The 55751-nt window shown below is 67.2% G+C and carries 53 protein-coding genes and 1 tRNA gene (1 of these 54 only partly in view); 37 read left to right on the forward strand and 17 right to left on the reverse strand.

Annotated features, from left to right (window positions below):
• Window positions 1–37 precede the first annotated feature (37 nt).
• Complete coding sequence (locus tag ACUVWL_RS01185) at window positions 38–1066, forward strand: hypothetical protein (RefSeq protein WP_445978761.1); 1029 nt, start codon at window positions 38–40, stop codon at window positions 1064–1066.
• 95 nt (window positions 1067–1161) lie between these two features.
• On the opposite strand, the gene ACUVWL_RS01190 is transcribed toward ACUVWL_RS01185, so the two are convergent.
• Window positions 1162–3549: a TonB-dependent receptor plug domain-containing protein gene (locus ACUVWL_RS01190; RefSeq protein WP_014648176.1), complete on the reverse strand. Its 2388-nt coding sequence runs from the start codon at window positions 3547–3549 to the stop codon at window positions 1162–1164.
• A gap of 334 nt (window positions 3550–3883) precedes the next feature.
• On the opposite strand from ACUVWL_RS01190, the gene ACUVWL_RS01195 reads away from it, so the two are divergent.
• A complete protein-coding gene (locus ACUVWL_RS01195; protein ID WP_164167716.1) occupies window positions 3884–5749 on the forward strand; it encodes an ATP-binding cassette domain-containing protein in 1866 nt (621 codons plus the stop codon).
• Between the two features lie 79 nt (window positions 5750–5828).
• Here the strand turns inward: ACUVWL_RS01195 and ampR are convergent, their stop codons facing one another.
• Window positions 5829–6695 (reverse strand): LysR family transcriptional regulator AmpR, encoded by an 867-nt coding sequence (gene ampR / locus ACUVWL_RS01200; RefSeq protein WP_049440344.1) that lies wholly within the window; start codon window positions 6693–6695, stop codon window positions 5829–5831.
• Window positions 6696–6870: 175 nt separating this feature from the next.
• Here ampR and blaL2 point away from each other — a divergent pair, with 175 nt between their 5' ends.
• The 3 genes from blaL2 (at window position 6871) to ACUVWL_RS01215 (ending at window position 9780) form a co-directional block, all read left to right on the forward strand.
• Window positions 6871–7785: a L2 family extended-spectrum class A beta-lactamase gene (gene blaL2, locus ACUVWL_RS01205; protein ID WP_049440342.1), complete on the forward strand. Its 915-nt coding sequence runs from the start codon at window positions 6871–6873 to the stop codon at window positions 7783–7785.
• Window positions 7786–7870: 85 nt separating this feature from the next.
• Window positions 7871–9085: a cation:proton antiporter gene (locus ACUVWL_RS01210; RefSeq protein WP_032958940.1), complete on the forward strand. Its 1215-nt coding sequence runs from the start codon at window positions 7871–7873 to the stop codon at window positions 9083–9085.
• Between the two features lie 53 nt (window positions 9086–9138).
• On the forward strand, window positions 9139–9780 hold the full coding sequence (locus tag ACUVWL_RS01215; protein WP_445978762.1) for a hypothetical protein: 642 nt from the start codon (window positions 9139–9141) through the stop codon (window positions 9778–9780).
• Between the two features lie 99 nt (window positions 9781–9879).
• On the opposite strand, the gene ACUVWL_RS01220 is transcribed toward ACUVWL_RS01215, so the two are convergent.
• Entirely contained in the window at window positions 9880–10614 is a 735-nt protein-coding gene (locus tag ACUVWL_RS01220) for a DUF3011 domain-containing protein (protein WP_032958942.1), read from the reverse strand.
• 158 nt (window positions 10615–10772) lie between these two features.
• Here ACUVWL_RS01220 and aspS point away from each other — a divergent pair, with 158 nt between their 5' ends.
• The 18 genes from aspS (at window position 10773) to queC (ending at window position 26784) form a co-directional block, all read left to right on the forward strand.
• The gene (gene aspS, locus ACUVWL_RS01225) at window positions 10773–12524 is read left to right on the forward strand and encodes an aspartate--tRNA ligase (protein WP_111206115.1); all 1752 of its coding nucleotides are present in this window, start codon (window positions 10773–10775) and stop codon (window positions 12522–12524) included.
• Between the two features lie 16 nt (window positions 12525–12540).
• Window positions 12541–12864 (forward strand): hypothetical protein, encoded by a 324-nt coding sequence (locus tag ACUVWL_RS01230; RefSeq protein ID WP_014648168.1) that lies wholly within the window; start codon window positions 12541–12543, stop codon window positions 12862–12864.
• Between the two features lie 31 nt (window positions 12865–12895).
• Window positions 12896–13417, forward strand: a complete 522-nt coding sequence (locus tag ACUVWL_RS01235) for a GNAT family N-acetyltransferase (protein WP_014648167.1) — start codon at window positions 12896–12898, stop codon at window positions 13415–13417.
• A gap of 75 nt (window positions 13418–13492) precedes the next feature.
• Complete coding sequence (locus ACUVWL_RS01240) at window positions 13493–14125, forward strand: esterase/lipase family protein (RefSeq protein WP_032958946.1); 633 nt, start codon at window positions 13493–13495, stop codon at window positions 14123–14125.
• Between the two features lie 176 nt (window positions 14126–14301).
• Window positions 14302–15033: a YebC/PmpR family DNA-binding transcriptional regulator gene (locus ACUVWL_RS01245; RefSeq protein ID WP_014648165.1), complete on the forward strand. Its 732-nt coding sequence runs from the start codon at window positions 14302–14304 to the stop codon at window positions 15031–15033.
• Window positions 15034–15138: 105 nt separating this feature from the next.
• On the forward strand, window positions 15139–15660 hold the full coding sequence (gene ruvC / locus ACUVWL_RS01250) for a crossover junction endodeoxyribonuclease RuvC (RefSeq protein ID WP_014648164.1): 522 nt from the start codon (window positions 15139–15141) through the stop codon (window positions 15658–15660).
• 13 nt (window positions 15661–15673) lie between these two features.
• Window positions 15674–16267: a Holliday junction branch migration protein RuvA gene (gene ruvA / locus ACUVWL_RS01255; RefSeq protein ID WP_014648163.1), complete on the forward strand. Its 594-nt coding sequence runs from the start codon at window positions 15674–15676 to the stop codon at window positions 16265–16267.
• Window positions 16268–16316: 49 nt separating this feature from the next.
• Window positions 16317–18236, forward strand: coding sequence for a potassium transporter Kup (locus ACUVWL_RS01260; protein ID WP_075075726.1), 1920 nt, complete (start codon window positions 16317–16319; stop codon window positions 18234–18236).
• Between the two features lie 136 nt (window positions 18237–18372).
• The gene (ruvB, locus tag ACUVWL_RS01265) at window positions 18373–19413 is read left to right on the forward strand and encodes a Holliday junction branch migration DNA helicase RuvB (protein ID WP_014648161.1); all 1041 of its coding nucleotides are present in this window, start codon (window positions 18373–18375) and stop codon (window positions 19411–19413) included.
• The gene (gene ybgC, locus ACUVWL_RS01270; RefSeq protein ID WP_014648160.1) at window positions 19403–19834 is read left to right on the forward strand and encodes a tol-pal system-associated acyl-CoA thioesterase; all 432 of its coding nucleotides are present in this window, start codon (window positions 19403–19405) and stop codon (window positions 19832–19834) included. The genes ruvB and ybgC overlap by 11 nt, the downstream gene beginning before the upstream one ends.
• 10 nt (window positions 19835–19844) lie before the next feature.
• Window positions 19845–20624 carry a protein TolQ gene (tolQ, locus tag ACUVWL_RS01275; RefSeq protein ID WP_005410752.1) on the forward strand — a complete coding sequence of 260 codons (780 nt, stop codon included), beginning with the start codon at window positions 19845–19847 and terminating at the stop codon, window positions 20622–20624.
• Window positions 20625–20648: 24 nt separating this feature from the next.
• Window positions 20649–21077, forward strand: a complete 429-nt coding sequence (gene tolR, locus ACUVWL_RS01280; protein WP_006438804.1) for a protein TolR — start codon at window positions 20649–20651, stop codon at window positions 21075–21077.
• Window positions 21067–22122, forward strand: a complete 1056-nt coding sequence (tolA, locus tag ACUVWL_RS01285) for a cell envelope integrity protein TolA (protein ID WP_014648159.1) — start codon at window positions 21067–21069, stop codon at window positions 22120–22122. Before tolR ends, tolA begins: the two co-directional genes overlap by 11 nt.
• A 285-nt stretch (window positions 22123–22407) precedes the next feature.
• The gene (gene tolB / locus ACUVWL_RS01290) at window positions 22408–23727 is read left to right on the forward strand and encodes a Tol-Pal system beta propeller repeat protein TolB (protein ID WP_014038220.1); all 1320 of its coding nucleotides are present in this window, start codon (window positions 22408–22410) and stop codon (window positions 23725–23727) included.
• Between the two features lie 64 nt (window positions 23728–23791).
• A complete protein-coding gene (gene pal / locus ACUVWL_RS01295; protein WP_014648158.1) occupies window positions 23792–24310 on the forward strand; it encodes a peptidoglycan-associated lipoprotein Pal in 519 nt (172 codons plus the stop codon).
• A gap of 3 nt (window positions 24311–24313) precedes the next feature.
• Entirely contained in the window at window positions 24314–25132 is an 819-nt protein-coding gene (gene ybgF, locus ACUVWL_RS01300; protein ID WP_049406165.1) for a tol-pal system protein YbgF, read from the forward strand.
• A gap of 206 nt (window positions 25133–25338) precedes the next feature.
• Window positions 25339–26040 carry a 7-carboxy-7-deazaguanine synthase QueE gene (gene queE / locus ACUVWL_RS01305; protein WP_046432157.1) on the forward strand — a complete coding sequence of 234 codons (702 nt, stop codon included), beginning with the start codon at window positions 25339–25341 and terminating at the stop codon, window positions 26038–26040.
• 78 nt (window positions 26041–26118) lie between these two features.
• Window positions 26119–26784: a 7-cyano-7-deazaguanine synthase QueC gene (queC, locus tag ACUVWL_RS01310; protein WP_032958954.1), complete on the forward strand. Its 666-nt coding sequence runs from the start codon at window positions 26119–26121 to the stop codon at window positions 26782–26784.
• A 142-nt stretch (window positions 26785–26926) separates the two neighbouring features.
• On the opposite strand, the gene ACUVWL_RS01315 is transcribed toward queC, so the two are convergent.
• A complete protein-coding gene (locus ACUVWL_RS01315) occupies window positions 26927–27883 on the reverse strand; it encodes a DUF2268 domain-containing putative Zn-dependent protease (RefSeq protein ID WP_445978763.1) in 957 nt (318 codons plus the stop codon).
• 177 nt (window positions 27884–28060) lie between these two features.
• Here ACUVWL_RS01315 and ACUVWL_RS01320 point away from each other — a divergent pair.
• Window positions 28061–28136, forward strand: a tRNA-Lys gene (locus ACUVWL_RS01320).
• 296 nt (window positions 28137–28432) lie between these two features.
• Here the strand turns inward: ACUVWL_RS01320 and ACUVWL_RS01325 are convergent.
• The gene (locus ACUVWL_RS01325; RefSeq protein WP_233614865.1) at window positions 28433–28789 is read right to left on the reverse strand and encodes a winged helix-turn-helix transcriptional regulator; all 357 of its coding nucleotides are present in this window, start codon (window positions 28787–28789) and stop codon (window positions 28433–28435) included.
• Between the two features lie 142 nt (window positions 28790–28931).
• Here ACUVWL_RS01325 and ACUVWL_RS01330 point away from each other — a divergent pair, with 142 nt between their 5' ends.
• Window positions 28932–29876, forward strand: coding sequence for an aromatic alcohol reductase (locus ACUVWL_RS01330; protein ID WP_142235263.1), 945 nt, complete (start codon window positions 28932–28934; stop codon window positions 29874–29876).
• A 606-nt stretch (window positions 29877–30482) separates the two neighbouring features.
• Here the strand turns inward: ACUVWL_RS01330 and ACUVWL_RS01335 are convergent.
• Together ACUVWL_RS01335 and ACUVWL_RS01340 are read right to left on the reverse strand one after the other, a co-directional pair.
• Window positions 30483–30716 (reverse strand): hypothetical protein, encoded by a 234-nt coding sequence (locus tag ACUVWL_RS01335; protein WP_032958956.1) that lies wholly within the window; start codon window positions 30714–30716, stop codon window positions 30483–30485.
• An 88-nt stretch (window positions 30717–30804) separates the two neighbouring features.
• Window positions 30805–31311, reverse strand: a complete 507-nt coding sequence (locus tag ACUVWL_RS01340; RefSeq protein WP_041863715.1) for a hypothetical protein — start codon at window positions 31309–31311, stop codon at window positions 30805–30807.
• Between the two features lie 85 nt (window positions 31312–31396).
• Between ACUVWL_RS01340 and ACUVWL_RS01345 the strand changes: the two genes are divergently transcribed.
• The 7 genes from ACUVWL_RS01345 to ACUVWL_RS01375 all read left to right on the forward strand — a co-directional run bounded on the left by ACUVWL_RS01345 (window position 31397) and on the right by ACUVWL_RS01375 (window position 35335).
• Window positions 31397–31657, forward strand: coding sequence for a YdaS family helix-turn-helix protein (locus ACUVWL_RS01345; protein WP_046432091.1), 261 nt, complete (start codon window positions 31397–31399; stop codon window positions 31655–31657).
• Entirely contained in the window at window positions 31647–32075 is a 429-nt protein-coding gene (locus tag ACUVWL_RS01350) for a hypothetical protein (protein WP_014038211.1), read from the forward strand. Before ACUVWL_RS01345 ends, ACUVWL_RS01350 begins: the two co-directional genes overlap by 11 nt.
• A 125-nt stretch (window positions 32076–32200) precedes the next feature.
• On the forward strand, window positions 32201–32398 hold the full coding sequence (locus tag ACUVWL_RS01355) for a hypothetical protein (RefSeq protein ID WP_014038210.1): 198 nt from the start codon (window positions 32201–32203) through the stop codon (window positions 32396–32398).
• The gene (locus tag ACUVWL_RS01360; RefSeq protein ID WP_014648117.1) at window positions 32395–32931 is read left to right on the forward strand and encodes a glycoside hydrolase family protein; all 537 of its coding nucleotides are present in this window, start codon (window positions 32395–32397) and stop codon (window positions 32929–32931) included. Before ACUVWL_RS01355 ends, ACUVWL_RS01360 begins: the two co-directional genes overlap by 4 nt.
• A 3-nt stretch (window positions 32932–32934) precedes the next feature.
• Entirely contained in the window at window positions 32935–33399 is a 465-nt protein-coding gene (locus ACUVWL_RS01365; protein ID WP_134809199.1) for a lysozyme, read from the forward strand.
• A 49-nt stretch (window positions 33400–33448) separates the two neighbouring features.
• Window positions 33449–34312 (forward strand): alpha/beta hydrolase, encoded by an 864-nt coding sequence (locus ACUVWL_RS01370; protein WP_445391854.1) that lies wholly within the window; start codon window positions 33449–33451, stop codon window positions 34310–34312.
• 84 nt (window positions 34313–34396) lie between these two features.
• Window positions 34397–35335: an alpha/beta hydrolase gene (locus ACUVWL_RS01375; protein WP_049440328.1), complete on the forward strand. Its 939-nt coding sequence runs from the start codon at window positions 34397–34399 to the stop codon at window positions 35333–35335.
• 8 nt (window positions 35336–35343) lie between these two features.
• Here the strand turns inward: ACUVWL_RS01375 and ACUVWL_RS01380 are convergent, their stop codons facing one another.
• Both ACUVWL_RS01380 and ACUVWL_RS01385 read right to left on the reverse strand, forming a co-directional pair.
• A complete protein-coding gene (locus ACUVWL_RS01380) occupies window positions 35344–35766 on the reverse strand; it encodes a response regulator (RefSeq protein WP_014648113.1) in 423 nt (140 codons plus the stop codon).
• A 92-nt stretch (window positions 35767–35858) separates the two neighbouring features.
• A complete protein-coding gene (locus tag ACUVWL_RS01385) occupies window positions 35859–36626 on the reverse strand; it encodes a CPBP family glutamic-type intramembrane protease (protein ID WP_111206109.1) in 768 nt (255 codons plus the stop codon).
• Between the two features lie 149 nt (window positions 36627–36775).
• Between ACUVWL_RS01385 and ACUVWL_RS01390 the strand changes: the two genes are divergently transcribed.
• Window positions 36776–37081, forward strand: a complete 306-nt coding sequence (locus ACUVWL_RS01390; protein ID WP_046432080.1) for a TFIIB-type zinc ribbon-containing protein — start codon at window positions 36776–36778, stop codon at window positions 37079–37081.
• A 78-nt stretch (window positions 37082–37159) separates the two neighbouring features.
• Here ACUVWL_RS01390 and ACUVWL_RS01395 read toward each other — a convergent pair whose 3' ends face one another.
• From ACUVWL_RS01395 to ACUVWL_RS01420, 6 genes are all read right to left on the reverse strand, one after another.
• Window positions 37160–37672, reverse strand: a complete 513-nt coding sequence (locus ACUVWL_RS01395; RefSeq protein WP_445978764.1) for an N-acetyltransferase family protein — start codon at window positions 37670–37672, stop codon at window positions 37160–37162.
• 81 nt (window positions 37673–37753) lie between these two features.
• Entirely contained in the window at window positions 37754–38764 is a 1011-nt protein-coding gene (locus tag ACUVWL_RS01400) for a copper resistance protein B (RefSeq protein ID WP_445978765.1), read from the reverse strand.
• Window positions 38761–40572, reverse strand: a complete 1812-nt coding sequence (locus ACUVWL_RS01405; RefSeq protein WP_046432074.1) for a copper resistance system multicopper oxidase — start codon at window positions 40570–40572, stop codon at window positions 38761–38763. Before ACUVWL_RS01405 ends, ACUVWL_RS01400 begins: the two co-directional genes overlap by 4 nt.
• A 75-nt stretch (window positions 40573–40647) precedes the next feature.
• Window positions 40648–41028, reverse strand: a complete 381-nt coding sequence (locus tag ACUVWL_RS01410; protein ID WP_014648107.1) for a CopL family metal-binding regulatory protein — start codon at window positions 41026–41028, stop codon at window positions 40648–40650.
• A 204-nt stretch (window positions 41029–41232) separates the two neighbouring features.
• Window positions 41233–43038 (reverse strand): DNA helicase RecQ, encoded by a 1806-nt coding sequence (recQ, locus tag ACUVWL_RS01415; RefSeq protein WP_032958973.1) that lies wholly within the window; start codon window positions 43036–43038, stop codon window positions 41233–41235.
• Window positions 43039–43610: 572 nt separating this feature from the next.
• A complete protein-coding gene (locus ACUVWL_RS01420; protein ID WP_049440318.1) occupies window positions 43611–44159 on the reverse strand; it encodes a Dps family protein in 549 nt (182 codons plus the stop codon).
• 86 nt (window positions 44160–44245) lie between these two features.
• Here ACUVWL_RS01420 and hrpA point away from each other — a divergent pair, with 86 nt between their 5' ends.
• Complete coding sequence (hrpA, locus tag ACUVWL_RS01425) at window positions 44246–48328, forward strand: ATP-dependent RNA helicase HrpA (RefSeq protein ID WP_445978766.1); 4083 nt, start codon at window positions 44246–44248, stop codon at window positions 48326–48328.
• A gap of 75 nt (window positions 48329–48403) precedes the next feature.
• Here the strand turns inward: hrpA and ACUVWL_RS01430 are convergent, their stop codons facing one another.
• Window positions 48404–48928, reverse strand: a complete 525-nt coding sequence (locus ACUVWL_RS01430; RefSeq protein ID WP_014648104.1) for a hypothetical protein — start codon at window positions 48926–48928, stop codon at window positions 48404–48406.
• Between the two features lie 130 nt (window positions 48929–49058).
• Between ACUVWL_RS01430 and ACUVWL_RS01435 the strand changes: the two genes are divergently transcribed.
• Together ACUVWL_RS01435 and ACUVWL_RS01440 are read left to right on the forward strand one after the other, a co-directional pair.
• A complete protein-coding gene (locus tag ACUVWL_RS01435) occupies window positions 49059–51215 on the forward strand; it encodes a RelA/SpoT family protein (RefSeq protein ID WP_032958977.1) in 2157 nt (718 codons plus the stop codon).
• A gap of 30 nt (window positions 51216–51245) precedes the next feature.
• Window positions 51246–52811 carry a hypothetical protein gene (locus ACUVWL_RS01440; RefSeq protein ID WP_049440314.1) on the forward strand — a complete coding sequence of 522 codons (1566 nt, stop codon included), beginning with the start codon at window positions 51246–51248 and terminating at the stop codon, window positions 52809–52811.
• Here ACUVWL_RS01440 and ACUVWL_RS01445 read toward each other — a convergent pair.
• On the reverse strand, window positions 52808–54907 hold the full coding sequence (locus tag ACUVWL_RS01445; protein WP_142235270.1) for a glycosyltransferase: 2100 nt from the start codon (window positions 54905–54907) through the stop codon (window positions 52808–52810). The two genes, ACUVWL_RS01440 and ACUVWL_RS01445, sit on opposite strands and share 4 nt — an antisense overlap.
• Window positions 54908–55003: 96 nt before the next feature.
• Here ACUVWL_RS01445 and mrcB point away from each other — a divergent pair, with 96 nt between their 5' ends.
• Window positions 55004–55751 carry the beginning of a penicillin-binding protein 1B gene (mrcB, locus tag ACUVWL_RS01450; RefSeq protein WP_032958979.1) on the forward strand. 1691 nt of this gene lie beyond the right edge of the window, so 748 of the gene's 2439 nt are visible here — the first part of the coding sequence; it begins with the start codon at window positions 55004–55006; its stop codon lies off the right edge, out of view.

The raw sequence follows: 55751 nt of genomic DNA on the forward strand, positions 1-55751 counted from the left end.
GTATGCGCATCCCGCTCGAACGGACAGTGGGCCTTCCATGATTCTTCCAACAAATATGGTGCACATCCAGGCAGTAACAGCGCTGTTTGGCAGAAGCGCCACTGACCCAGCCGTCACAGCGGTGCTGCAATCGCTTGGCGTCAGGCGAAGGCCAGAGCTGGCCCGTCCTGCAAAAAGCCCTTACGAGGCGATTCTGCGTGTGAGCGGGCAGGGCATGCTGTTCTCCTTCAGCGAGCGCAACTACTGGAACGGGCGATCCGTTGCTTCGCACGGCAAGAGCGGTGAGCTGATCTTCACCAACGTTGCGGTGACAGCAGGCATTCCGGATGTCATGCGCAGGTACGAAGGTGGTCTGCCGTTTGGCCTGCAATGGGAGGACGACAGGACGACGGCTCGCGAAAGACTCGCCACAGCGGGCTTTGCGGATAGGTTGCACGCCGGCAGGCGTGACGCGTGGTGGTTGCCTGACCACCGCATTCGTCTGACCTATCAGGCTGAATGCATCAAGCAGGCAGGAGCGTGTGGGATCTTTGATATCAGCTTGGGAATTCCCATGCGTCCATTGTCTCGCGCATCGGCAACGCACGACTACCCGTCAGCAGAGCAGGTGCTTGCTGTCCTTGGCAAATCGACCGACGGCACTGATTTTCAGGCTGTGTTCCGGGACCTTGGTCTTGCGAGCCTGATGGCAGAGGCGAGTAGCGAGGTTGTTGATAGAGCCGACGAGCATGGCTTCATCCTTTACTTTGGCAGTGGGCGGGGCCTGCCCGGTAGCCATCCGGTATGCGCCGGTATCAGTTTCGTCCGCGATCGACTGGAAAACTCAAGAGCTTGGGCTGGGCCGCTGCCATTCGGTCTTCAATTCGATGATCCGCCGTCCATTCTCGAAGAGCGCATGGGTCAACGAGCCAGTCGTTGGCGTGATGAAGGAACATTTGGCAGCGCGAGCTGGTCGCTGCCTGGTCTTCAAGTGAGCGTGAATTTTGACAGTCTGGACAACTGTCTCGAGTCTGTCCGTGTGATCGCAGAAGGTCATCGCACGCCCAATTGCCAGCCGCGCGGCTGATCTTGCTCGCAGCACAAAACAAACACCCGCCGGATCATTCCGGCGGGTGTGAGAGATGTGGCGAGGGTATGCCGGCCAGCGGCCGGCAGTACCCCTTACCAGGTGTACTTGATCCGCCCGTACACATACGCGCCGTTGAAGCCGAACGGCGAGTAGTTGCTGTACGGCAGCATGCCGAAGGTGGAGTTCTGCAGGTCTTCGGTGCGGTCCGGGTACTTGTCCAGCAGGTTGTCGGCACCCACGGTCAGGGTCCAGTTGCTGCTGGGCTTGTAGCTGGCCGAGGCATCCACCACCCAGGCGTCGCCGTAGGTCTGGTCACGCAGCGCGGTGGCCGAGTTGCGCACGGTGAATTTGCCGTAGCGGGTGGCGGCCAGGCCCAGCTCCCAGTGGTCCGAACGCCAGGTGCCGCTCAGGATCGCCTTGTCGCGCGGGTAGCTGTCCTCGATGCGACCGATCTCATCACGGCCGATCAGCGACTGGGTCAGGCCCAGCGTGCCGAACACCGGCGGGGTGCCGCCAACGCGGCGCACTTCGGTGTCGTTGTAGCTGTATGCCGCGGTCAGCTCCAGGCTGCTGGCGCTGAACGGTACCGTGTAGCTGGAGACGAAGTCGACACCGCGGGTGCGCGTATCCAGGCCGTTGGTGAAGTAGGAGAACGCGGTCACCTGCGGCAGGCCCAGGGTGCCCAGCAGCGCGCTGGTCGCGGCATTGGTGGTGATGCTCGACGACAGCGCGATGCGGTCATCGATGTCGATCTGGTAGGCATCGACGGTGATGTACAGGCGGTCGACCGGCTGCAGCACCAGGCCCAGGCTGTAGGAGGTGGAGGTCTCGGCCTTCAGCGGCGAGGCGCCCAGCGCCTGCGCGGCCTGGCTGGTGGTCGGGAAGGTGCCGCGCTCGACGAATACGCCATTGAGGAACTGGCTGGTCACCGCCTGGTAGCCCTGCTGCGCCAGCGAGGGCGCGCGGAAACCACTGGAGGCGGTGGCCCGCAGCGCCACCTTGTCGGTGAACGCGTAGCGCGCCGACAGCTTGCCCGAGAAGCGGTCGCCGAAGTCCGAGTAGTCCTCGTAGCGGCCGGTGATGCCGGCCGAGAACTTGTCGGTCAGGTCCGCTTCCAGGCCGGCGTAGACCGCGTAGTTGTGGCGGTCGGCATGCACTTCATTGGTCGGGGTGAAGCCCGCGAAGCCCTGCGCGCCGCTGCCGGTGTACGAGTTCAGTTCGCCCGGGTTCTGGTCCCACTTCTCCTTGCGGTACTCACCGCCGAAGGACAGCGTGACCGGGTAGGCCAGGCCCCAGTCCAGCGACTTGGTCAGATCGGCATTGAAGATGTCCTGCTGGTACTTCAGCGTGCCGTCGTAGAACGAGCGCGGGCTGGTCGCACCCAGGCTGTAGTTGATGCTGTTGCGGGTGTGGAAGTCCAGGGTGTTCTCGCCGTGGTTCAGGCTCAGGTCCCAGGTCCAGCCGTTGTCGGTGTTGCCCTTGACCCCGGCCACCAGCGAGCGGTCCTTGGAATACTGGTTGATCTCCGGCACGTAGCCGTCCGGGTAGGTCTGCGCCAGCAGCGCGCTCTGCCCGCTGTGGTTGCGCGAACGGTAGAACGCGAACGAGGTGATGTCGCGGTTGCTGAGCAGCGCGCTGGCGTAGCCGGTCACGTGGTCGCTGAAGTCGAAGCTGGCGTTGGCCGAGGCCGCGGTGGCATCCACGCGCGGGTCGCCGACGATGAAGGTCTTCTGGCCGATGCTGGGGAAGTTGCCGGTGTTCGGCGTGGTGCCGCGGTACGGGCCGGCGCGGTTGCTCTCGTCCTGCTGGCTGATCTGGCCGGCCACGTGCACGCGGCCGCGGCCGTTGCCGAACTCGACGCCGGTGTCGCCGGACAGCTGGTACTTGTTGCCGTCGCCGGCCGAGTACTGGCCGTAGTCCACTGCCAGGCTGCCGCCACTGCCGCTGCCCTTGAGCACGATGTTGATGACGCCGGCGATGGCGTCCGAGCCGTACTGCGCCGAGGCACCGTCGCGCAGCACTTCCACGCGCTCGATCGCGGCGATCGGGATCGCGTTGATGTCCACCGCCGACGAGCCACGGCCGATGCTGCCGTTGACGTTGATCAGCGCCGAGGTGTGGCGGCGCTTGCCGTTGACCAGCACCAGCACCTGGTCCGGCGACAGGCCGCGCAGCTGCGCCGGGCGCACGCCGCTGGTGCCGTCGGTCAGCGCCGGGCGCGGGAAGTTCAGCGAGGGCAGGGCGCGCGACAGTGCAGTGGCCAGTTCACTGGTACCGGTGGACTGCAGCACTTCGGGGGTGATGATGTCGATCGGCGACTGCGATTCGGCGACCGTGCGGTCGGCCACGCGGGTGCCGGTGACGATCACCGTGTCCAGGGTGTTGGCGGCGGTGCCGGCCTGCTGTGCAGCGGCGACGAACGGAGAGCCACCGAGTGCGACAGCGACGGCGGCGGCGATCAGGCGGGTCTTGCGGGTCATCGGGATGGGCTCCGGTTGGCGGGGGCGGCACCGGAATCGACATCACGAGCGTGAGGCGGACGGCGGTTGTTGCGGTGCGCAATACAGCAATTAACGGGATATTCAGTGCCTGTCAAATGCCAGGCGTCAGAAAAAACGTTGCAGCAGCAACCATTTAGCCCGGATCAGCGCTGGCAGGAAGGGACCCCGGGACGCGCGCGGCGGGGACGTGGGAGAGAGGAACGTCGGCCACTGCGCATCCCGGGACGCGTCAAGTATTCGTTAACGCTAGAATTGCGTCGCAGGAACAGTGCTCACCAGCACATTCCATCCGGTTATATGGACCCCTCCCCCGATGATCTCCCTTCGTAATTTCGCCTTGCGCCGCGGCGAGCGGCTGCTGTTGTCCAATGTCGACCTGACCCTGCACGCCGGTTACCGGGTAGGTGTGGTCGGCCGCAACGGTGCTGGCAAGTCCAGCCTGTTCGCGGCGGTGAAGGGCGAGCTGGAGGCCGACAAGGGTGACGTCGACCTGCCCGGCAAGGTGCGCATCGCCAGCGTGGCCCAGGAAACCCCGTCGCTGCCCGACCCGGCGCTGAGCTTCGTGCTCGGCGGCGACCTCGAGGTGGCCGCGGTGCTGGCCGCCGAGGCCGACGCGACCGCCCGCGAAGACTGGGAAGCGGTGGCCGAGGCGCACACGAAGATGGCCGAGCTCAACGCCTACGACGCCGAGGCGCGCGCCGGCAAGCTGCTGCACGGCCTCGGTTTCCCCGCAGAGACCCACCACCGCGCGGTGTCTTCGTTCTCCGGTGGTTGGCGCGTGCGCCTGAACCTGGCGCGCGCGCTGATGATGCCCAGCGACCTGCTGCTGCTGGACGAGCCGACCAACCACCTGGATCTGGACGCGGTGTACTGGCTGGAACAGTGGCTGCTGAAGTACCCGGGCACCCTGCTGCTGATCTCGCATGACCGCGAGTTCCTCGACAACGTGGCCACCCACACCCTGCACCTGCATGGCGGCGGCGCCAAGCTCTACCCGGGCGGCTACACCGATTTCGAGCGCCAGCGGGCCGAACAGCTGCGCCAGCAGCAGATCGCGCATGAAAAGGAACAGGCCGAGCGCGCCCACCTGCAGAGCTTCATCGACCGCTTCAAGGCGCAGGCCAGCAAGGCCGCGCAGGCGCAGAGCCGCATGAAGCGCCTGGCCAAGCTGGCCGGCACCGAAGCGGTGCGCGCCGAGCGTGAGTTCCGCATCGAGTTCGCGCCGCCGGCCAAGCTGCCGTTCTCGCTGATCCGCCTGAACCACGTCGAGGCCGGTTACGGCAAGGACGCGGTGATCCTGCACAACGTCGGCTTCGGCCTGGAAGCGGGACAGCGCATCGGCCTGCTCGGCCCGAACGGTGCGGGCAAGACCACCCTGGTGAAGACCCTGGTGGGCGAACTTGCACCGATCGTCGGCGAGCGCATGGCGCACCCGGACCTGAAGATCGGCTACTTCGCCCAGCACACCGTGGAATCGCTGCACGAAGGCCAATCGCCGATGGAGCACTTCCGCGAGATCGCCCCGGACGCACCGAACCAGTCCTTCCGCGATTTTCTCGGCAAGTGGAACTTCCCGGGCGATCGTGCATTCGAGCCGGTTGATGGCTTCTCCGGTGGCGAGCGCGCGCGCCTGGCGCTGGCGCTGATCGCCTGGCAGCAGCCGAACGTGCTGCTGCTGGACGAACCGACCAACCACCTTGACCTGGAAATGCGCGAAGCACTGGCCGAAGCGCTGGCCACCTTCGAAGGCGCGATCGTGATGGTCTCGCATGACCGCCACCTCATCGGCCTGGTCTGCGATACCTATTGGCGCGTGGCCGATGGTGTGGTCGAACCGTTCGATGGCGACCTGGACGCGTACGCCGCGTGGCTGCGCACCCGCCCGCAGGCGCAGGGCACCAAGGCGCGCATGGAGCAGGTGGAAGAGCCGGTGGTGGTCAAGACCGCACCGGTGGCGCAGGTGGTGCAGAAGAAGCCGGTGAACCCACACAAGCTGGCGGCTGCCGAGGCCAAGGTGGCCGAACTGGAGGGCGCGCTGGCCGAGCTCGACCGCCAGCTGGCCGACCCGGCCAACTATGCCGATGCCACCCGCATGGCGGTGATCGGACGTGACCGCGAAACCACCGCCGCGCAGCTGGAGAAAGCCGAAGCGGCGTGGATGGAGCTGCTGGAGTCCTGATCACGCAAAAAAAAAGGGGACGGAGGGGATTAAGTCGTTTGTGCCACAAACGACTTAATCCCCTCCGTCCCCTTTTTTGTTACGTGCCCTGCGCCTGCAGCCATTCGCGGAAGCGCTTGGCTGGTTCGCGCTCGGCGCGCGAGCGCAGCCGCGTCAGCCAGTAGCGGCCCAGCTCCAAGGTGGTGCCGAAGGGCTGCAGCAGGCGGCCTTCGGCCAGTTCCTGCTCGAACATGCACAAGGGCAGCAAGGCCACGCCGGCGCCCCCGGCGGCGGCCATCGCCACCGTCAGTGAGGAATCGAACACCGGCCCGCGGGCTTCCACGCCGCTCACCCCGGCCGCCTGCAACCAGCGCGGCCATTCGTCGCTGCGGTAGGAACGCAACAACGGCAGTGTGGCGAGGTCGCGCGGTTGCTTCAGCCGCCGCGCCAATGCGGGGGCGCACAGCGGTGCGAAGGGCGCATCGAGGATTGCCGTGCAGGCCTGGCCCTGCCAGTCGCCATCGCCGAAGCGGATCGCCAGGTCCAGCCCTTCGCCGGCCAGGTCGATACGGTTGTTGTGGGTCTGCAGGCGCAGCTCGATGTCCGGGTGCGCGGCTTCGAACGCCGCCAGCCGTGGCAGCAGCCAGCCGGTGGCGAAGGTACCGACCACGCCCAGCGTCAGCACCTCGCGTGCCGGGCCACCGGTATAGCGCGCGATGCTGGCGGAAATGCGCTCGAACGCTTCGTTGAGCACCGGGTACAGCGCTGCCCCTTCATCGGTGAGCGCCACGCCGCGTGGCAGGCGATGGAACAGGCGGATGCCAAGCCGGTCCTCCAGCCCACGGATCTGATGGCTCAGCGCGGCCTGGCTGACACACAGCTCGAGCGCGGCACGGGTGAAGTTCTGGTGGCGGGCGGCGGCTTCAAAAGCGCGCAGCGCGTTCAGCGGCAGGGTAGGGTGCAACATCGAAAAGCCGTGAGCCAGGATGATGGCTGATCGTACTCGTTCAATGAGGAATTTCGTAAATCTCAATGAGTTGATCGCGACAGGCATGAATTCCACTTATGGCTTGCCTTGATTTTTCGCGCTGGTCGGCTGCAGGGGAGGCGCCAATAATCGAGCGGTCACCAGGAGAACCCCTATGCTCGCCCGTCGCCGATTCCTGCAGTTCAGTGGTGCTGCCGTTGCGTCCTCGCTGCTTGCCCCGGCGCTGGCGCAACCGGTTTCCGCCTCGTCTGGCATACCCGCCGCGAACGCCGCCATTGCCGGCGCCGCCGATTTCGCCGCGCTGGAGAAAGCCAGCGGTGGCCGCCTGGGTGTCACCGTGCTGAACACCGGCAACGGCCGTCGCATCGGCGGGCATCGGCAGGATGAGCGCTTCCCGATGTGCAGCACGTTCAAGTCGATGCTGGTCGCCCATGTGCTGAGCCTTGCCGATGCAGGCCGCGTTTCGCTCGACACCCGTGTGCCCATCGCCGGGAAGGATCTGCTGTCCTACGCTCCGGTGGTGCGCCGCCACGTGGGCAAGGATCTGACCGTGCGCGACCTGTGCCGGGGCACGCTGACCACCAGCGACAACACGGCGGCCAACCTGCTGCTGGAGGTGGTGGGCGGGCCGTCGGCGCTGACGGCATTCCTGCGCGGGCAGGGCGACAGCATTACCCGCAATGACCGCAACGAGCCGGACGTGAATCTGTTCGCGAAGGGAGACCCGCGCGATACCACCAGCCCGGCCGCGATGGCCACCAGCCTGGCCCGCTTCGCGGTGGGCAATGGCCTGCAGCCTGCATCGCGCCGGCAGTTCGCCGATTGGCTCATCGACAACCAGACCGGCGATGCCTGCCTGCGCGCCGGGCTGGGCAAGCGCTGGCGGGTGGGGGACAAGACCGGCAGCAACGGTGATGACACGCGCAACGACATCGCCGTGCTGTGGCCGCATGCGGGCGGCACCGCGTGGGTGGTCACCGCCTATCTGCAGGGCGCATCGGTCGATGACGACCAGCGCGCAGCAGTGCTTGCACGGGTGGGGGCGCTGGCCGATGCGATGATCGGATGAGGTAACCGGGGTCATTGGGAAATGGCTTGCCGGATCGGTCGGGCACGCGCATCCTGCGCGCGTTCGAACCCCACGGAAGACCCCGATGAGCCATGAGTTGATCTACCTGCTGCTGATCTTCGCGCTGCTGGTGATCCCGCGCGCACTGCAGCGCTTCAGCCTGCCGGCGCCGTTGACCTGCCTGCTGTTCGGCATCATCGGCATGCTCTGGCTGGGCGACCAGGCACACGACGCGGTGATCGGCCTGCTGGCCACGCTGGGCATTTCCTCGCTGTTCCTGTTCGCGGGCCTGGAAGTGGATCTGCAGGCGCTGCGGCGTGGCATGTGGCCGCTGCTGGCGCACCTGGTGATCCGTACCGGCACGCTGTTCGGCGTGGGCTGGCTGGCCTGGCGCTATGCGGGGCTGCCATGGCAGGCCGCTGGGCTGCTGGCGCTGGCGCTGCTGACGCCCTCCACCGGCTTCATCATGGATTCGCTGTCGCGGCTGGGCCTGAGCGAGGACGAGCGGTTCTGGGTCACCAGCAAGGCCATCGCCGGCGAACTGCTGGCGCTGGCGGCGTTGTTCATCGTGCTGCAGGCCGGCGACCCGGGCCACATGGCGCTGTCCAGCCTGGCCCTGCTGGCGATGATGATCGGCCTGCCGCTGCTGTTCATCGCGCTGGGCCGCTGGGTGGCGCCGCACGCGCCGGGCTCGGAGTTCTCGCTGCTGGTGATGGTCGGCATGGTGGCGGCGTACATCACCTATCTGCTGGGCGTGTATTACCTTGTGGGCGCGTTCATCGCCGGCCTGGTCGCGCGCCTGCTGCACCAGCGCATGCCGCTGCTGGCCTCGCACGAGAACCTGCACGCGCTGCGCCTGTTCGCCTCGTTCTTCGTGCCATTCTATTTCTTCAATGCCGGCACCAAGGTGCCCAGCGAAGCCCTCAGTTTCGAGGCGCTGGGGCTGGGCATCGTGATCACCCTGGTGGTGCTGCCGCTGCGCATCGGCGTGGTCTGGCTGCAGCGCCGGGTGATGTTCGGCGAGAGCTTCCGCAGCAGCCTGCGCGTCTCGCTGGCGCTGGCCCCGACCCTGATCTTCACCCTGGTGCTGGCGGCGATCATGCGCGAGCGTTTCCAGATTCCGGCGGTGCTGTTCGGCGCGCTGCTGCTGTACGCCGCACTGACCACACTGTTGCCGTCGCTGGTGTTCCGCACACCCTTCGACGTCGATCCGGTGGAGCAGGAGCCGGCGGGCGAGGGCGAGTCCGCGCCGGTAGCGGCCACCGAGACGCGGCCGGAACCTCACATCGCCGAACGCTGACCGGTTGCCGCGCGCGGTTTGCGCCCGTCGGCCATGGCCGTTAGGGTTGGGGCATGAAACTGCCTGCCGTTGTCACCGCTTCCGCCCTCCTGCTCAGCCTCGCTGCCTGCTCGCAGCGTTCCGATACGGTCGCGCATGATCTGGCGACCGCACCGGCCGATGCCTTCATGGCTGCCATCGCCGCGCATTGCGGCCAGGCCTATGAGGGCCGGGTGGTGGAGGACACGCCGGCACCGACCGGCAAGGACCCGTTCGCCGACCAGCGCCTGGTCATGCATGTGCGCGGCTGTGCCGACCCCGCCCATGAACTTCGGATTCCCTTCCATGTGGGGGATGACCATTCGCGCACCTGGGTGCTGACCCGCACCGAAAACGGCCTGCGCCTGAAACACGATCATCGCCACGAAGACGGTAGCCCCGACGCGATCACCCTCTATGGCGGCGACAGCACGCCACCGGGCACCGCCGAGCGCCAGCGGTTCCCAGCCGACTCCGATTCGGTGGCGATGTTCCGTCGTGCCGACATGCTGGCCTCCACGCACAACACCTGGGCGATGGAGATCGACCCCGACCAGACGTTCGTCTACGAACTGACGCGCCCGGAAGGCCGCCGTTTCCGCGTGAAGTTCGACCTGAGCAAGCCGGTCGAGCTACCGCCCGCACCGTGGGGCGACGAGAAGGCGCCAGCACCCTGATCTTCGGGTCGGATCCCTCCTGCGGAGGGTCCGACCCGGTCACTGCATGAACCCACGGGTCAGAGCCCTGGCCGTCGGCCAGGGATCCGACCCCGGGGCTCAGCGCGCGCTGAAGCGTGCGCGGCAGCCGTTGCTCACCCACACCTGGCCGCGTGCATAGCCCCAGCTGCGGCCTTCCTGGCAGGCACTGCCGGACAGCTGCTGCTGCAGCACCGGCCGGCCCTGGCGCTCATCCCAGTCGCAGTTCTGCGTGCGGTTGTTGTTGCTGCTGCAGGTGATCGAATAATTGCTGTTGCCGCCGCCCCAGCCACCGCCGCCGCCCCAGCCGCGGGCCTCGGCGAACTCGGCGCGGCAGCCGTTGCTGACCCAGACCGCGCCGTTGCGCACGCCCCAGGTGCGGCCTTCATCGCAGGGGCTGCCGGACAGCTGGCGGACCAGGCGGGCGTTGCGCCAGCCGACCGGGCAGCTGCGCTCACGGTTGCTCTGGCTCTCGCAGCGGATGGTTTCGCCGGGACGGCCGTTGTTGCCGCCCCAGCCACCGCCATTGCCACCGCCCCAGCCGCCGCGGGCTTCAACAAACTCGGCGCGGCAGCCATTGCTGACCCAGATGCTGCCATTGCGGCTGCCCCAGGTGCGGCCCTCGTCGCAGGCGCTGCCGGACAGCTGGCGGACCAGCTGCGCATTGCGCCAGCCGGTGCTGCAGACACGTTCACGGTTGTTCTGGCTTTCGCAGCGGATCACCCCGTCCTGCGCAGCGGCCGGAGCAGAGGGCAGGGCGAGCACGGCCAGAGTGCTCAGGGTCACGGCCAGGCTGGCCAGGGACAACGATTTCATGGCGGCATCCCATACGGTGGCAGGTGCCCGACTATAGGGACCGGGGCGATCAAGCCGGCGTGACTGCCCGGATTTGCCCCGGCCGGGGCCTCGGCCGCAGAATACGAGGCTTTCCGGCCCCCATCCGGTGCCGGCGTTCTCCAGCGGAGCTTCCCCCCATGCGTACCCACTTCTGCGGCCTGGTCGACGAGACCCTGATTGGCCAGACTGTCACCCTCGCCGGCTGGACCGACGTGGCCCGTAACCAGGGCGGCGTCTGCTTCATCGATCTCCGCGATCATGAAGGCATCGTGCAGGTGACCGTGGAGGTCGACAACGCCGACGTGTTCGCCGTGGCCGCGTCGCTGGGCTATGAGGACGTGCTGCAGGTGGAGGGCGTCGTGCGCGCCCGCCACGCGGTGAACGACAAGATGCGCACCGGCAAGGTGGAAGTGATCGCCACCGCCATCACCGTGCTGAACAAGGCCGCCCCGCTGCCGTTCCACGCCCACGAGAACCCGGGCGAGGAAACCCGCCTGAAGTACCGCTACCTGGACCTGCGCCGCCCCGAAATGCAGCGCATGCAGCGCACCCGCATCAAGCTGGTGCAGGCGCTGCGCCGCCACCTGGACGAAAAGGGCTTCCAGGACATCGAGACCCCGATCCTGACCAAGGCCACTCCGGAAGGCGCGCGCGACTTCCTGGTGCCGGCGCGCATGCATCCGGGCGAGTTCTACGCCCTGCCGCAGAGCCCGCAGCTGTTCAAGCAGATCCTGATGGTGGCCGGGTTCGACCGCTACTACCAGATCGCGCGCTGCTTCCGCGACGAGGCCCTGCGTGCCGACCGCCAGCTGGAATTCACACAGCTGGACATGGAGTTCGCCTTCGTCCGCGAACGCGATGTGCAGGACTTCGTCGAGGACATGATCCGCGCCATCTTCAAGGAAGTGGTCGATGTCGAGCTGGATGCCAGCTTCCCGCGCATGACCTGGGCCGAGGCGATGCGTCGCTATGGTTCGGACAAGCCGGATCTGCGCATCGCGCTGGAACTGGTCGACGTGGCTGAACTGGTCAAGGACAGCGAGTTCCCCGTGTTCACCGGCCCGGCCAACGATGCCGAAGGCCGCGTCGCCGCGCTGCGCATCCCGGGCGGCGCGGCGCTGAGCCGCAAGCAGATCGACGAGTACGCCGCGCATGCCGCCAAGTACGGCGCCAAGGGCCTGGCCTACATCAAGATCGCCGACAACGGCGAAGTCAGCTCGCCGATCCAGAAGTTCTTCAGCGAAGAGCGCTTCGCGGCGCTGGTGGCCCATGTCGGTGCCGGCAACGGCGATATCGTGTTCTTCGGTGCCGGTGGCTACAACAAGGTGTCCGACTTCATGGGCGCGCTGCGCCTGAAGGCCGGCAAGGACTTTGGCCTGGTCGCCGACGGCTGGGCACCGCTGTGGGTCACCGACTTCCCGATGTTCGAGTGGGACGAGGAAGAACAGCGCTACGTCGCCCTGCATCACCCCTTCACCGCACCGGCCGTGGACGACATCGCCGACCTGCGCGCCAATGCCCGTACCGCCGTCTCGCGCGGTTACGACATGGTGCTCAACGGCAATGAAATTGGCGGCGGTTCGATCCGTATCCACCGTCCGGACATGCAGAGCGCGGTGTTCGAGCTGCTGGGCATCGGCGCCGAAGAGGCCCGCGCCAAGTTCGGCTTCCTGCTCGACGCGCTGAACTACGGCGCGCCGCCGCACGGTGGCATCGCCTTCGGCATCGACCGCATCGCCGCGCTGATGGCCGGAACCGAGTCGATCCGCGACGTCATCCCGTTCCCGAAGACCACCGGTGCACAGGATCTGATGACCGACGCGCCGTCGCCGATCGTCGACGCGCAGCTGGCCGAAGTGCACATCCAGGTTCGCCCCAAGACCAACTGATCAGGAGATCCAGGCAATGACCGAGTTTGCGTTTTCGCTGGAGTGGGAAAAGCTGGGCAATGAAGGCTCCGAGGCCACCCTGGTCACCGAGCGTGCACGCGTGTTCGGGGGGTGGCTGGTCCGCGTCGGCACCAATCCGGCCGCAATGGCCCTGACCTTCGTCGCCGACGGCGAAGGCCGTTGGGACGGTGAAGACTTCGGCGTCGAGGACTACGAGGACGACGAAGAGGAAGAAGAGTACGACGAGGACGAGGAAGGCGAGGAAGAAGAGGACGAGGACGAAGAGGAATACGAGGAAGAGGACGAGGAAGAAGAAGCGGAATCGCCTGGAAAGGCTTGACCCGCGCTTCGCCCTGACGTCAACTTCCTGCATGTATTCGATCCGCCGCGCCACTGTGGACGACGCGCCGACCCTGTCGGCGCTGGCCGCACGCACGTTCACTGAAACCTTCGGCCATCTGTACCCGCCGCAGGACCTGCAGGCCTTCCTCGAGGAGGCCTACACGGTCGAGCGCCAGCGCGTGATCCTGTCCCACCCCGATTACGCGGTGTGGCTGCTGGAACTGGATGGGGAGGCGGTCGGCCATGCCGCCGCCGGCCCCTGTGGCCTGCCGCATCCGGATGTGAAACCCGGTGACGGCGAACTCAAGCGCCTGTACCTGGTCAAGACGCAGCAGAGCTGCGGCTGGGGCAGCCGCCTGCTGGAAACCGCGCTGGCCTGGCTGGAACACGAAGGCCCGCGCACGTTGTGGCTGGGCGTGTGGTCGGAGAACTTCGGCGCGCAGCGCTTCTACGCCCGCTACGGCTTCGAGAAGGCCGGCGAGTACCTGTTCCCTGTCGGCGACACCCAGGACCTCGAATTCATCCTGCGCCGCGCGCCGCGCGCGGCCTGACGTTCACCGCCGCTTGCCGCGCGCGCGTGTTCAATCACCTCACGTTCCTGCCCCGCTGACCGCCAGGCTGTTTGCATGACTCCCCCCGTATTGCTGCTGCATGGCATCTGGAATGCCCGTGCCTGGGTCGGGCCACTGGCCTGGCGCCTGCGCGCGCGTGGTTTCCAGGTACACGCGTTCGGCTATCCCTCGGTGTTCGGTGGCCCCGATGTGGCAGTGCCGCAGTTGCTGGAACGTCTGGCCGACGCCGGGCCGTTGTCGCTGGTCGGTCACAGCCTGGGCGGACTGCTGGCACTGGAGGCGCTGCGCCGCGATCCGCAGCTGCCAGTGCAGCGCGTGGTCTGCCTGGGCTCGCCGCTGCGCGGCAGTGGTACCGCGCGCTCGTTGTCCGATCATGGCTGGGGCCTGGCGCTGGGGCGCAGCAGCGAGCTGCTGCTGGACGGCCTGCCGGACTGGCAGGGCAAGGCCGAGGTTGGCCTGATCGCCGGTTCGGTGCCGCACGGGCTGGGCAGCCTGCTGGGCGCGATCGACGATGCGTCCGACGGCACCGTGGCCCTGGCCGAGACCCGCCTGCCGGGCCTGGCCGACCATTGCGTGGTGCGTACCAGCCACAGCGGCCTGGTGGTGTCGCCCGACGCCGCGCGGCAGACCGCACATTTCCTGCGCCACGGCCACTTCGACCACAGCCGCGACGCGGCGGCGGCATAGGGGCAGGGCAGGCGGGGCCGCCTTGTAGCGCCGAGCCCATGCTCGGCTGCATTCCGTCGGGCCCATTGAGCCGAGCATTGGCCCGGCGCTACAACAATACGGGCCTAGACACGGTTGCAGCGCCCGATCAGGTAGAATCCGCGCCTTGATCCTGAAGCAGCCAGACGGTAGCACCCATGGGTAGAGGCCCCTCCATCGAAGCCCGCAAGAACGCGTCCGACGCGAAGCGCGGCAAGATTTTCACCAAGATCATCCGCGAGATCGGCGTTGCCGCGCGCGGCGGTGGAGGCGACCCCAACAACAACCCGCGCCTGCGCGTGGCGGTGGACAAGGGCCTGGCCGTGAACATGTCCAAGGACGTGATCGAGCGCGCCATCAAGAAGGCCACCGGTGAACTGGAAGGCGTCGATTACGAGGAAATCCGCTACGAGGGCTATGCCCCGGGTGGCGTGGCCGTGATCGTCGACTGCCTGACCGACAACCGCGTGCGCACCGTGGCCGACGTCCGCCATGCGTTCAGCAAGTGCGGCGGCAACATGGGCACCGAAGGCTCGGTGGCCTTCATGTTCAAGCGCCTGGGCGTGCTCAGCTTCGCCCCGGGTGCCGACGAGGAAGCCATCACCGAAGCAGCCATCGAGGCCGGCGCCGACGACATCGTGGTCTACCCCGATGACGGCTCGATCGACGTGGTCACCAGCCCTGACGCGTTCAACGCAGTCAAGGACGCAATGGTCGCCGCCGGGCATGTCGCCGACCACGCCGAGATCACCTTCCGCGCCGACAACGACATCAAGGTCGAAGGCGAGGTCGCCCTGCAGGTCAAGAAGCTGCTGGACATGCTCGAAGACCTGGACGACGTGCAGGACGTGTATTCCAACGCCGAACTCGGCGCCGACGCCTACGCCTGAGCCGTCCTCGACGGCCTGGGCGCGGGCCGTTGAACGGTCACCGCGGACAGTCATGAGCCCATACGCCTGCCAGCGCCCCCCGTTCCGCCCCGCCAGGAGCGCGGCATGACCCGCATCCTCGGCATCGACCCCGGTTCGCAGCGGACCGGGGTCGGCATCATCGATGTCGACGCCGCCGGCCGCGTCAGTTACGTGCACCACCAGCCGCTGGTGCTGCTGGGCGCCGACGACTTCCCGCAGCGCATGAAACTGCTGGTGCTGGGCCTGGCCGATCTGTGCCGCGAGTACCAGCCCAATGAAGTGGCCATCGAAAAGGTGTTCATGGCGCGCAATCCCGATTCGGCGCTGAAGCTGGGCCAGGCCCGCGGCGCGGCGATCTCGGCCGTGGTGCTGCGCGACCTGCCGGTGCACGAATACGCCGCCAGCGAGATCAAGCTCGCGGTGGTCGGGCGCGGTGGCGCCGAAAAGCAACAGGTTCAACACATGGTCGGGCTCATGCTCAACCTGAAAACCAAGCTGCAGGCCGACGCGGCCGACGCGTTGGCGGTGGCGATCACCCATGCCCACGTAAGGGCGACGGCCAACCGCCTGGGGCTCAGTGCCCGCCAGGCGTGGGGCCGCAAATGAGGAGCTGCACGCAATGATCGGTCGACTGCGCGGCATCGTCGCCTACAAGGCGCCGCCGTGGCTGGTGGTGGACGTGAACGGAGTGGGCTACGAACTGGAGGCGCCGATGAGCACCTTCTACGACCTGCCCGAGCTCGGCCGCGAGGTCACCCTGTACACCCATTACTCGCAGAAGGAAGACAGCGTCTCGCTGTACGGCTTCCTGCGCGAGGGCGAGCGGCGCCTGTTCCGCGACGTGCAGAAGGTCAGCGGCATCGGCGCGAAGATCGCGCTGGCCGTGCTGTCCGGTGTCAGCGTCGAAGAATTCGCGCGCATGGTCCAGGCCGGCGACATCACCGCGCTGACCCGCATCCCGGGTATCGGCAAGAAGACCGCCGAACGCATGGTGCTGGAACTGCGTGACCGCGCGGCCCAGTTCGGTGCCGGCGGCGCGCTGCCCACCGGCAGTGGTCCGGCCCCGGCCGATCCGCTGTCCGATGCCACCGTGGCCCTGCAGCAGCTGGGCTACAAGCCGGCCGAAGCGGCCCGCATGGCCCGCGATGCCTTCAATGAAGGCGACGAAGTGGCCACCGTGATCCGCAAGGCGCTGCAGTCCGCGCTGCGCTGAACCGCGTCCCTTTCCCCCAACCTACCGCCTGAGCTTCGCCAGGAGTCCCATGTCCAGCAGTCAAACCCCGCACGCAGCCGCCCCCGGCGGCCATGGCCACGCCCCCTCCACTGGAGGACTGGCGCTGGTCATCGGTGCGATCGGCGTGGTGTTCGGCGATATCGGTACCAGCCCGCTGTACACCCTGAAGGAGGCGTTCTCGCCACACTACGGGCTCAACAGCGACCACGACACCGTGCTGGGCGTGCTGTCGCTGGCGTTCTGGGCGCTGAACCTGGTGGTGACCCTGAAGTACGTCACCATCATCATGCGCGCCGACAACGATGGCGAAGGCGGCATCATGGCGCTGATGGCGCTGACCCAACGCACGCTGCGCAACGGCTCGCGCTCGGCTTATGTGGTGGGCATCCTCGGCATCTTCGGCGCCTCGCTGTTCTTCGGCGACGGCGTGATCACCCCGGCCATGTCCGTGCTCAGTGCGGTCGAAGGCCTGGAGGTGGCCGCGCCCGGACTTCATGTCTTCATCGTGCCGGTCACCCTGGTGGTGCTGCTGGCGGTGTTCGCCGCGCAACGCTTCGGTACCGAGAAGATCGGCAAGGCGTTCGGCCCGATCATGGCAATCTGGTTCGTGTCGCTGGCGGCAATCGGCATCTACAACATCGTCGATGCGCCCGAGGTGCTGAAGGCCTTCAACCCCTGGTGGGGCATCCGCTTCTTCATGGAGCACGGCTGGCACGGCATCTTCATTCTCGGTGCAGTGGTGCTGGCGGTGACCGGCGGCGAAGCGCTGTATGCGGACATGGGCCACTTCGGGCTGCGCCCGATCCGCCACGCCTGGTACTTCTTCGTGCTGCCGTGCCTGGTGCTGAACTACCTGGGGCAGGGCGCACTGGTGCTCAACCACCCCGAGGCCCTGAAGAATCCGTTCTTCGAGGCAGTGCCGTCGTGGGCGCTGTACCCGATGATCATCCTGGCCACCATGGCGGCGGTGATCGCCTCGCAGTCGGTCATCACCGGCGCGTTCTCGGTCTCGCGCCAGGCCATGCAGCTGGGCTACATCCCGCGCATGCGCATCAAGCACACCTCGCACGACACCATCGGCCAGATCTACATCCCGGGCATCAACTGGGGCATTGCGGTGATGGTGTTCGGGCTGGTGCTGGCGTTCCGCAGTTCGTCCAACCTGGCCGTGGCGTACGGCATTTCGGTGTCGGCCACGATGCTGATCGACACCCTGCTGCTGGCCGTGGTGGCGCGGACGTTGTGGCCGAAGTCGCGTGGCTGGCTGCTGCCGCTGTGCGTGGTGTTCTTCATCATCGACCTCGGCTTCGTCATCGCCAACGGCGCCAAGCTGCTGCAGGGCGCCTGGTTCCCGGTGGTGCTGGGCATCTTCCTGTTCACCATGATGCGCACCTGGCGCCGTGGCCGCGAGCTGCTGCGCGACGAGATCCGCAAGGACGGCATCCGCCTGGATACCTTCCTGCCGGGCCTGATGCTGGCCCCGCCGGTGCGCGTGCCGGGCACCGCGGTGTTCCTCACCGCCGACCCGACCGTGGCGCCGCATGCGCTGATGCACAACCTCAAGCACAACAAGGTGCTGCACGAGCGCAACGTGTTCCTGCACGTGGAAACCCTGCCGATCCCGTATGCGATGGAAGGGCAGCGGCTGAAGATCGAATCGGTGGGTGACGAGTTCTACCGCGTCTACGTGCGCTTCGGCTTCATGGAGACCCCGGACGTGCCGCTGGCGCTGATGCGCTCGTGCGACCACGGTGGCATCTATTTTGATCCGATGGACACTACCTTCTTCGCCAGCCGCGAGACCATCGTCGCCACCGCCAACCGCGGCATGCCGATCTGGCGTGACAAGCTGTTCGCGCTGATGCATCGCAACGCCGCCCCGGCCACCGGCTTCTTCCGGATTCCGGGCAACCGCCTGGTCGAACTCGGGGCCCAGGTCGAGATCTGACGCGCGCGGGGTCGGATCCCTTTTCCGCAGGAAAAGGGCTCTGACCCCATGTTCCCGGTGTTCCGGTTCGGGGTCAGAGCCGTTTTCCTCTGGAAAACGGATCCGACCCCATACGCTTTTGCCGCATAATCAGCACATGACCGACGACCGCATCATCGGCGCCGGCGCCACCCGCGAGGATGACGCCGCCGACGCCAGCATCCGCCCCAGGCGCTTGGCCGACTACCTCGGCCAGGCCCCGGTGCGCGAGCAGCTGGAGATCTACATCGAAGCGGCCAAGGCGCGTGGCGATGCGCTGGACCACGTGCTGATCTTCGGCCCGCCCGGCCTGGGCAAGACCACCCTCAGCCACGTCATCGCCAACGAACTGGGCGTGGCCCTGCGCGTGACCTCCGGCCCGGTGATCGAGAAGGCCGGCGACCTCGCTGCGCTGCTGACCAACCTGCAGCCGCATGACGTGCTGTTCGTGGATGAGATCCACCGCCTGTCGCCGGTGGTCGAGGAAGTGCTGTACCCGGCGATGGAAGACTTCCAGATCGACATCATGATCGGCGAGGGCCCGGCGGCCCGCTCGATCAAGATCGACCTGCCGCCGTTCACCCTGATCGGCGCCACCACCCGCGCCGGCCTGCTGACCGCGCCGCTGCGCGACCGCTTCGGCATCGTCCAGCGCCTGGAGTTCTACAGCGTCGAGGAGCTGACCCGGATCGTGCGCCGCTCGGCCACCATCCTCGGCATCGACTGCACCGCCGACGGCGCCGGCGAGATCGCGCGGCGCGCGCGTGGCACCCCGCGCATCGCCAACCGGCTGCTGCGCCGCGTGCGCGACTACGCGCAGGTGAAGGCCGGCGGCCACATCGACGAGGCCGTGGCACAGGCCGCGATGAAGATGCTCAAGGTCGATCCGGAGGGCTTCGACGAGCTCGACCGGCGCCTGCTCAAGACCCTGGTCGACTACTTCGACGGCGGCCCGGTCGGCATCGAATCGCTGGCCGCGGCGCTGTCCGAAGAGCGCGGCACGCTGGAAGACGTGGTCGAGCCGTACCTGATCCAGCAGGGCTTCCTGGTGCGTACCGCGCGCGGCCGCATGGCCACCCACAAGGCTTACCGGCACATGGGCCTGAAGCCGAAGAACCCGCCGCAGGACCTGTTCGCGGAGGTTCCCGATGTCGGTTGAGCCCCGATTCAGTTGGCCGACACGCATTTACTGGGAAGATACCGACGCAGGTGGCGTGGTCTACCACGCCCGCTACGTGGCCTTCATGGAACGGGCCCGGACCGAATGGATGCGTGCGCTCGGCTACGGCCAGGAGCGCATGCGCGCCGAGCACGGGATGGTCTTCGCGGTGCGCTCGATGCAGATGGATTTCATCAGGCCGGCACGGCTGGATGACACCCTGCAGGTGACTGCCCGCCTGGTCCAGCTGAAGAAGGCCAGCATGGTCTTCGACCAGCAGATCCTGCGCGACGGCGAGCTGCTGCTGTCCGCGCAGGTCCGCATCGCCGCACTGGAAGCGGCCAGTTTCCGCCCGCGTGGCATGGACGATGCCGTCCTTGCCGTGCTGCAACCCCACCTCCACCCCGAATCCGAACATTGAGGAACAACGGATGATCGCAACGCTCCTGGCCCTGCAGGCCACGGTCACCGAGGCACTGCCGGCCGACGTCAGCAACGCCGCGACACAGACCCTTGCCCAGGCCACCACCGGCGGCGGCATCAACTACCTCGAACTGATGGCCAAGGCCAGCCTGCCGGTGAAGATCATCGTGCTGCTGCTGCTGGTCGGCTCGTTCGTCAGCTGGGTGATCATTTTCCGCAAGGCCCGCGTGTTCAAGCAGGCCACCCGCGAAGCCGACGAGTTCGAGAACCGCTTCTGGTCCGGCGCCGACCTGGGCAAGCTGTACAGCGCAGCCACCGACCGCAGCCGCAGCGTGACCGGCCTGGAAGCCATCTTCGAAGCCGGTTTCCGCGAGTACACCCGCCTGCGCGACAAGCGCCGGCTGGATGGCCGTGCGCAGCTTGAAGGCGCGCAGCGCGCCATGCGCACCACCTACACCCGTGAAGTGGACCAGCTCGAGCGCAACCTGGAGCTGCTGGCCAACATCGGCTCGACTGCCCCGTACGTGGGCCTGGTCGGTACCGTGTTCGGCATCATGGTGACCATGCACGACATGATCAGCAGCGGTGCCCAGGCCGGTATCGCCGCCGTCGCGCCGGGCATCTCCGAGGCACTGTTCGCCACCGCCATCGGCCTGTTCGTGGCGATCCCGGCGGTGTGGGCCTACAACCGCTTCACCACCCGCGTGGAGCGCATGTCGGTGCGGTTCGAGACCTTCGCCGAAGAGTTCAGCTCCATCCTGCAGCGCCAGAGCGCTGGCGACGAGTAAGCGCCTGACCCGGGAGTCCAAGCCATGTCCGCTGCCATCGGTCGCCGCAAGCGCCGCAAGCTGAAATCGGAAATCAACGTCGTTCCCTACATCGACGTCATGCTGGTGCTGCTGATCATCTTCATGGTCACCGCACCGCTGCTCACCCTGAGCTTCGACGTCGACCTGCCGCAGTCCAACGCCAAGGCGCTGGAGAGCAAGCAGGACCCGGTGATCGTCTCGGTGCGCCAGGACGGCCAGCTCAGCCTGAAGCTGCCCGACGCCAAGGAGCCGGCCGCCGTGTCGGCCGAGGAACTGGAAGGCCGCCTGGCCGGCATCGCCGCCCAGGACAAGGGCGTGCGCGTGATCGTCGCCGCCGACCGCGCCGTGGCCTATGAGAAGGTCATTGCCGCGATGGACGTGATCAAGCGCGCCAAGGTAGACAAGGTAGGCCTGGCCACCGATGCACGCTGACGCCCTGCCACCCCCGCATCAGCGCGAACCCGGCTGGGGTCTGCCCCTGGCGCTGGCTTTGCTGGTGCACCTGCTGGTCGCGCTGGTCTTCATCGTGGCCTGGCTGTGGTCGCCCCAGCGCAACACCGATGCCGCCGCTGGCGACCCCTCGGTCGAGGCCAGCCTGGCGCTGTCCGCCTCCGAGGCGTCCGCCGCACGCCAGGCGCTGCGCCAGTCAGAGAAGCTGGAGGACCTGCCGCCGCCGGTCGCCGAGCCGATCCCGGTGCCGGAAGACACCATTCCGCCGCCGCAGCCGATTCCCGAGCCGCGCCCGCAGGACGCGCCCACGCCCCAGCAGCAACAGGCGCAGGAGCGTGTTGCGCAGCCGGACACCAAGGACCAGGAAGCGGTGAGCGCACTGGCCATCTCGCAGGAGAAGGCCAAGCAGGAACAGGAAGCCAAGCGCCGCCAGGAGCAGATCGACCTGACCGAACGCAAGCGCCAGGAAGAAGCGGAGCAGAAGCTGCGCCTGGCCAAGCAGCAGGAAGCGGACGAGAAGAAGAAGCAGGCCGAGCAGGAGCGCGTCGCGGCTGACAAGGCCGAGGCCGAGAAGCAGAAGAAGATCGCCGAGATCCGTGCCCGCCGCGAGCAGGCCGAGAAGGAAGCCAAGCTGGCCGAGCGGAAGCTGCGCGAGGTCGCCGCCGCGCGCAATGCCGCAGGCAGTGCCGCTGCCGGCTCCAGCGGCGCTTCCCAGCCGGCGGCCGGTGGTGGTGGCAACAGCGACGATCTTTCAGCCAAGTACGCCGCAGCGATCCAGGCCAAGGTGCTGTCGCAGTGGGTGCGCCCGGATACGGTGCCGCTGGGCCAGCGTTGCCAGATCACCATCACCCAGATTCCGGGCGGCACGGTGATGCAGGCCAAGGTCAGCCCGAACTGCCCCTATGACGAGGCCGGCAAGCGTTCGATCGAGGCCGCGGTGCTCAATGCGCAGCCGTTGCCGTACCGCGGCTTCGAGTCGGTGTTCGCGCGTACGCTCAACTTCACCTTTACCGCCCAGGATCGCTGAGGCGGGCAGGGCAGGGGTGGCCTCGGGCCACTCCTGCCCACGGATGTCGCGCTTGCCTCTGGCGTGCTCGGTTTCGGCCGGGCAGGCTGCAGGCTGCTGTCGAACACCGCCCCGAGGGGCGGCGTGACCGGGGCAGGCAGGTGCGATGTTAGCCACGACGTTAACGGTGCGTGAGAGGACGGGCTGGAACTGACCCGGAATTCACGTACCCTTGGTTCATGATTGCGAAGCGGTTCACTCCTGCTTTGTTATCCCTCGTTCCGGTTTCCCCCTATTGAGCGCTCCATGAAAAAGATGCCTCGCTGGCTTGCCGTGTTTGCGGCCCTGTTGCTGCCCTTTGCTGCCGTCGCGCAGCAGAAGGGGCTGGATATCGACATCATCGGCGGCAATGCCTCCGCCCTGCCGATCACCATCGTGCCGATGCCCTACCAGGGTTCGTCGGCCGCTCCGCAGACCGACGTCGCCGGCGTGGTCCGCGCCGACCTGGAGCGTTCGGGCCAGTTCCGCACGCTGCCGGAAGCGCAGATCGTCGAGAAGCCCGTGCGTGGCGGTGACATCCAGTTCGCCACCTGGCGCGCGCTGAAGCAGAACTACATCGTGGTCGGCCGCGTGCTCGATGCCGGTGCCGGTGCCTACCGCGTCGAGTACGAACTGTTCGACGTGCCGAAGGGCGAGCGCCTGCTGGGCCTGGCGATGACCGCCCGTGGCAACGCCATGCGCGACGTCGCCCACCAGATGGCCGACGCCATCTACGAGAAGATCACCGGCGTGCGCGGCGCCTTCTGGACCCGCATCGCCTACGTGACCGCCAGCGGCAAGGGCGATGCCATGCGCTATGCGCTGATGGTTGCCGACTCCGACGGCTACAACCCGCAGACCATCGTGCGTTCGGCCGAGCCGCTGCTGTCGCCGTCGTGGAGCCCGGATGGCAGCAAGCTGGCCTACGTCAGCTTCGAGCGTGGCAATTCGGCGATCTACATCCAGAACATCGGCACCGGTGCGCGCGAACTGGTCACCAGCTTCCGCGGCATCAACAGCGCCCCGGCGTTCTCACCCGATGGCCGCAAGCTGGCCCTGACCCTGTCGCGTTCGGGCAACCCGGAAATCTACGTGATGGACCTGGGCAGCAAGCAGCTGACCCAGCTGACCAACCACTTCGCCATCGACACCGAGCCGACCTGGGCGCCGGATGGCAGCGCGGTGTACTTCACCTCCGACCGCGGCGGCCGCCCGCAGGTCTACAAGGTCGGCGCCGGTGGCGGCAGTGCCGAGCGCGTGACCTTCCAGGGCAACTACAATGCCAAGCCCTCGGTGTCCTACGACGGCAAGAAGATCGCCGTTGCGCAGGGCTCGGGCAACAGCTACAAGATCGCGATGATGGACAGCTCGCTGGGTTCGCCCCGCTGGAGCACGCTGTCCCCGGGTTCGCTGGATGAATCTCCGAGCTTTGCGCCCAACGCAAGCATGGTGTTGTACGCCGCCCGCGAGGGTGGCCGTGGTGTGCTGTACGCCGTTTCCGCCGATGCGCGCGTGCGCCAGCGGTTGGTTCTGGCTGACGGAGATGTGCGCGAACCGGCATGGTCCCCATACCGTACCCAGCGCTAAAAGAGTGTTAATATTTTCGCTGTCTTGAACCCCTCATCGGCCTAGGAGCCACAAAGGTATCGCCATGAACAAGTCCACCCGCGTTCTGCTTGTTTCCCTGCTGTCTGTGGCCGTCCTGGCCGGTTGCTCGAAGAAGGTGAAGGAAGAGCCGGCAACCCCGGTCGACACCGGCACCTCCACCACCACCCCGACCGGTCCGTCGACCTCCGGCCTGTACGGCCCGGGCGACCTGGACACCGACGCTTGCCTGCGCCAGCGCGTTGTCTACTTCGACCTGGACAAGGAAGACGTGAAGCCGGAATTCCAGGCCATCATGGCTTGCCACGCCAAGTACCTGCGTGACCGTCCGTCCTCGCGCATCACCCTGCAGGGCCACACCGACGAACGCGGTTCGCGCGCGTACAACCAGGCCCTGGGTGAGCGTCGTGGCAACGGCGTCAACTCGGCCCTGCAGGCCAACGGTGGCTCGGCTTCGCAGCTGACCGTCGTGTCCTACGGTGAAGAGCGTCCGGTCTGCACCGAGTCGAACGAGTCCTGCTGGTCGCAGAACCGTCGCGTCGAAATCGTCTACACCGCGCAGTAATCCATGCGCATTGGCATCAAACTGATGCTGGTCGTTGCGGCAGCCCTCGTGGCTGCCGCACCGGCGCATGCACAGCGACAGAGCCTGGCCGACCGTGTCGGCGCGCTCGAGCAGCAGATGTACAACAACAGCGCCAACCAGGACCTGTTGAACCAGATCAATCAGCTGCGGCAGCAGGTCACCAGCCTGCAGGCCTCGATCGAGCAGTTGCAGCACGACAACGCCCAGCTCAAGCAGTCCGCCCAGGACCAGTACCTGGATCTGGACAGCCGCCTGAACCGGTTGGAAGGGGGCAATGCCGCCCCGGCCCTGCCGCCCGTTCCGGCGAGCGCGCCGAAGGCCGCACCGGCCCCGGCAAAACCCGCAGCGGCGGCCACTTCCGAGCGGCCGCCTTCCGTCCACGGTGATGCCGGCAGTCTTGCCGCCACCGGCGACGAGCGCACCTCCTACAACGTCGCCTTCGATTCGCTGAAGGCCGGCAAGTACGATGATTCGGCGCAGTTGTTCCTGAGCTTCCTGCAGCTGTACCCGAACGGCGTCTACGCGCCGAACGCGCTGTACTGGCTGGGCGAGAGCTACTACGCCACCCGCAACTTCCCGATGGCCGAGACCCAGTTCCGCGAACTGCTCTCGCGCTATCCGACCCACGACAAGGCCGCCGGCGGCCTGCTCAAGGTCGGCCTCTCGCAGTATGGCGAGGGCAAGGTCGACCAGGCCCAGCAGACGCTGGAGGCCGTCGTGGCGCAGTACCCCGGCTCGGACGCCGCGCGCACCGCGCAGGACCGTCTGCAGTCCATCCGCCTCGGCAAGCAGATCCGCTGATCCGCTGACCCGGCGTACAATAGGTGCCCTGTAGAGCCGAGCCCACGCTCGGCTGCTTTCGTTTCCGGTTCGGCAAACCCGCCCGGATCCGGCAGCGCCGGGCCCTGTCTGCCCGGTTGTTTTCGTAGAGCCGAGCCATGCTCGGCTGCGTTCGTTACCGGCCACGGTAGCCCACCCGCCACGTGTCCCACCAAGAAGTACCCGCCATGACCGCCGTTACTCCGTCCAGCGCCGCCGCCACGCCCAGTGAGATCGTGCAGTCGCCCCTGCCACGCCTGAAGATCACCGAGATCTTCACCTCGCTGCAGGGCGAAGCCGATACCGCCGGCTGGCCAACCGTGTTCGTGCGCCTGACCGGCTGCCCGCTGCGTTGCCAGTACTGCGACACCGCCTATGCCTTCCACGGCGGCACCTGGTGGGATATCGACGACATCGTGGCCGAGGTGCTGGCCCAGGGCGTGCGCCACGTGTGCGTGACCGGTGGCGAGCCGTTGGCGCAGAAGCGCTGCCTGGTGCTGTTGGAAAAGCTGTGCGATGCCGGCATGGACGTCTCGCTGGAAACCTCCGGTGCGCTGGACGTCAGCGCGGTGGACCCGCGGGTGTCGCGCGTCGTCGACATCAAGACGCCGGGTTCGGCCGAAGCCGCCCGCAACCGCCTGGAAAACCTGCCGCTGCTGACCGCCCGCGACCAGATCAAGTTCGTCATCTGCAACCGCGAGGACTACGACTGGGCCAAGGCGATGGTCGCCGAGCACGGCCTGGTGCAGCGCTGCACCGTGTTCTTCTCGCCCAGCAAGGGCGAGATCACCGCGCGGCAGCTGGCCGACTGGATTGTCGAAGACCGGCTGCCGGTGCGCTTCCAGATGCAGTTGCATAAAATCCTGTGGAACGACGAGCCGGGCCGATGAGCCGGCGCAGCGTTCCCTGATGTAACTCCGGCGCGGGACAGCGTGCTGGCTTTCCCCTCCCAACCGGATGTTTTTCCCATGAAGAAGGCAGTCGTGCTTCTCTCCGGCGGCATGGATTCAGCCGCCGTCATCGCCATGGCCCAGGAACAGGGCTTCGCCGTGCATGCCCTGAGCGTGCGCTATGGCCAGCGCCATACCTCCGAACTGGACGCTGCCGCCCGCGTGGCCAAGGCCCAGGGCGTGGTCGCGCACAAGACCGTGGACGTGGACCTGCGCAGCATCGGCGGCTCGGCACTGACCGACGACATCGACGTGCCGGAGGCCGGCGGTGCCGGCATTCCGGTCACCTATGTGCCGGCGCGCAACACCATCATGCTGTCGCTGGCCCTGGGCTGGGCCGAAGTGCTTGGCGCCAACGACATCTTCTGCGGTGTCAACGCCGTGGATTACTCCGGCTACCCGGACTGCCGCCCCGAGTTCGTGGCGGCGTTCCAGGCGCTGGCCAACCTGGCCACCAAGTCGGGCGTGGAAGGTGCGGGCATCAAGGTGCACGCACCGCTGCAGTTCCTCAGCAAGGGCCAGATCGTCAGCGAAGGCGTGCGCCTGGGCGTGGACTTCGGCCTGACCGTGTCCTGCTACAACGCCGACGCTCACGGCGCCGCCTGCGGTCATTGCGATGCCTGCCGCCTGCGCGCGCAGGGCTTTGCCGAGGCCGGCGTGCCCGACCCCACGCTGTACGCCTGACCGCGTCTGGTAGAGCCGGCCGCTGGCCGGCTTCACTGCAGGTGCGAACCGCCCCTTCTTGGTGGGTGCAAGCCGCCCCCTCTCGGTGGGTGCGCCCGCCCCCCTCTCGGTGGGTGCGAACCGTTGGTTCGCACTCCTTGACCTACCGGGCCTGCAACCATCCCGATGCCTCGATGAAGCCGCGCACCGCGTCCGGATCGGCGTAGTCCAGTTCGATCATCCGCGCGATGGCGGCCCCCTCGTCGGTCTGTTGGCGCATGTACTCCTGCGCGATGCGGTATCCGGCGTAGTAGCCCAGATCACTCACCCCGAACGGATTGCGCGCGCTGTTGTACAGCCAGTTGTCCAGGCTGTCACCGTGCATCTCGGCAAGGAAGCGCGTGCGGATTTGTGCCTCGTGCGCGGGCCCATAGGCGTACAGCGGCAGTGCCGGACGGCGACCGCTGATGCGCTCTGCCACGTATTCGGCCACGCCTTCGCGTACTGCGTACTGGGCCAGGCTGCCAGTGGTCTCGCGCTGCTGGGTATGCACGTACTCGTGCAGGTTGTTCTGCGCGTTGTTCGCACCGGGGAGGCTGTCGTAGAAGATCCGCAGGCGGCCGCGCATCGGCTCGGGCAGCTCGCTTACGTCCACGCGCTCATCGCCCAGCGCCATCTCCGCCCCGATCAACACCTTGTCGCCCAACGTGGTGCCGCCGGTACGCAGCACGCCCATCGCGTAGGTGATGGTGGCCGGACGCAGTGCAGGGTAGAGCGCGCGGAACGCGTCCAGGTCCCGGTCCAGCGTGGCGCTGGCCTGCTGCGCGTTCGCAGTCAACGGCCGTACCGAAGTCCAGAAGCGTGGCCATGACTGCATGGCCTCGGCGTATTCGCGGGCCGTGTAGTTGCGGACCTGCATCAGTGCATGCAGTCCGGGGCTGCCGGGATCGATGTAGCGTTGCTGGACCAGCACCACGCGGCGTTCGGCATCAGGCTCGGCGCGCACCGCGTCATAGGTGGCCCAGAAGCGGGCGATGTCGTCAGTGACGACCTGGGACGTCGAGGCCACTGCTGTGCAGGGCAACAGCAGGATGGCGATCAGACAGCAGGTGAGGCGCATCCGTGGCTCCGGGTGGTGAACATGGATGGGATGCGTGGAAGGCCCTGAAGGTTTAAGCGGGCTGACCCGACCGGGTAGTGCCGGCCGCTGGCCGGGACACGCAACACCCCTGTACTTCGCGCGACCCGGCAAAGTAGGGTAGAATGCGGACCCCGCCGAAAGGCCGGGCGATGCATCGGGCCGTTAGCTCAGTCGGTAGAGCAGAAGACTTTTAATCTTTTGGTCGAAGGTTCGAATCCTTCACGGCCCACCAATTGCACCAATGACTTAGGCGCCCTTGCGGCACCTTTTTCATATTTCCGGAAAAATTAAGTGGTTCCACGCTCGAGCACGTGCGGCTTATGAGGCGGTTGAACCACCGGCGCATCTCTTCGGTGACGTGACCACATGCGGTCTTGTGGGCCTTCGGTGACGCCCCGATGTTGTAGCCCACACAAGGCCAAACGCTTGGCGTCGGATGTGACCGACGCGAATACCTCGGTGATGACGTGCTGGAGCATCCCCCCAGTGGGTGAAGCTACCTGCCTGCGCCGCTGCTGGCCTACATCTTCATTTCCCGTCTGAAGAATCAAAATTCTGCCGACATTGGCGGAATTCCTCCGCATGAGCCACTACCCATGTCCACATGGGAATCATCAGTACAAGAAGGTCCTTGCCCAGCGCTGTGATGCTGTACTCCACATGTGGCGGTACTTCGCGGAAATCCTGCCGGCTGATCAACCCGTCACGTTCCAATTGCCGGAGGGTGCGCGTAAGCATGCGCTGGGTGATCCCCTTCATCCGTCGAGCGACCTCGGCGTGACGCAGCGTTCCATACACGCCAAGCGCATGGATGATACCCAGGGACCAGCGGCTACCAGCGTGCGCTAGAACCTCCCGGCGCAGTCCATCTTCGTCCTCGCTCATCCCGTCGCATATGGCTTGAGAGTGCCTTAGGAGTTCTTCCGGACTCATGAACGGTGCGGTCGGTATCATCGATGTGCCTTCTTACGTATGGGCCATTAGGTGAGCAGAATCGCCGCCATCGTACACACACAAGGCGATTTCCATGTCATCTCATATCAGCACTACCCCCTCTCGGTCGATCCTGGTGCTCGGCGCAGGCGAGCTTGGAATGCCTGTCATCCGGAACCTTGCACGTTTGGCCGTAAGTCATCCAGGCACACGGATCAGTGTGATGCTACGGGCGACGTCGATCGACTCAGAACTGCCGGAGAAGCAGCGGGTGGTCGATGAAATCCGCGCCTTGGGGGTGAATATCGTTGCTGGCGATCTGGTAACTGAATCAGTAGAAGCGTTGGCGGCCACCTTCGCGCAGTTCGACACAGTGATTGGATGCACCGGCTATGCCGCAGGCCGCGATACGCCAATGAAGGTCGCGCGTGCGGCGGTGAAGTCTGGTATTCCCCGCTACTTCCCTTGGCAGTTCGGTGTCGATTTCGATGCCATTGGGCGCGGTGGCCCCCAGGATCTGTTCGACGCCCAGCTGGACGTGCGCGAGTATCTTCGTTCGCAGACTGCGATGGATTGGGTGATCATCTCCACTGGGATGTTCACCAGCTACCTCTTCGAGCCCGACTTCGGCGTGGTCGACCTGATTGGGCATAAAGTGAACGCCCTGGGCTCGGCGAGCAACGCTGTCACCTTGACCACGCCGGATGATATCGGCGCAATGACAGCGCGCATCGTGTTCCACACACCTGCGATCCGCAACGAGATCGTGTATCTGGCAGGTGACACCATCCACTACGGCGACCTTCCGGATATTCTGCAGAAGGCGTTCGGCGAACCTTTCGAGCTGACGATCTGGGGTGTACCCCAGCTCATGCAGGAACTGGCTAACGACCCGGGCAACATGATAAAGAAGTATCGCGCGGCCTTTGCCCAAGGGAGGGGCGTTGCGTGGGATGTGGAGCGAACCTTCAATGCGAAGGTCGGGGCCGAGCTGCAGGGCGTGCAGGCGTGGCTGGATTCCAACGTGCAGGGCTCCTGATTTGCCGCTGGATTGTGAGGAGGCGCCTACTGGGCGCCTTCTCATTGCCGTTCCCGACCGCACGCTCACGATGGTTGTACGTCGCGGCACACCAGTTCGCCAACGGCTCGGCAACCGACGTCAAACGGTGGAGTCTTGGTCGTGGATCCCGTGCATACCGCTTGAGACGCCGGAAAAATGGTCGAGTGAGCTTAGGACCTGCAATGGTTCCACGCTCGATGGGCGGAAAAATAGAGTGGCGCAACCGGTTGTTTTCAAAGGAAGCGCCAGCCTTCTTTTAATCTTTTGGTCGAAGGTTCGAATCCTTCACGGCCCACCATTGCATTGACGATCAAGGCGCCCAAGGGGCGCCTTTTTTGTTGCTTCCTTCAAAGCACTTCCGCAATGGGGGAAGCGCCGCTGCAACGATGCGGTGTTGCAGGTGCTATCGACTCCCCGGCGCCCGCTGCCAGCGGGTGCGGGGAAGCGGCGCTCCGCGCACCCGCTTCCGTCGCTGCTGCCCCCGCGTCGCTCACCTTAAAAAATTACCTTTAAGGTAAAAATATTGGTAATTTCAGGTAATTGATCTCATCAGAACCGGCCGTTTCCGGCCGGCCAGGGACGCTGTCAGCCGTAATGCGCGCGCAACAGCCCGGCATCGTGGAAGGAAATGCCCTCGCGGATGCACTCCTCCGCGCGCTCCATGTCCTTGTGCAACTGGATCAGTGCGTCGTCGGCGAGCTGCTCGATGTTGACCACACCGCAACATGCCTGATCGATCACATGCTGCATGGGTTCGCCCCAGCGTCGGCGTACGTTGCGGATCATGCGGCAATGCCACTCGCGCATGATCGCGTCCATGCGCCTCTCCCCGCGGACCCCATGTGCGTCTCCCGCCACCACCCGCAATGCCGGCGCCGGGGTGCGCTCGCCGCGCAGTTCCTGGGTCCTAGCGGCCAACCGCTGTGCGAGCTCCTCGAGTCGCGTGTGAGTCATCCTTTGCCTCCCTGATCCGTCTTGCCAGAAGCTTCGTCAGGTCGAGCACATTGTCCGGTGCAGAGGGCTGACCGAACTCGTCCACGACCATGAATGCGGTCTCCAGCAGCACGGGATCGTAGATCCATTCCGGTGGATCGCCGACCAGCTCCAGGTAGTGCGAAAGCACCTTGACCGCAGCGCTCATTTTCTCGAAATCCAGTCCCGTAGATTGAGACTGAAGCGACACGTCTCCGTCCTGATCGACGCGATCCAGCGTTCCATGTGGAAGCTGCATCACTGATTCAAGATCGCGCGCAAGCCGATGGCCGATGCTCTTCGGGTTGCTCTCGGAAATCCACTGGCTGACCTGGGGCTGGGCCCAGCGGGTGCCACCGTACAGGCGGGCCCACTCGGCCGGGCCGCCGGCGGCGGCCACGCGGAGGCGCATGTTGAGGGTGCGAGCGGTACTGGCGTCCATCTGTAGATGGTGCGCTGCATTACCAATCCAGCAAATGACCAAAACGGTATTGACTATCCATTACCGTGGCAGTAATGTGTGGCCCATGAACCTCATCGACTACGCCATCTCCCAAGGGGGCTACGGCACCCCCAGCTGTCCCGTCATGCGCCGCCTGGCCCACCAGACCGGCTGCGCGCTGCGGACCCTCTACATGATCGCCCGCGGCCACAAGCTGCCCGGCGCGCGCCTGTGCCGGCGCATCGAGCTGGCCACTGCGGGCGCCGTGCGCCGCGAATCCCTGCGCCCGGATGTGTTCGGTCCGACCCCGTCGCCCGTCAAAGGAGAAGCCACCCATGCAGCTTGATACGTTCGGTGAGTATGTCCGCAGCCGCCTGGAGCACTGGGGCGGCGAATATGCGCTGCATCGCGACTGCGAATACCTCGGCTTCCAGTCGCGCAACCTGCTGGCGGTGCTGATCGAGCATCGTGGTGACATGCCGGGGCGGGCCCAGGGCTACAAGCCTCTGGAAACCGATCAGCTGGCGCAGCAGATCGAAGACATCATCACGGCGGTCGCGCGTGACAACGTGGCGATGGCCTGTGCGCTGCGCGGCTACTACTGCGGGCGTGGCCGACGCAAGGTCGAACGATTCGAAACGGCGAATCTGCTGCTGGCCAACAGCGGGCAGCGGCCGGTATCCAACCGGCATTACCTCAACCTGGTCGAACTTGGCTTCCAGCGCGTACGTGGCTGGATGGAGGGCATCGCCCAGGCCGCATGAGCGGCGGAACCGATCTTCCGCCCGCCTCCCGACCGGAACAACCCTCGTGCCGAGCCGGCAGCGGGGCGGGCACCTCTTCGGGCCACGTCGATGCGACGCGGCCTGCATTCCCTCCAGGACCCATCATGAAAGAAGAAATCATCAGCACGGCCGGCGCGGCGGCCATCAAGTCGGCGCCGCCGGTTACCGTCGCCGGTGCGCTTGCAGCCGGCATCACCCTGGACCGCCTGGTCGTGGTCCTCACCATCATCTACCTGGCGGCGCAGATTGCCTATCTGGGCTGGCGCTGGCTGCGCGAATGGCGCCGCAGGGAGCGCGAATGAGCCGGCCCGGCAGTACATTGCCGGTACGCAGCCTGGTCGCCGCGCTTGCGCTGAGTGCTGCGGGCCTGATCGCCATCGTTGACCGCGAGGGATACACCGACGCCGCAGTGGTGCCCACGCGCAATGACCGACCCACCTATGGCTTCGGCTCGACCGTTCGCGAGGATGGCACGCCGGTGAGGCTGGGCGACCGCACCACGCCGGTACGCGCGCTGCATGCCGTGCAGGCTCATCTGGCCAGGGAGGAAGGGCAGTTCCGCGCGTCGCTGCCCGGTGTGGCGCTCAGCCAGGGCGAGTACGACGTCTATGTCGATTTCCTCTACCAGTACGGCATTGGCAACTGGCGCGCGTCGTCGATGCGCCGGCATCTGCTGCAGGGTGAGTATCACCAGGCCTGCGATGCCTTGCTGCTGTGGAGGCGGGCAGGGGGCTACGACTGTTCAACCCGCATCGACGGCCGCCCCAACACCGTGTGCTGGGGAGTGTGGGAGCGCCAGCAGCAGCGCCATGCGCGTTGTCTGGCGGAGCAGTGACCCATGCCGCGCATGCTGGTGGTGATGGCGTCGCTGCTGCTGTGGTCGTTGCTGATGTTCATGACTGGCTGGCGTTGGCGCGGTGATCGCAGCGACCTCGCGATGGCGCGTGCCGATGCGGAGCAACAGGCCGGCGCGGTGCAGTCCGAACGGCGGTTGCGCCGGGATCAGGAAGAACGGAGCGAGGCGATGGCCTCACTGGGGGAACAACATGAACAGGATCGTGAGCGCGCGGCCGAGGTGGATGCCGATGTGGTGGCTGCCCTGCGCGCTGGCACTCTCCGCCTGCGCGACGACCTCGCCGCGTGCCATACCGGCCGTCTGTCCGAAGCCGCCGCCCGCACCGGCGAACGTGATGCGGGCGCCCAGTTACGAGCAGAGGTTGCGGCAGCGCTTGTTCGAATCGGACGCGATGCCGACGACCAGCTCCGTGCCTGCCAGGCCGTGATCGAACTGGATCGCCGTTGAGGGCGCCGGCGCAGTTATGCTGGCCGTCCTCTCGAAAATGGAAGTTCGCATGCGCGTCGTCGCTCTCTCCGCCCTGATCCTGCTGGCCGCCGCAGGGCCGGGCCTCGCAGCTGTTCCCACCGTGCCGGAAGCACCGCCGGCATCGACCGCTGCGGCCGCACCACTGGTCATCGGCGAGACCTTCACCGTGCAGTCGAAGGCACTGGGCGAGACCCGCCGCATCAATGTCTATCGTCCGCAGCCCTGGGGCCTGGATCCGAAGGCGCCGCTGCCGGTGCTGTACATGGCCGATGGCGGCATCGGCGAGGATTTCCTGCATGTGGCAGGGCTGGTGCAGGTGCTGACCGGCAATGGCAGCATGCGTCCGTTCCTGCTGGTCGGCATCGAGAATACCGAGCGCCGCCGCGACATGACCGGCCCCAGCAGCGACCCGCAGGACCAGAAGATCGCGCCACGCATCGGTGGCTCGGCGGCCTACCGCAGCTTCCTGCGCGATGAACTGATGCCGCAGGTACGCCAGCGCTACCCGACCACAGACGAGCGTGCGCTGATCGGTGAGTCGCTGGCTGGCCTGTTCGTGGTCGAGACGCTGCTGCAGGAGCCGACGCTGTTCAACAGCTATATCGCGCTGGACCCCAGCCTGTGGTGGAACCGTGGTGCGATGCTGGCCGGAGCATCCCGGCAGCTGCCGGCGGTGACGCGTGCACAGCCGCACGTATTCCTGGCCAGCAGCGGGCAACCGGAACTGGCCGCCTCCACGGCACGACTGGCCGCGCTGCTGCAGCAGGCCTCGCCGTCGCCGCTGGTGAAGTACCTGCCGCTGCCGGAGGAAACCCACGCGACCGTCTACCACCCGGCCGCATTGCAGGCGCTGCGCACACTGTTCCCGGCGCCGCCGCCGGCCTCGCCCTGACCGCGCGTGGCGCGGCGCCGCGCGACGTGTGAGGATGCGGTAGCGACGCCACCCGGGTACGTCGCCCGCAACGGGAGAGTGTGGATGCAGCGTGTGCGTGGATGGAGTGTGGCGGCCTGCCTGGCCATGGGGGGCTGTGCGATGTCGGTGGCGCCACCGGCAACTCTGGATGAAGCGAAGGAAAGCGCGGCCACCGCCGCGCAGGGCGTGGTGCTGCCGGATACCGAGGCGCTGCGCGTGCACGACCCGGTGGGACGCGATTACCCGATCTGGGTGGCGTTGCCGGCCGACTACGCCGCACATCCGGAAAAGCACTATCCGGTGCTGTACGTGACCGATGCGCTGTACAGCTTCCCGCTGGTGCGCAGCGTGCGCAACCTGGTCGGGCAGAAGGGCGTCAACATCGAGGATTTCATCCTGGTCGGGCTGCCGCCGCAGGAAGGCCTGACCTCCAGGCAGAGCCGCTCGCGGGATTACACGCCGAGCGATCCGGCGCGCACCGATCCGCGTGACTACAGCGACGACGTCAGCTACGGCGGCGCCGCGCATTACCGCGACTTCCTCGCCGAGCGCGTACTGCCGCTGATCGATGCGCGCTACCGCACCGATCCGGCGCGGCGAGCCTATGCCGGTCATTCCTATGGCGGCCTGTTCGGCGCCTACGTGCTGACCACGCGCCCGGACATGTTCCGCAGCTACATCCTGTCCAGCCCGTCGCTGTGGTTCGACAACCATCGGGTGCCGCGCATGCTGGCCGAAGCCAAGGCGCCTGCGCAGCCGACCACGGTGGTGCTGTCGATCGGCAGCTTCGAAACGGTCAAGCCGGAGCCGCGCTATTTCACCCGCAACGACATGCTGCGCCACAACGCCGAGTTCGCCGAGCAGCTGCGCAGCAGCGGGCGATCATTGAAGGTGGAGAACATGGTGATCGACGGCGAGGACCATTTCACCGTCTACCCGGACATGATCACCCGCGCGCTGCTGAAGGTGTTCCCGGGTACCGGGCCGTACAGCAGCGGTTGATGAGTGCCTCAGGCCGCCTGTGCGTCCGGCCCGGTCAATACGCCCACATCGGCGTGCCGGAAGCACAGCCGGATGGCGTCGAGCAGCTCGCTCATGTTGTAGGGTTTGGGCAGGAAATGGATGCCGTCGCGCAGCTGCGGCAGCACCTGGTGCTGGTCCATGCCCGACGTCACCAGGATCGGCAGCTGGGGATACAGGCTGCGGACCCGGTTGGCGGCTTCAATGCCACTGATCGCACCCAGATTGACGTCGGTGAACAGCAGGTCGAAACGCTCACCGGCCGCCAGCAGGCCCAGCGCCGCTTCGGCAGAGCTCACGCCCACTACGTGGCAGGCCTGGCTTTCCAGCGCCAGTCGGCTCAGCTCGCGGGTTTCCTCGGCGTCCTCGATGAGCAGGACGCGGGGTTCAACGTGGCGCTTGGACAGCAACATGACGCGACAACTCCGGACAGCAACGGTGAAAAGGCGCGCAAGTATGCGCAAGCCGGTAGTGATCCCGACGTGCACGGCAAGCTAAGCGGGCGTTACAGGCCTCTCTGGCGCCTGAGCCGCACGTGCCAGGCCAGCACCACCACTGCGAGCAGGGCGGTGCCGATGCGCAGGCCGGTGGCCTGCCAACCCAATGCGATGGCGTCATCGAGGCTGAACACATTCCAGGCAAGGTTCATCGAAACATGCAGGACCAGGCCGCACCACAGGGTGTCGCCGTCGAGGTGGTCGAGCCAGGCGAAGATGAAGCCGCCCAGCGCGATCACCGCGCCAATGAACAGTGCGATGCCGCCGCCGTCGAACCCGCCGAAGCCGAGCCAGTGCACCATGCCGAACAGCAGTGCCTGCGGCAGCGCGAGCAACGGCCACGGACCGCGCACGATCTTCACCAGCAGCACGAAGCCGAGGCCACGGAACAGCACTTCCTCGGCCAGCGGGAACAGCGCGGCCAGCATCGTGGCATCCAGCGCAGTCAGTGCCGTGTTCGGAGTTCCGAGCAGCGCCAGTCCCAGCCAGCAGGGCAGGCTGGCCAGCAGCACCCACAACGGGCCGCCCCAGCCGTTTCCGCGCAGTCCCAAGCTGGCCATCAGGCCCATGTCACGGGGCCGCAGCAGCGCGGCCAGCAGCAGTGCCACCAGTACCGCCAGCGCGTTGTCCAACAGGCTGCCGCCATAGGGGATGGGCAGTGCGGGAACCGGTGTGCCGATGGCCGCGGCGATATCCCGCAGGTTCAGGCCAAGGCCGACACCCAGCAGCACCAGCAACAGGCGCGCGGTGGTGGGCAAGCGGGACAACACGGTCATGTACGCATTCCCTGCGGGACAAGGGCGCAGTGTGCCGCGCGGTACGCATGTGGGCACGCGCCGGAAGTCCCTGTGCCATCGGTCACGCGTTGCCGCACAGTCATCGCGGTGCAGGTACAGTCGAAACCAGACCGACAGGAGCAATACCGATGCTGTGCCCCGTGTGCAAGACCCAGACGCTGCAGATGGCCGAACGCCACGGCATCGAGATCGATTACTGCCCAAGTTGCCGCGGCGTGTGGCTGGATCGTGGTGAGCTGGACAAGATCATCGAGCGCGCAGGCGCCGGTGCGGCCGTACCGCCGCCAGCGCCCGTGCTGGCTCAGCCGGCGTCGCCGCCACCGGTGATGCACCGTGATACCCGCCACCTCGGCCAGCGCTACGAGGACAACCGGGGCCAGGGCTACAAGAAAAAGAAGAAGGACAGCTTCCTGTCGGAACTGTTCGATTTCTAGTTTGTAGCGTCGAGCCATGCTCGACTGGATATTGCAGACCCTGGCCAAGCATGGCTCGACGCTACATGGGCTGCATGATCATGGCCGCCGCAGGATGAACTCGCGGTCGTGGGTATCACCGACGATGAAGTCGTACTCGCCGACCTTGCTGCAGCCATAGCGCGCGTAGAAGCGCTGCGCGCCGAAGTTTTCTTCCCATACGCCCACCCACAGGGTGCGGCGCCGCGGCTGGTCCAGCCAGGCCATGAACGCGTCCATCAGGCGTGCACCATGGCCGCCGTTCTGGTGTGCGGCCAGGATGTAGAACCGCTTCAGTTCGATGTCGCCCTCGCGTGCATCGGCATGCGGCAGGGTGTTGGCACCGGCGGCCAGGTAGCCGACCACGGCGTCGCCCTCCATCAGCAGCCAGATGGCACTGCGTGGGTCGGACAGTTCAGTGCGCTGCGGTTCGCTGCTGTAGTGCGCCTGCAGGAAATCATGCAGCTCCTGCGCGGGGTACGAGTCGCCCCAGGTTTCGGTGTAGGTGGTGACGGCGATCGCCGACAGGGCATCGACATCGGCAAGGGTGGCGCGGCGGATCTGCAACGACATGGCGGTGCCTGCACTGGAACGTGGCGCAGTGTAGCCGGCCCCGGCGGCTGCCGGGGCTGGCCATTGCGCACGAGCCGCTGCTCAGAACCACATGCGCACGCCGGCCACCCAGCGTGTGTCGCGCGCGTGGTCACCGGCGTAGTCGGCGGTGTCGCCAAACGTGCGCTCGTGGCTGATGCCGATGTATGGCGCAAAACGGCGGCTGAACTCATAGCGCAGGCGCAGCCCGGCTTCGACCTTGTTCAGTCCGCGACCAATGCCGTACTCCGGTTCATCCCTGGCAGCGACGGTGGCTTCCAGCAGCGGCTGCAGGATCAGGCGGTTGGTCAGCAGCACGTCGTACTCGACCTCGGCCTTGGCCAGCACCTGGCCGCCGGAACCCATATACAGCGTGGCCGAGCTCTCGAACTTGTACGGTGCCAGCCCCTGGATACCGATGGCCGCCCACGTGCGCGAGTCGGCCGGGCGGAAGTCCTGGCGCACGCCGACCAGCACGTCCCACCACGGCGACACGCTGCGGCCATACAGTGCTTCCAGCGACGATGACTCGGTGCGGCCGCGGCTGCGTTCGCCATCGGTGCGCAGCCACAGGCGGTTGATGTTGCCACCGATCCAGCCGGTGGCCTCCCAGGCCTGGCCGTTGCTGCCCTTGCCGTCCCAATGTTCGAGGCGGTCGATCAGCAGCAGGCTGTTGATCTCCGGCGCATGCTCCATCGCGCCGTGCGCGATCGGTGGGAATGCAGCGGCACGATCGGCATCGGACGGCACCGGGATGGGGTCGCGCGGTTCGGTGGGCGCGGGCGTGGCATGGCCCATTGCCCCGTGGTCCATCTGCGAATGGTCCATCGCCGCCGGTTGCATCGCGCCATGGTCCATCTTCGAGTGATCCATGCCGGCATGATCTGTGGCGCCCGAATCCATCTTCGAATGATCCATCTTCGAATGATCGGCCTGTTCGACCGGCGCGTTGGCGGTCTTTGCGGGCGGATCCATCGCGGCCACGTCATGCCCGGCGTGCGACTGCGCGAACACCGGCAATGCGGCGGCCAGGCCCAGGGCCAGCAGGCTGGGGGAAAGCAGTGAGCGGCTCATTCTTCGATCCTCACTTCGCGCATCATGCCCGCTTCCATGTGGTACAGCAGATGGCAGTGGTAGGCCCAGCGGCCGAGCGCATCGGCGCGCACGCGGTAGCTGCGGCGGGTGCCGGGCGGCATGTCGATGGTGTGCTTGCGCACCTGGAATTCCTCCTGCGCGTTCTCCAGATCGCTCCACACGCCATGCAGGTGGATCGGGTGCTGCATCATGGTGTCGTTGACCAGCACGATGCGCATGCGCTCGCCGTAGTTCAGCCGCAGCGGTTCGGCGCTGGCGAACGGAATGCCATCGAACGACCAGGAGAATTTCTCCATGTGCCCGGTCAGGTGCAGTTCGATCTCACGGCTGGGCTCGCGGCCATCGGGGTCCTCGAACAGGCTGCGCATCGCGCCATAGGTCAGCACCTGGCGGCCGTTGTCGCGCAGGCCGATGCCGGGGTCGTCCAGCTTCGGTTCGGTCGCCGAGCTCTGCATGTCCACCAGCGGGTTGTTGCGCTCGCTGGGCGGGTGCTTTGGCGCCTTGCTGGCGGCATCACCGCCGCCATGCGCACCGTGGCCCATGCTGGCGCCGCAGCCGCCTTCCATGCCCTTCATCGCGGTCATGTCGTGCCCGCCATGACCGCCACCGCCCATGTCATGCCCCATGTCGCTCATGGTCAGCAACGGGCGCGGGTCGCGTGCAGGGATCGGCGCCTGCAGGCCATGGCGTACCGCCAGCGTGCCGGCGGCGAAGCCGGTGCGGCCCATGTCCTGGCAGAAGATGGTAAACGCGTCCTGGCCGGTGGGCTCGACCAGCACATCGTAGGTTTCGGCGGGAGCGATGCGGAACTCATCGATGCTGACCGGATGGATGTACTGGCCATCGGCGGCGACCACGGTCATCTTCAGGCCGGGAATGCGCACATCGAAGTAGGTCATCGAGGCGCCATTGATGAAACGCAGCAGCACCTTCTCGCCGCTGCGGAACAGCCCGGTCCAGTTGCCGGCCGGGGCGGTGCCGTTCATCAGGTAGGTGTAGGTGTGGGCGTTGATGTCGGAGATGTCGGTCGGCGTCATCCGCATCCGCCCCCACATGCCACGGTCGGACAGCGCGGCTGACCAGCCCCCGCGCTTCACGTCACGCAGGAAGTCGGGCAGGGTGCGCTTGTAGTAGTTGTCATGCTCGGCGAGCTTCTTCATGCGCCGGAACAGCGCACCCGGATCCATGTCGGTCCAGTCGGACAGCATGATCACGTGCTCGCGGTCGTGCCGGTACGGCGCCGGTTCGGCCGGATCGATGATCAGCGCGCCGTACAGGCCGGCCTGCTCCTGGAACATCGAGTGGCTGTGGTACCAGTAGGTACCCGACTGCTTCAGCTGGAAGTGGTAGTGGTAGGTCTCGCCGGGGCCGATGCCGTTGAAGCTCAGGCCGGGCACGCCGTCCATGTTGGCCGGCAGCAGGATGCCGTGCCAGTGGATCGAGGTCGGGTGGCGTTCCAGCGTGTTGCGCACGAACAGGTCCACGGTCTGGCCTTCGCGCCAGCGCAGGATCGGCGCCGGCAGCGATCCATTGACGGTGATCGCCGGGCGGGTGCGGCCGGTGAAGTTGGCCAGTGATTCGCCGATGGCCAGTTCGATGCGGGTGTCGCTGAGCACGGCTGGGGCGCCGGCCAGGCGCGGGGTGGCCGTGGCGGCGGCGAGCGCGCGCTGTGGTACGCCGACGGCGGCGATGCCGGCAACCACGCCGCCGGCGGCCAGGCCCTGCACGAACAGGCGGCGCGACGGCATGGGCACGGCGCCCGGACCGGGGGGAATGCGGGTATTCATGGTGGTGACTCCAGACACGTAAAGACGCCGGCAGGTGGCCGGCTACGGTGCGCAGGGCGCACGGTGCATGTGGAATCAGCCGATGGGAGGGCGTGAGATCGGCGGCAGCGGCGGCGCCGGACGGCCGGTGGCCGGCATCGGCTGTGGTGCCAGCGACAACGCCGGGCCGGCCATGAACGGCAACGGCTGCACCACCAGCAACGGGTGCTGGGCACAGCTGCGCACGCAGTCCTTGATCTGGCAGTGGGCGTCGTGGGCGGGGGCCTTGGCCTGCGGGGCCGGGTCGGCCTGCATGCCGGCGTGGTGGCAGTCGGCGTCACCGCCAGCTGCGGCGGCCGCGACGGCGTGTGCCATCCGCCCCATTTCTTCATGACCGCTGGCCATGGCCGCGTTCAGCCCGTTGAGCAACAGGCTGAGCATGAGCACGACACGAAGCAGGGTCGAGGCCAGGGACATGGCGCTAATCTAGCCGCAAGCGGGCGCGGATGCACTTCCGGCTGAATGGCCGGTTCAAGGTTGGAGCTGCACCAAGGTGGAGCCGGGCCCGCGCTCGGCTGCTGTTCGCGCAGGGGCAGCCGAGCGTGGGCTCGGCTCTACAGGGGCGCCCGCGCGCCGTTGGGACCATGCCCGGCGGCCGCGCAGCGCGGCAACGCGATACCGTCAGCCCTCTTCGCGCACGATCTCGACCAGGCGCGGGCCGTAACGGCTCAGCTTGGTGCCGCCGATGCCGCCGACCCGTGCCAGTGCATCCAGGCTGGTCGGGCGCTGTTCGGCGATGTTGCGCAGGGTGCTGTCGTGGAAGATCACGAACGCCGGCACGTTCTGTTCGCGGGCCAGTTCGGCACGCAGGCCGCGCAGGGCGTTGAACAGCGCCAGATCCTGCGGCAGTACCGACAGCCCGGTACGCTGCGCACTGCGCTCGCGCCCGCTGGTGCTGCTGGCCGGGTCGCGGCGCATGCTGATCTGTCGGCGGCCGGTCAGTACGTCGCGGCTGGCGTCGGTCAGGCGCAGGCCGCCGTGGCCCTCGCTGTCCACTTCCAGCAGGCTGGCGGCGACCAGCTGGCGGAACACGCTGCGCCAGGTGCGCGCATCCAGATCGCGACCGATCGCATAGGTGCTGAGCTTGTCGTGGCCCTGCTGCTTCACCTTCTCGTTCTCGCTGCCACGCAGGATGTCGATCAGGTGGCCGACGCCGAAGCGCTGGCCGCTGCGGTAGACGCAGCTCAGCGCCTTCTGTGCCGGAATGGTCGCGTCCCACGAGGCCGGCGGTGTCAGGCAGTTGTCGCAGTTGCCGCAGGGCTGGGGGTAGGTCTCGCCGAAACCGGCCAGCAGCACCTGGCGGCGGCACTGCATGGATTCGCAGTAGCCCAGCAGATGGTCGAGCTTGGCCCGCTCCAGCTGCTTGCGCTCTTCGCCGGCCTCGGACTGCTCGATCATCTGCTTGAGCAGCACCACGTCGCCCAGGCCGTAGCACAGCCAGGCCTCGGCGGCCTCGCCATCGCGACCGGCGCGGCCGGTTTCCTGGTAGTAGCCTTCCATCGACTTGGGCAGGTCGGTATGCGCGACAAAGCGCACGTCCGGCTTGTCGATGCCCATGCCGAAGGCGATGGTGGCGCACATCACGATGCCGTCCTCGCGCAGGAAGCGGCGCTGGTTGTTCGCGCGCACGTCCGGCGGCAGGCCGGCGTGGTAGGGCAGGGCGTTGAAGCCCTGGCCGCAGAGGAATTCAGCGGTCTCCTCGACCTTGCGCCGCGACATGCAGTAGACGATGCCGGCCTCGCCGCGGTGGCTGCGCAGGAAGTCGGTCAGCTGCTTGCGGGCGTTGTCCTTCTGCACCACGGTGTAGCGGATGTTGGGGCGGTCGAAGGAGCTGACGAAGTGGCGTGCTTCCTGCAGATCCAGGCGCTCGGCGATCTCGCGCTGGGTTGGCGGATCGGCGGTGGCGGTCAGCGCGATCCTCGGGATCTGCGGCCAGCGCTCGTGCAGCACGGTCAGCTGGCGGTATTCCGGGCGGAAGTCGTGGCCCCACTGCGACACGCAGTGTGCTTCGTCGATGGCGAACAGGGCGATCTGGCTGCGCGACAGCAGCGACAGGAAGCGACCGGTCAGCAGCCGCTCGGGAGCGACATAGAGCATGTCCAGCTCACCGGCGAGCAGTTCGCGCTCGACGCGGCCGGCAGTCTCGGCATCCAGGGTGGAATTCAGGTACTCGGCGCGCACGCCGAGCTGGCGCAGGGCTTCGACCTGGTCCTGCATCAGCGCGATCAGCGGCGAGATGACGATGCCGCAACCGTCACGCAGCAGGGCCGGGACCTGGTAGCACAGCGATTTGCCGCCGCCGGTGGGCATCAGCACCAGGGCATCGTGACCGGCAGCCACATGCTCCACGATGTCCTGCTGCGGACCACGGAAATCGTCGTAACCAAAGACGCGTTGGAGCAGGTCGTGCGCGGGACGGGAAGCCATCCGGTTAGTTTACCCCGGAGGGAGGGGTAGGGGTTCGGCAGGGCTGCGCCCTGCACCTGCTGCAAGCCAGTGCAACGTCAAAGGCAACAGCCGGCTCTGGGCTGTCTGCTTATTGGGCGGGGCGGTGTGGGCTTGCAGGACACGCCGTAAACCCGCCCTTGGGGGCTCGATGGCGCCATCCATGGCGCCAACGGTCCTGCAAGCCCACACCGCCCCACCCCCGACAGTTTCCCGGTGACGGGGGGCCAGATCAATCCACGCCATGCGTGGATGAAAACTGTCAGAACTCGACAAACAAAATGGGGTCAGAACCGTTTTCCTGGGGAAAACGGATCTGACCCCAATGGCTTTGCCGGCAGATCGCGGAAATCTGTCGAAGGCGGGGTGGGTCCGGTGGCAGGGGTGTCCGCGGCATGGATGCCGCGGCCAAGCCCCCAAGGACGGGTTTACGGCGTCCCCTGCCACCGGACCCATCCCGCCTACCCACAGGAGGCCAGCTTTTGCTCTGGCTCTGGCCTTGGCTTTAAGGCCTCTGCGGGTGCAGGGCGCAGCCCTGCCGGGCCCCCCAACTCTTACTGCAGCAGCGAGCGCAGCATCCAGGCGTACTTCTCGTGGGTCTGCAGCCGCTGGGTCATCAGATCCTCGGTCGGGGCGTCCTCTCCCTTGGCCGCCACCTCCAGCACTTCACGTGCCGTACGGCAGACTGCTTCGTTGGCGACCACCAACTGGCGTACCATTTCACGCCAGTCCGCGCTGTCGGTCAGGCCCGGTTCCTCGGCGATCGAGGTCAGCGCAGCGAATTCCCGGTAGGAGCCCGGGGCATTGAAGCCCAGCGCGCGGATGCGCTCGGCCACGTCGTCCAGTGCCGCCCACTGCTCGGTGTACTGCGTCTCGAACATGGTGTGCAGCGAGTTGAACATCGACCCGGTCACGTTCCAGTGGAAGTTGTGCGTCTTCAGGTAGAGCGTGAACGCATCGGCCTGGAAGCGCGACAGACCGTCGGCGATCTTCTTGCGGTCGCCCTGGGTGATCCCGATATCGATGTTCGGCGCCGACGGTGCCGCCGCTGCAAGCTTCTGCTTGCCGGTCTTGGCCTTGGTCGTGCTCTTGGTCTTCGCCATGGGGTTCCTCCTTGTGGAATCGTTGGCCTTCACAATAAACCGGTCGTGATGACTGGTCGCTATCAAAGTTTTGAACGAACCGATTGATGAACTCTATCGATAAAAATCCATCGTCCCGCCTGCGCCAACAGCGCGCCGCCATCGACGGCGCCATGAGCCGCGACCGGGGCCGTTTGCTGGGGATGCTCTCGCGTTGCCAGGCCAAGCCACAGGATGCGGCGTTGGCCGCTACCTTCGAGCAGGCCTTGCAGGCGTCGGTGCAGCGCCGGCAGGTCCGGGCGCAGCAGCAGCCGTCCATTACTCTGGACCCGCAGCTGCCGATTGCGCGTGAAGCCGACGCCATCATCGGGCTGATCCGCGACCATCAGGTGGTGGTGATCGCTGGTGAAACCGGCTCGGGCAAGACCACCCAGCTGCCGAAACTGTGCCTGGCCGCAGGCCGTGGCCAGGCCGGCATGATCGGTTGCACCCAGCCGCGACGGATTGCCGCACGTGCGGTGGCAAGCCGCGTGGCGCAGGAACTGCAGAGCGAACTGGGCCAGCTGGTCGGCTACCAGGTGCGCTTCAACGACAAGGTCAGCGACGACAGCCGCATCAAGTTCATGACCGACGGCATCCTGCTGGCGGAGATCGCCAGTGACCGCTGGTTGTCGAACTACGACACGATCATCGTCGACGAGGCGCACGAACGCAGCCTCAACATCGATTTCCTGCTGGGCTACCTGAAGCAGCTGCTGCGCAGGCGCCCGGACCTGAAACTGATCGTCACCTCGGCCACCATCGATACCGAACGCTTCGCCCAGCATTTCGACAATGCGCCGGTGATCAGCGTCGAAGGCCGCACCTACCCGGTGGAAGTGCGCTATCGCGCGCTGGAAGGCGAGGGCGAAGACCAGGGCGAACGCACCGTCAACGACGCCATCGTGTCGGCCATCGACGAGATCACCCGCCTGGATGCGCGCGGCGACGTGCTGATCTTCCTGCCGGGCGAACGCGAGATCCGCGATGCGCACCAGTCGCTGGAGCGCCGCAAGTACCGCAACACCGAGGTGCTGCCGCTCTATGCGCGGCTGTCCAACCAGGACCAGGACCGGGTGTTCAATCCCGGGCCGAACCGGCGCATCGTGCTGGCCACCAACGTCGCGGAGACCTCGCTGACGGTGCCGCGCATCCGCTACGTGGTCGATCCGGGCTTTGCCCGCGTCAAGCGCTACAGTCCGCGCAACAAGCTGGACCGCCTGCACATCGAGCCGATCTCGCAGGCCAGCGCCAACCAGCGCAAGGGCCGCTGCGGCCGTATCGCCGAGGGCATCTGTTACCGCCTGTACGCCGAAGCCGATTTCCAGGCGCGGCCGGAGTTCACCGATCCGGAAATCCGCCGCTCCAGCCTGGCCGGGGTGATCCTGCGCATGCTGCAGCTGGGCCTGGGCCGCATCGAGGAGTTTCCGTTCCTGGAAGCGCCGGACGAGCGTGCGGTGGCCGATGGCTGGCAGCAGCTGACCGAACTGGGTGCGATCGACGCCGAGCGGCGCATGACCACCATCGGCAAGCAGATGGCACGCCTGCCGGTGGACGTGAAGCTGGCGCGCATGCTGGTCGCCGCGCAGGCCGCCGGCTGCCTGCGGCCGATGCTGGTGATCGCCTCGTTCCTGGGCATCCAGGACCCGCGCGAACGTCCGCCCGAAGCACGCGGTGCCGCCGACAGCGCGCATGCGCAGTTCGCCGATGGTCGTTCCGAGTTCGTTGGCGTGCTGCGCCTGTGGGATGCCTACCGGCAGGCCCATGAAGACCTGACCCAGTCCAAGCTGCGCGACTGGTGCGGCCGTCATTTCCTCGGCTTCCTGCGCATGCGCGAGTGGCGCGAGCTGCACCGCCAGCTGCGGCTGCTGTGCGAGGAACTGGGCTGGAAGGAAGAGGCCAACGAGGCGTCGATGGCGCCGTTGCTGGCCGGCAGCAGTGCGCCGGCGGCAGCGCGTGATGATGCCGCCGCAGTGAAGGCCACCCGTGGCCAGCTACACCGCGCTGCACGCCTGGCCCGCGAAGGCAAGGCCGAAGCGGCGCCGACGCCGGTGGCCGTACGTGCACAGAAGGAGCAGGCACCGGCGGGCGGCGGCTTCAGCGAACGCGTGCGCGCGGCTGCCTACCAGACCCTGCACCGGGCGTTGGTGGCGGGCCTGCCGACGCAGATCGGGCACCGCACCGAGAAGGGCGATTTCCAGGCGCCACGCCAGCGCCGTTTCCTGCCGTTCCCCGGTTCGGCGCTGTCCAAGCGCCCGCCGCCGTGGTTGCTGGTGGCCAACCTGCTGGACACGCAGAAGGTCTGGGGCATGACCCTGGCCGCGATCGAGCCGGACTGGGTCATCGCCGAACTGCCGCACCTGCTGCTGCGCAAGCACTTCGACCCGCACTGGTCGCGCGCGCAGGGCCAGGTGCTGGCCTCCGAGCAGATCAGCCTGTTCGGCCTGGTGCTGGCACCGAAGAAGCCGGTGCACTACGGCCGCATCGCACCGGGCGAGGCGCACGACATCTTCGTGCGCCAGGCGCTGGTGACCGGCGAGATCAACACCCGCGCCAGCTTCGTGGCCGACAACCAGAAAGTGCTGGAGGTCGCCCGCGAGGAGGAAGCGAAGCTGCGCCGCGCCGGCATCGTGGCCGACGAGGACTGGCAGGCGCGCTGGTACCTGGACCGGGTGCCGCCGCAGATCCATTCGGCCGCAGGGCTGGATACCTGGTGGAAGGGGCTGGCGCCGGAACAGCGCAAGACCCTGCACTGGTCACTGGTCGACCTGTTGCCGGGTGAGGGCAGCGAACAGGAGCGCTACCCGAAGTACCTGCCACTGGGCCAGGCGCGCCTGCCACTGCACTACCGCTTCGAGCCGGGTGCCGATGATGACGGCGTGACCCTGGACGTGCCGCTGCACCTGCTCAACGCGCTGGACCCGGTGCAGCTGGGCTGGCTGGCGCCTGGCTTCGTCGCCGACAAGGCCTCGGCACTCATCCGCAGCCTGCCCAAGGCGATGCGCCGCAACTACGTGCCGGCGCCGGACTTCGGTCGTGCGTTCTTCGAGGCATTCCCGCAGCCCAGCGCCGATGCCATCACTGGCGAACTGGCGCGCTTTTTGTCACGTGCCACCGGCGCGACGGTGACGGCGCTCGATTTCGAACCCGCTTCGATCGAACCGCACCTGCACATGAACCTGCGCCTGCGCGACGAGCACGGCAAGGTGCTGGCGACCTCGCGTGATCTCGATGCGTTGCGCGCGAAATTCGGCGGCCGTGCCGGCGATGCCTTCGCTGCACGCGCGGGCCGCGAGATGGCGGCCGATGGCCTGCGCACGTTCCCGGCCGCGCCGATTCCGCTGCAGGTGCCCGGTGAAGCCGGCGTCCCGGCCTATCCGGCGCTGCTGGACGAGGGCGACAGCGTGGCGCTGCGCATCTTCGCCGATCGCCAGCAGGCGCAGGAGGCCCACCCGCTGGGTGTGCGCCGGCTGCTGGAGATTGCCCTGGCCGAGAAGGTCAAGCAGGCGCGCAAGCAGCTGCCGGTGGGTGCCAAGACCGGCCTGCTGTATGCCGCGATCGAATCGCAGGAACGCCTGCGTGGAGACCTGGTGGATGCGGCGATGAACGCGGTGCTGGCCGAAGGCCTGGAAGACATCCGCGATGCGGCAGCCTTCGAGCAACGCCGCGAGCATGCGGCCAAGGCCCTGTTCGGCGAGGCGATGTCGCGGCTGAAACTGGCCGAGTCCATCCTGGCGCTGGTGGCGGAACTGAAGCCGTTGCTGGAGGCGCCGTTGATGGGCTGGGCGCGTGGCAACCTGGACGACATGGAAGCGCAGCTGGCCGGGCTGATCCACCCCGGCTTCCTGCGCGACACGCCGGCCGACGCGCTGGCGCAGTACCCGCGCTACCTGAAGGCGATGATCCTGCGCACCGAGCGTGCCAAGCGTGATCCGCCGCGTGACCAGGCGCGCATGCTGGAATTGCACCCGTTCCTGGAGGCGCTGGAAGCGGGCGAGCAGCAGGGCCTGCGTGATCGCCCGCAATGGCAGGCGCTGCGTTGGGATCTGGAAGAGCTGCGGGTGTCGTTGTTCGCGCAGGAGCTGGGGGCACGCACCGGCATTTCGGCGAAGAAGCTGGCGCAGCGGGTGGCTGCACTTCGCCAGGCGTGAATGCGCGCCATGGTCGCCCCATCGGGCGACCATGGCCGCCGGGCATGGATCCGGCACGGCCGGAATGCCCGGGCGTTACTTGGTGCGACGAACCTTCGGTTGCACGTTCACCCCGTCCACCTTCATGTACCAGGCGCCCATCACGCCCGGGCGCATGCTGACGTTCGGCGCTTCCTTGCGGCCACCGGAATAGTGCGTGGCGTCTATCTGCTCCCACTCCTGGCCGTTCTGCAGCACGTAGCGGCGGCCCTGGCCGAAGCCACGGAATTCGCCCTGCAGGGTGCTTTCGATCGGTTCGCTGCTGCCGAAGTCCAGGAAGCCGCGGTTCTTCTTGATCACTTCCTGGCGGCCTTCTTCGCGCGCTGCGGCGACGGCCTGGGTGGTGGCCGCCTCGACCTTGCCCTGCAGCCAGCGGTTGAGCGTGGCCAGTTCAGCGGCGCTGAGCTTGTCCAGGCCGGCGGCCTTGAACTCGGTGGGCGACATCTGCTGCTGCAGGTCGCCCTCCACCACGCGCTGGGCCAGCGCAGGCGCGGACAGGGACAGCAACACGGCGGCACAGGCCAGCAGCCGTGGACGGACGCGCAGGGCAATCGAAGGCATGGCGGGTCTCTCCTGGATGTGTTGGCGAGTGTAGCGGCATGTCTTCATGCCGGGTGATGGTGGCCGCAGTGATTGTCCCTGAACGGCGCCGGCGCTAGTGTAGGGGCCTCTGTCTTGCCTGCTCGATGCTGTGAACCGCGCTTCCGTCCCTGGCCTGGATGCCTTGTTGAACCGTCCCTCGGCAGCGGTGCTGCCTGCTCCGCTGCGCCAGGCCCTGCGCGAGCATTGGGAAGCGCCGGATTGCGACCACCAGATGCGTGCCACCTGGTCGGTGCTGGGCGATACCCTCGATGCGCTGGCGATGCTCTCGGCCGACGAAGGCGCGGTGGTGGCAGCATTGCTGTTCGACCTGCCGGGCCTGCGCGCCAGCCTGGACCAGCTGCCGCTGGGCAGCCACCAGGCGGCGGTGATCGGCCTGCTCGACGGCCAGGATGCCGCCGACCCGGTGTGGGCGCTGCACGCCGGCCGTGAGGCCGGACGCAACAGCGAGGGCCTGCGCCGGCTGCTGCTGGCGATCATCCGCGACCTGCGCGTGGTGCCGATCCTGCTGGCGCGCCAGCTCGCGAGGATGCGCGCGGCCGACAAGCTGGACGACGAGCAACGCCGCGCGCTGGCCCAGCTGACCCGCGACATCCACGCGCCCCTGGCCAACCGCCTGGGCATCTGGCAGCTGAAGTGGGAGCTGGAGGACCTGGCGTTCCGCCACCTGGAACCGGAAACCTACCGCCGCATCGCCCGCGAGGTGGACGAAACCCGCATCGCCCGCGAGCGTTACGTCGAGAACGTCAAGAAGGTGCTGTCGCGCGAGCTGGTCGCCCAGGGCATCAAGGCCGAAGTCAGCGGCCGCCCGAAGCACATCTACAGCATCTGGCGGAAGATGCAGAAGAAGCGGCTGGCCTTCGACCAGCTGTATGACATCCGTGCGGTGCGCGTAATGGTCGACGACGTCGCCGCCTGCTACGCCGCGCTGGGCGTGGTGCACGCGCTGTGGGCGCCGGTACCAAGCGAGTTCGATGATTACATCGCACGCCCGAAGGCCAACGACTATCGCTCGCTGCATACCGCCGTGGTCGGCCCGGAAGGGCGCACCATCGAAGTGCAGATCCGTACCCATGAAATGCACTCGCAGGCCGAGCTGGGCGTGGCCGCGCACTGGAAGTACAAGGAAGGCGGCAAGGGCGCGGAGAAGTCCTTCGATCGCAAGATCACCTGGATGCGCCAGCTGCTGGAGCAGGCGCAGGACGGGCAGGGCAATGAACTGGCCGGGGCGCTCGATGCCGAGCTGACCGAGGACCGGGTCTATGCGCTGAGCCCGAAGGACGAGGTGCTGGACCTGCCGCAGGGCGCTACGCCGCTCGATTTCGCCTACCAGGTGCACACCATGGTCGGGCACCGCTGCCGCGGCGCCAAGGTCAACGGCCGTATCGTGCCGCTGACCTATCGCCTGCGCAGTGGCGACCGCGTCGAGATCCTGACCGGCAAGGAGGCCGACCCGCGCCGCGACTGGCTGATGCCGGCCAATGGCTTCCTGGCCAGCAACCGCTCGCGCGAGAAGGTGCGCAGCTGGTTCCACAAGCTGGACCGCGCGCGCAACGTGCAGGCCGGTCGCGAGCTGCTCGAGCGCGAGCTGAAGCGGCTGGGCCTGCAGCACTCGGACCTGGCCGTCGCGGCCAAGAAGTTCCATGCCGACAGCGTCGATGACCTGTACATCCAGGTGGCGCTGGGCGATACCGGCCCGAACCAGGTCAGCCGGACGTTGCTGGAGGCGGAACGTGCCGCCAGCCAGCCCGCGCCCGCGCCGACCCTGCCGCGGCCGACCGCGCGCCGCGAGAACCTGGGCAAGTCCAAGTTCACCGTGCAGGGCGTGGGCAACCTGCTGGTGCAGCTGGCACGCTGCTGCCAGCCGGTGGCCGGCGAGCCGATCGTCGGCTACCTGACCCGTAGCCGTGGTGTCACTGTGCATCGTGCAGACTGCGCCGCGCTGGCCCGGCTGGCCGCCGCCAGCCCGCAGCGCATCCTGCCGGTGGAGTGGGGCCAGGCCGGTGGCGGCTACGAAGTGGACGTGGTGGTCGACGCGGTCGACCGCCGCTGGCTGCTGAAGGACATCACCAACCTGATCGCCCAGGAAGACGCTTACGTGCTCGACATCCACAGTGACAACGTGCGCAACAGTGGCCGTGCCCATCTGCGGCTGCGGCTGAAGGTCAGCGACTACGGGCAGTTGTCGACGCTGCTGGGCAAGCTTGATGCGCTGCCGGGCGTGAGCGAGGCACGTCGCCTCGGCTGAGCTTCACGCTGCCCCGGCTACCCTGCACGCATGGAACGCGAGCCCCCGCATCGCCCGCATGGCGCTGAACATCCTGCGCTGGACCGCGTCCGTCGCGAGGGTCGCTGGTGGTGGCTGCAGGCACGCCATGCGCGCCGGGTCTGGCGCTGGGCGCTGCTTGCGGCGCTGGCCGTGTTCGTGCTGCTGGTCCTGCTGCGCAAGCCGCTGGCCGACTGGTTCTGGGATGAGCCGCAGATCGAACAGCTGCTGGCCGAGGGGGATCGTGCGCTGGCCGCCGGTCGTTTGAGCGATGCCGATGGCAGTGGTGCGCGCGAGCGCTACCAGGCGGTGCTGGCGCTGGACGGTGATCGCCCGCAGGCGCGCCAGGGCCTGGCCAATACCGGCGCGGCAGCGCTGCAACAGGCGCGCGATCGCCTGCACGCCGGTGACCTGGACGGCAGCGCGCAGGCACTGGCACTGGCCCGTGAGCTGCAGGTGCCGCAGGGCGAAGCCGATGCGGTCGCCCGCCAGCTGCAGGCGCGACGCAGTGCCGGAGCCGGTATTGGTGCGTTGTTGGCCCAGGCGCGCAACGCGTTCGCGGCCGGACGCCTGGATGATGGCGACAGCAGTGCGTTGCCCTTGTTCCAGCGCATCCTTGCCCTGCAGCCGGACAACCTGCCGGCGCTGGAAGGGCGCGAAGATGCGCTGAGCGACCTGCTGCTGCAGGCGCGCACGCTGGCAGGGCGCGGAGAGCTGGCCGAGGCGGCCGCGATCCTGCGTCGTGCCCGCCAGTTCGATGCCGGTCATGCCGATCTGCCGGCCAGCGAGGAAGCCCTGGCGCGCGCGGTGGACCAGCGCCTGCAGCAGGCGCAGCGGGCACTGCAACGACAGCAGCTGGACGCCGCGGCCCAGGGTTTCCTGGCAGTGCTTGCGGTGGCGGCCGATGATCCCAATGCCCAGCGGGGGCGTGAGCAGGCGCTGCAGGCGGTGGTGGCGCGCAGCCAGACATCCGCCGACGACTTCCAGTTCGATGCGGCGCAACGCGATGCAGCCCTGGCGGCGGAGCTGGGCGCTTCGCAGGCAATCCGGCAACAACTGGCACAGCGCCTGCAGCGTGCGCGCCAGGCGCAACAGGCCCTGCAGCAGCCCGCGATCAGTACGGCGCAGCGCGAACGCCAGCTGCGCGACCACCTGCGCAAGATCGAGCGTGCCGAACGTGCAGGGCAGTGGATCAGCCCACCGGGGCACAGCGCGTTCGACGCACTGCGCGAAGCCCAGTCACTGGCCCCCCGCGACACGCGGGTGAAGGCTGCCGCAGCACGCCTGCTGCCCGCCAGTCGCCGCTGCTTCGACGACAATCTGCGGCAGAACCGGGTACAGGCGGCGGGTGCCTGCCTGCAGGCCTGGCAGACGCTGTCACCGACCGCAGCGGGCCTGCCCTCGGCGCGGCTGCGGTTGGCCCAGCGCTGGCTGGCGATCGGCAGCGAACGGCTCGGCAATGGCGACCTGGCCTTTGCCGCGCACGCTGCCGAACAGGCGCGGTTGCTGCAACCGGACCTGGCCGAACTGCCGGCGTTCGAAGACCGCCTGCGTCGCGCCGGTGGACGGGCGGACTAGGCGAAGAACACCCGCTGCACGGTCGAGCGGGCGGCATCAAGTGAGAAATGCTGGGCGACGTTGGCCAGGCCGGCATCGGACAACTGCTGCCACAGCTGTGGATCCTGGTACAGGCGGATCACCGCATCGGCGAAACCGACAGCGTCATCGGCCACCAGCACGTCCTGGCCGGGATGCAGGTGCATGCCTTCCACGGCGCAGGTGGTACCGACCACCGGCTGGCCATGGGCCATGCTCAGGTTGATCTTGCCCTTCACGCCGGCGCCGAACCGCAGCGGCGCAATGGCGATGCGCGCGCCGTCCATGTAGGGCGTGATGTCTTCGACGAACCCGTGCATCTGCACACCGGGCTGGCGTGCGGCCAGTGCCAGCAGCGACTCCGGCGCCGCGGCGCCGATGCAGTGCAGGCGCACTTCCGGCAACCGGGCGCGGATGCGGGCAAAGACCTCGCCGATGAACCATTCCATGCCGTCCAGGTTCGGCGGATGACGGAAGCCACCGACAAACACCAGGTCGCGCCGCTGCTCGAATACGGCGCCGGCACCGGCGACCTCATGCAGGTTGGAGATCAGCTCCACCCGCACCTGCGGCGCATCGGACTGCAGCTGCTCCCGTTCGGCCGCACTGACCAGCACGGTGATGTCGCACTGCTCCATCACGGCCAGTTCGCTGCTGCGGGTACGTTCCGCTGCACGCAGCAGGGTTGCGTCGCCGGCGACTTCGGCACCGCGGCGTTCGCGCAGGTAGTGCAGGTCAACGGTGTCGAACACGGTCCGTGCCTGCGGTGCATAGCGCTTGAGCAGCGGCAGGCATTCGTGGGCGACGTGGTGACGCACCAGCATTGCCACGTCGAAACGCGATCCGTGGCTGCGCAGCCAGCCGGCTACGCCGTCCAGGAAGGGCGCGTACCAGACTTCCACGCCCATCCGTTGCAGCGCTTCGGTGGCCGCACCGGCGTGCTCGCGCCGGGTCGGTACGAACACAACGTGGGCGCCGCCCTGCAGCAGCAGGCGGATCAGATTGACCTGGCGCAGTGACCCGGAATCGCGATCCGGCTGCGGTACTTCCTCGTCCAGGATCAGCACCTGGCGCCGGCCGCGCAGCAGCAGCGCCGGAGACGGCACTTCGCCGACCGCCGGATGACGGCCAAGTTCGGTGGCCCAGCGGGCGGCGAAGATGGCCTGGTTGCGTACCTGGTAGGCCTTCACCCCGCTGCCGGTGTCGGTACCGTTGCTGGTGCCTTCGTCGTGGATCACCCGGCTGGCCGGCTGCACCAGCACGCGCAGGCCGTGTGCACGCACGCGGAAGGCCAGGTCGGTGTCCTCGTAGTAGGCCGGCTTGTAGCGGGTGTCGAAGCCGTCCAGCTGCTGCCAGAGGGCGCGTGGCAGCATCAGCGCCGCGCCCGAGCAGTAGTCGACGTCGCGCAGGCTGGCAAAGCGCGGATCATCGGCGGCCTCGAAGCGGCCGTAGCTCCAGCCACTGCCATCGGCGAAGATCACCCCGCCCGACTCCTGCAGGCGGCCATCCGGGTACAGCAGCTGGCTGCCGACCAGGCCGGCGTCGGGCACGCTGCCGAAGGTGTCCAGCAGGGCGTCGAGCCAGCCCGGCTGCGGCACCGTATCGTTGTTCAGCAGTACCACGTAGCGGCCGCGTGCGCGCGATACACCGTCATTGCAGGCTTCAATGAAGCCGCCGTTGTGCGCGCGCACTTCATAGCGCAGCCCGGCCACCTGCGGCATCCACTGCACGGTGGCATCGCTGCTGCCGTCATCCACTACCAGGATCTCGCACGCGGCGGCCGGCGGGTGCGCCGCCAGGGCGCGCAGGCAGGCCACGGTGTGGGCGACGTGGTTGTAGACCGGGATGACGATGCTCACCTCCGGCGACTCGCTGAACGGCACCGTGAAGGGGGCGAAATCCTGCGCTGGCGGCAGGAACAGTGGCGTGCGCGGGGCGGGGACGGCGCGCTGGGCATGCACGCGGATGCGTTGCCAGGTGGCACGCCAGCCACGGGTGCGCAGGCTTGCCAGGCTCCGGCGGGCCAGGCCCGACAGGCGGTTGATCAGGTATCGGATCTCGGCCAGGGACATCGCCATCCGGTTGCAACTCCAGCTTAAGCAGGGGAACCCGGGAGAATTCGCCAGCCGCAGCGGCTGGGGTAGACTCGCCAGACCCTACATTCTCGCATTCCCGTGCCCCGACGCTACGATTCCGACGACATCGACGATTCCGACGACGACCAGCAGGACAACGGTCCGCTGTGGCGGCGCCGGCTGATCACCTGGAGCATGGCTGCGGTCGCGTTGGGATTGGGTTTCCTCATTCCCTATACGCTGTACCTGAACCAACAGGTGACCCAGCGTTTCGGTGAACTGCGCTGGCAGATCCCGACGCGCGTGTACGCGCGCCCGCTGGTGCTCACCCCCGGCAAGGCGATGGATGCGTCTACGCTGAAGACCGAGCTGGCCGCCTCTGCCTACCGCGATGACGGGCAGGGCAAGGAGCCGGCCACCTATGCGGTGAACGGCGGGCGCTTCGTCATCTCCAGCCGCGGCTTCAACGACGTTGACGGCCGGGTGGCCCCGCGCCGGGTGGAGCTGTCGCTGGCCGATGGCGGCGTGGCCTCGCTGCGCGACGCCGACAACCGCAAGGCGCTGAAGGCCGCGCGGCTGGATCCGGCGCGCATCGCCACCCTGTACGGCCAGAAGCAGGAAGAGCGCCGCCTGATCCGCATGGACGAGGCGCCGGACCTGCTGGTGACTGGCCTGCAGGCGGTGGAGGACAAGGACTTCAACCGCCACCACGGCATCGACCTGTCCGGCATCGCGCGCGCGGTGTGGGTGACGATCCGTTCCGGTGGCCAGAGCCGCCAGGGCGCTTCGACGCTGACCCAGCAGCTGGCCCGCAGCGGCCTGCTCGGCATCGGCAAGGAGCAGACGG

Source organism: Stenotrophomonas muris, from assembly GCF_052751275.1.

Coding starts and splice junctions, on each gene's coding strand:
- ACUVWL_RS01420 (WP_049440318.1), bottom strand. CDS start 44,159: ATGGCGAAGACCAAGAGCACGACCAAGGCCAAGACCGGCAAGCAGAAG.
- tolA (WP_014648159.1), top strand. CDS start 21,067: ATGCACGCTGACGCCCTGCCACCCCCGCATCAGCGCGAACCCGGCTGG.
- ybgF (WP_049406165.1), top strand. CDS start 24,314: ATGCGCATTGGCATCAAACTGATGCTGGTCGTTGCGGCAGCCCTCGTG.
- ybgC (WP_014648160.1), top strand. CDS start 19,403: ATGTCGGTTGAGCCCCGATTCAGTTGGCCGACACGCATTTACTGGGAA.
- ACUVWL_RS01185 (WP_445978761.1), top strand. CDS start 38: ATGATTCTTCCAACAAATATGGTGCACATCCAGGCAGTAACAGCGCTG.
- ACUVWL_RS01370 (WP_445391854.1), top strand. CDS start 33,449: ATGCGCGTCGTCGCTCTCTCCGCCCTGATCCTGCTGGCCGCCGCAGGG.
- tolR (WP_006438804.1), top strand. CDS start 20,649: ATGTCCGCTGCCATCGGTCGCCGCAAGCGCCGCAAGCTGAAATCGGAA.
- ACUVWL_RS01325 (WP_233614865.1), bottom strand. CDS start 28,789: ATGAGCGAGGACGAAGATGGACTGCGCCGGGAGGTTCTAGCGCACGCT.
- ACUVWL_RS01365 (WP_134809199.1), top strand. CDS start 32,935: ATGCCGCGCATGCTGGTGGTGATGGCGTCGCTGCTGCTGTGGTCGTTG.
- ACUVWL_RS01220 (WP_032958942.1), bottom strand. CDS start 10,614: ATGAAATCGTTGTCCCTGGCCAGCCTGGCCGTGACCCTGAGCACTCTG.
- ACUVWL_RS01215 (WP_445978762.1), top strand. CDS start 9,139: ATGAAACTGCCTGCCGTTGTCACCGCTTCCGCCCTCCTGCTCAGCCTC.
- queC (WP_032958954.1), top strand. CDS start 26,119: ATGAAGAAGGCAGTCGTGCTTCTCTCCGGCGGCATGGATTCAGCCGCC.
- tolQ (WP_005410752.1), top strand. CDS start 19,845: ATGATCGCAACGCTCCTGGCCCTGCAGGCCACGGTCACCGAGGCACTG.
- ACUVWL_RS01235 (WP_014648167.1), top strand. CDS start 12,896: ATGTATTCGATCCGCCGCGCCACTGTGGACGACGCGCCGACCCTGTCG.
- ACUVWL_RS01380 (WP_014648113.1), bottom strand. CDS start 35,766: ATGTTGCTGTCCAAGCGCCACGTTGAACCCCGCGTCCTGCTCATCGAG.
- ACUVWL_RS01350 (WP_014038211.1), top strand. CDS start 31,647: ATGCAGCTTGATACGTTCGGTGAGTATGTCCGCAGCCGCCTGGAGCAC.
- ACUVWL_RS01195 (WP_164167716.1), top strand. CDS start 3,884: ATGATCTCCCTTCGTAATTTCGCCTTGCGCCGCGGCGAGCGGCTGCTG.
- ampR (WP_049440344.1), bottom strand. CDS start 6,695: ATGTTGCACCCTACCCTGCCGCTGAACGCGCTGCGCGCTTTTGAAGCC.
- ACUVWL_RS01355 (WP_014038210.1), top strand. CDS start 32,201: ATGAAAGAAGAAATCATCAGCACGGCCGGCGCGGCGGCCATCAAGTCG.
- ACUVWL_RS01335 (WP_032958956.1), bottom strand. CDS start 30,716: ATGGACGCGATCATGCGCGAGTGGCATTGCCGCATGATCCGCAACGTA.
- ACUVWL_RS01315 (WP_445978763.1), bottom strand. CDS start 27,883: ATGCGCCTCACCTGCTGTCTGATCGCCATCCTGCTGTTGCCCTGCACA.
- ACUVWL_RS01245 (WP_014648165.1), top strand. CDS start 14,302: ATGGGTAGAGGCCCCTCCATCGAAGCCCGCAAGAACGCGTCCGACGCG.
- ACUVWL_RS01345 (WP_046432091.1), top strand. CDS start 31,397: ATGAACCTCATCGACTACGCCATCTCCCAAGGGGGCTACGGCACCCCC.
- blaL2 (WP_049440342.1), top strand. CDS start 6,871: ATGCTCGCCCGTCGCCGATTCCTGCAGTTCAGTGGTGCTGCCGTTGCG.
- ruvC (WP_014648164.1), top strand. CDS start 15,139: ATGACCCGCATCCTCGGCATCGACCCCGGTTCGCAGCGGACCGGGGTC.
- ACUVWL_RS01210 (WP_032958940.1), top strand. CDS start 7,871: ATGAGCCATGAGTTGATCTACCTGCTGCTGATCTTCGCGCTGCTGGTG.
- ACUVWL_RS01230 (WP_014648168.1), top strand. CDS start 12,541: ATGACCGAGTTTGCGTTTTCGCTGGAGTGGGAAAAGCTGGGCAATGAA.
- ACUVWL_RS01440 (WP_049440314.1), top strand. CDS start 51,246: ATGGAACGCGAGCCCCCGCATCGCCCGCATGGCGCTGAACATCCTGCG.
- hrpA (WP_445978766.1), top strand. CDS start 44,246: ATGAACTCTATCGATAAAAATCCATCGTCCCGCCTGCGCCAACAGCGC.
- ACUVWL_RS01385 (WP_111206109.1), bottom strand. CDS start 36,626: ATGACCGTGTTGTCCCGCTTGCCCACCACCGCGCGCCTGTTGCTGGTG.
- ACUVWL_RS01260 (WP_075075726.1), top strand. CDS start 16,317: ATGTCCAGCAGTCAAACCCCGCACGCAGCCGCCCCCGGCGGCCATGGC.
- ACUVWL_RS01410 (WP_014648107.1), bottom strand. CDS start 41,028: ATGTCCCTGGCCTCGACCCTGCTTCGTGTCGTGCTCATGCTCAGCCTG.
- ACUVWL_RS01340 (WP_041863715.1), bottom strand. CDS start 31,311: ATGGACGCCAGTACCGCTCGCACCCTCAACATGCGCCTCCGCGTGGCC.
- ACUVWL_RS01375 (WP_049440328.1), top strand. CDS start 34,397: ATGCAGCGTGTGCGTGGATGGAGTGTGGCGGCCTGCCTGGCCATGGGG.
- aspS (WP_111206115.1), top strand. CDS start 10,773: ATGCGTACCCACTTCTGCGGCCTGGTCGACGAGACCCTGATTGGCCAG.
- ruvA (WP_014648163.1), top strand. CDS start 15,674: ATGATCGGTCGACTGCGCGGCATCGTCGCCTACAAGGCGCCGCCGTGG.
- queE (WP_046432157.1), top strand. CDS start 25,339: ATGACCGCCGTTACTCCGTCCAGCGCCGCCGCCACGCCCAGTGAGATC.
- ACUVWL_RS01360 (WP_014648117.1), top strand. CDS start 32,395: ATGAGCCGGCCCGGCAGTACATTGCCGGTACGCAGCCTGGTCGCCGCG.
- ACUVWL_RS01190 (WP_014648176.1), bottom strand. CDS start 3,549: ATGACCCGCAAGACCCGCCTGATCGCCGCCGCCGTCGCTGTCGCACTC.
- tolB (WP_014038220.1), top strand. CDS start 22,408: ATGAAAAAGATGCCTCGCTGGCTTGCCGTGTTTGCGGCCCTGTTGCTG.
- ACUVWL_RS01240 (WP_032958946.1), top strand. CDS start 13,493: ATGACTCCCCCCGTATTGCTGCTGCATGGCATCTGGAATGCCCGTGCC.
- ACUVWL_RS01390 (WP_046432080.1), top strand. CDS start 36,776: ATGCTGTGCCCCGTGTGCAAGACCCAGACGCTGCAGATGGCCGAACGC.
- ACUVWL_RS01405 (WP_046432074.1), bottom strand. CDS start 40,572: ATGAATACCCGCATTCCCCCCGGTCCGGGCGCCGTGCCCATGCCGTCG.
- pal (WP_014648158.1), top strand. CDS start 23,792: ATGAACAAGTCCACCCGCGTTCTGCTTGTTTCCCTGCTGTCTGTGGCC.
- ruvB (WP_014648161.1), top strand. CDS start 18,373: ATGACCGACGACCGCATCATCGGCGCCGGCGCCACCCGCGAGGATGAC.
- ACUVWL_RS01430 (WP_014648104.1), bottom strand. CDS start 48,928: ATGCCTTCGATTGCCCTGCGCGTCCGTCCACGGCTGCTGGCCTGTGCC.
- ACUVWL_RS01400 (WP_445978765.1), bottom strand. CDS start 38,764: ATGAGCCGCTCACTGCTTTCCCCCAGCCTGCTGGCCCTGGGCCTGGCC.
- ACUVWL_RS01395 (WP_445978764.1), bottom strand. CDS start 37,672: ATGTCGTTGCAGATCCGCCGCGCCACCCTTGCCGATGTCGATGCCCTG.
- ACUVWL_RS01330 (WP_142235263.1), top strand. CDS start 28,932: ATGTCATCTCATATCAGCACTACCCCCTCTCGGTCGATCCTGGTGCTC.
- recQ (WP_032958973.1), bottom strand. CDS start 43,038: ATGGCTTCCCGTCCCGCGCACGACCTGCTCCAACGCGTCTTTGGTTAC.
- ACUVWL_RS01445 (WP_142235270.1), bottom strand. CDS start 54,907: ATGGCGATGTCCCTGGCCGAGATCCGATACCTGATCAACCGCCTGTCG.